Raw genomic sequence first — 57671 nt, forward strand, 5'->3', positions numbered from 1 at the left:
TTCAGACCGCTTAAGGCATCATAGGCCGCCACACAAGATGCGCCGGTACCTGCGGCCAGATGCAGTACCTGCTCCAAGGGGTACCCTTCCAGCATCGCTGTGAGAAATGCCGCGATACTGGTATCTCCCGCTCCCGTTCCGGAAAGAATGCGTTCAGGCACGTAGCTTTTCTCAAAGCCCTCCTTGTCCGCCCATCCGCTTAGATCCAGTTCAACTCTGGCACCAGCCTTTAACAGCTGACGTCTTTCGGCAGTCCGGTAATACATTCCCGGGGCGCCGCATTTGATCAGAAGAACCTTTGCGCCGAAATTCATGCACTGATCAGCCAGGGGCTTCACATCCTTCCCGATATCCAAAATTTCCGTGATATCTCTGCCTGCTGCGCGCTCCTGCCATTCTTCAAAGCGCTTTTTGTCCAGCATATAGCAGAGCTCTTCCACGCTTGGCACAAAGAAATCAACATATGGGATCACACGCTCCAAAATCTTTTCCCAGTCGGCTCTTCCTGCCTCACTGTCCGGATCGACTGCTGCCATATCCAGTGAAGTGGCGGCTCCGGCTTCTTTTGCCCGTTTCATGATCCTCACCAGTTCCTCCCCGTCCGCTTCATACATGGAACGCATCAGCGGCGGATATCCAAAATGGAACAATGCCGCCTCATCCAGGGCTTCCTGCGGGATGTCAGATGCCCGGAAGGTATGGTTTGCTCCCGGATTATGTAAGAAGATGCGATCAATTCCGGGAACTGCTAAAATAACAGAATAAGAAGTCGATTCTGTCTCTGAGACGATCATACCGCCCTGCACATTATACTGTTTCAGAATATTACATACCATATCGCCGAATGCATCTTTGCCGATCTTCCCCATCAAAGTCACATCTGCTCCGAGGATTTTCATCGCCAGACCTGTATTTGCCACAGCCCCGCCCGTGTGGACATCCGCCTCCCCCATCTGGATCAGCTTTCCGGGAGAAAGGATTTCCCCTAACTGACTTACCTTTTTCTCTGGAAATACAGGGGTGATATCCAGACAGATATGTCCTGCTACAATCACTTTTTTCTTCATAGCCTGCTCCTTTTTATCAACATTTTCCTTTGAATCAACATTTCTTTTGCTTTTAGATACGGAAAACGGGAGACCTTGTTTGATCTCCCTGTTTTTTATGTACCGGATTCCTATTCCACTCCCATAAGAAGGTTCATAACATACATTTCCAGTGCTTCAAAGTCTCTGTTTTCCACACATTTTTTCTGGAAATCATAATCGAATTTATCCACTTTTTCTTCCAGTGTCTTAAAGATCTTCAAGCTGTTTTCCAGATGCTTGTAGCTGTCTTCATCCTTTGTCGTTCTCATGGCTTTTACATCAAGTCCCACATATTCACCGTGATCTCCATAGCCGTTTTCTTTTAAAACTTTTACCTGATTGAACGCTGCGCGTAAGTTTTCAACACCAAAGGACTTATCCTGGTCATAACGGATTCCGTTCTGGTCGTTTAAGTGTACGGTCATCAGCTTGCCCATTGCCATAGCAAATCCGATCTCATTGGCCGGATCCAGTCCTGCAAGGATCGCATGCGCACTCTCTAAGTTTCCGCCTACGCGGGAAGGATCGATGGTCGCTGCAGAAACCGCCATAACATGTCCCATGGTACCGCAGATGCTTCGGTCGATCGGCTCGTTTGGCTTCGGCTCGATGCAGACACGGATCTTCGGATCATACTCCAGCATCTTGTTGATTGCCTCAACCAGCATTTTCGTTGCCCATACCGGAGACTTGGATTCTGCACACAGCGTTCCTTCTCTTGCAAGCCAGAGTACGATCATGTCACATCCCAGCTCATTTGCGATATCAATCGAACGGTAAGCTCTCCACATTGCATACTCTCTGTCTTCCTCGGATGTGCTCATGAAACCGCCGTCCTGAGTATGGCTGTCCATCCAGAGACGCGGTGCAACGAATTCTGCTTTCAGATTGTACTTGTCCAGAGTCTTCTTTAACTCACGAGCTTTCTCCTTGATTTCCTCTTCCGTGTAGTCATTGATATTCGGCACAGCATCGTCATCATGGAACTGCACTGCAGAAAAACCAAGCTCTGCAAACTTCCTGTACTTCTCCTCTACAGGAATGTCCTTTCTTGTTTCCGGTCCATAAGAATCGGCTCCTGTATGTACGTTCCATGGTCCTACTGAAAATTTAAATTTTGTCATCTTAATTTCCTCTCTTTCTTTGATTTCGGCTTTATCTGCTATATTTTAGTTATACCAGAGACAGGCATCATAAAATTGACAATGTTGCGGTTTTTTATGTTGTTTCTTGTTCATCCGTAGTGTATCATGTTTGTAGGACATTCAAAGGGGTCAGACCCCTTTGCTCTCCGTTTTCAGAATAGTTTACTAATTTAAGGAGTCCTGGTTATGAGTGATAAGAAGGAATTTGAGATTGTACGGCATACGACCATGAGTTATCTGGAGATTTTTATGGTGGAGATGACTGCCCGCAGTCCGCATGGGCACGATGATCTGGAGATCGGGATCCTGCTTGAAGGTGCTTTGACGCTGTTCACGGAGTTGGAGCAGCATGAACTTCATGCCGGGGATATTTATATTATCAACAGGTATCAAATTCACTCTTTTCTGAACAAAAGCAGTAATAATCTGATATTAGCTTTCCAGGTTCATACGGACTTTTACCGAAGGATCGATCAGCAGCTTGGATTCTTAAGATTTGAGAACGGAATCATCCGAAGTGGTGAACTGCACGACCGCCTGTACCAGACACTTTTTGAGTGTGCGGCTGTGTATTTTTCTGCTTCCGCACATAATGATATCAAGTGTTCGAGTCTGCTTTTGGATGCGCTTTATCAGCTGCTTACGGATTCTCAGTATACGATTACCAGTGAGAAGGAAAATGCGGCTGCGAAGAATAATTCCAGGAGACTGAACCGGATTACGGATTATATTTCCGAACATTATACGGAACACATTTCCCTGCAGGATATTGCAGACCTGGAACATATTACCACTTACCATGCATCTCATTTTATCAAGCATATGCTGGGGATTTCTTTTCAGGAATATCTGAATAATATTCGTTTTGAACATGCCTTCCGTCTGATTGAAAAATCGGATTTTTCGATCCTGGATGTGTGCCTGGAGACAGGCTTTTCTAACAGCAGGTACTTGAATCAAATGTTTGAGAAAAATCTGGGATGCAGTGTAAAAGAATATAGAAAGATGCATAAAAAGCCGCACCTGATCGGCGCGGCCCTTCCTACGGATAATATACAGAACCGGTATTCATTTGAACAGGCTGCTTTTGAGTTTAACAGATTGTAAGATATTTCCTTTTCATATAGAAGAGAACCCTTGAAAATAAGGTTGAGGTTCATTTGAGATTATAAGTGTAAACTTCTCACTATCTAAGGGCAAAACCTGTGATACAATAAAATCCGGAGGTGAAGAAGATGTTTCAGATTTTAGTAGTGGAAGACAACAAAGAACTGCGGGACCTTTTCTGTACGGTCCTGACCGAGAACGGATACACCGCCATCCCCGCGACAGACGGGATGAATGCGTTTGATATTCTGGACAATACATATGTGGATTTAATCATATCCGATGTCATGATGCCCGTCATGGACGGCTTCGAAATGACTCGTGCGATACGGGAGGCAAAATACACGATGCCGATTCTTATGATCACCGCAAAAGAGGATCCGGCCGATAAGCAGGAAGGCTTTCGCTCCGGCACTGACGACTACATGGTCAAGCCCATTGATGTAAATGAAATGGTCTGGAGGGTGGAGGCGCTGCTTCGGCGGTCACAGATTGTCAGCCAGAGAAAGACCCGGCTTGGCACCACCGAATTCGACTGCGATACGCTGACTGTCCGGTGCGGTTCTTCAAAGACAGAGCTGCCGCAAAAGGAATTCCTGCTGCTTTTTAAACTCGTTGCTTCTCCCAACCGGATTTTTACCCGCAGGCAGATTATGGAGGAAATCTGGGGAATCGACTCGGAGACGGATTCTCATACTTTGGATGTCCACATCAGCCGTCTGAGGGAGAAATTCAAAAACAACCCTGATTTTGATATCGTGACGGTCCGCGGACTTGGGTATAAGGCGGTGAAGAAACAGCATGAATAAACATCCGTTCAGGGCAACTGTTGTGTTTTCCTTTTTAGTTTTCATTGTACTGACTATCACAATGGCTTTAATGGGACTCCTGACAATGATTCTGCTGAATATGGGAATCATCCGCGACCCGAAGGGCGGGCTGATTTTTGTCATATCCGGTATCGTCAGCGTCATCGTCGGAACCATTGCCTCACGTCTGGCTGGAAAACGTCCATTAGACTCCATTCTTGCAATCAATGAAGCGACAAAGGAAGTGGTAAAGGGTAATTATACTGTCCGGTTAAACGAAGATATCCCCGTCACAGAATTAAGCTCTATGGCCCATAACTTTAATGTCATGGTAAAGGAGCTGGCAAATACGGAGATTTTTAGAAAAGACTTCATTGAAAATGTCTCCCATGAATTCAAAACGCCGCTGTCTGCGATTGAGGGGTATGTGACACTCTTACAGCAGAAATCCCTGGCCGAAGAAAAGCGGGCCGAATATACACAGAGAATCCTCTTAAACACAAAACGCCTCTCCTCACTGACAGGTAATATTCTATTGCTGGCCCGGCTCGAAAATCAGGAGATTGTAATTAAAAAAGTGCGTTATTCTCTGGATGAACAGCTCCGGGAGGTGATTTTACTCTTCGAGGCACAGTGGACGGCGAAGGATCTGGATCTGGATATCGACCTTTGCTCCGTGGATTACAGCGGCAGCAAGGAACTGCTCATGCAGGTGTGGCAGAATATCCTGGGAAACGCCATTAAATTCGTATCAGAACAGGGACAGATACGAATTCTTCTGCGCAAAGAACAGGACAATATCATTGTTTCCATCGCAGACAATGGCATCGGCATGGATGAGGAGACAAAGAAACGAATATACGAGAGGTTCTATCAGGCAGATACCTCCCGCACCGGAGCCGGCAACGGGCTGGGGCTGACGCTGGCAAAACGGATCGTGGACCTGCATAACGGAACGATCGAGGTTTCCAGCGAAGTCGGGAAAGGAACCGCTTTCACCGTGACACTGCCGGAGGAAGGATAATAGAAATGCCGGCATAAGATGCCGGCATTTCTGATATTAGATTTTTATTCCACCCGAAGCGCCGTCACCGGATCGTTCTTTGCCGCCTTGCTGGATGGAATCAGCCCGCCAAGTATCGTCAGCAGCACGCTGAGCAGTATCAATATGACTGCATACGGTACGGGCAGAACTGCACTGATGGCAGTGGAGTCTGCAAGGTGGTGGATCAGCGCATTTCCCGGAATCAGAATCAGCAGCGTCAGCATAATCCCGATACCCCCGGCGCAGAGCCCGATGATAAAGGTTTCTGCATTAAAGATCTGGGAGACATTTCCCTTCGACGCTCCGATAGCACGCAGGATCCCGATTTCTTTTTTCCTCTCCAGCACGCTGATATAGGTGATAACCCCAATCATGATCGAGGAAACTACAAGGGAAATCGCCACGAATGCAATCAGCACATAGCTGATAATATCGATAATATCCGTTACCGAGGACATCATCGTTCCCACAACATCCGTATACGAGATGACCTGCTCGTCTTTTCCTTCATCCTCCATCCGGGTGTTATAGTCATCCAGAATCGAAACGACATGCTCCTTGCTCTCAAAGTCCAGCGGATAGATGTTGATTCCGGTGGGCTGGCTGAAATCCACGTACCCGAGTTTTTCCAGATTTCCTTTATAGGTAGCTCCTTCTGTGGATACAAGTGACATCAGAAGCTCAGACATTTCGTTCTGGTCCATCTTCATCTGAAAGGCTTTCGCAAACGCCGTCTCGTCAATCTGCATGGCATCGCCCATTGCACTCTGAAGCTGATTTCCGGCCTGAGTCATGATGGATTGAAGTGCCCCCTCCAGATTTTGGCTGATTTGGGTGACAATCTGCTCCATCAGAGAGGACATCTGTGTTTCCAGCGTCTGTGACATCGCCTCGGTGAAGCTTCCCATCGTTTTCTGCATATATTCCTGAATGACAGTGGAAATCTGCGTCTCCAGGCTGTTTACATCTACCATGCTGTAGATGCCATCGGAAAGCTGCTTTCTGCCGGCATCCGTATTTAAGTAATCCATAAAATACTGTCCCATCATGGATGGATCCGGAAGGTTGTTAGCCGCTGCATACTGCTGATATCCGTCCGCAATCTCAGAGGCCAGTTTTTGAATCTGCTCAGCCGTAACTGATATGTCCACATTATTCTGGAAAATCTCAGAGCTCCAGCGGGTAAGGATTTCCTGTGCCCCTGCTGTCTGGAGATATTCTATCAGATATTCGTCAAACCTTTCTGAATCTGTATATCCCTGTTCGGCCGCATATGCCTGATATCCGGTCATAAGCTCCGCCGCCATGGCCTGAAGCTGTTCGGCAGAAACGGTGACACCGCCGCCGTTCTCCTGAATCATCTTTTTAATATTTTCTGTTAAAATGTCCTGCACTTCCCCGGATGCCAGATACGAAAAGACAGCATCGCCCAGCTTCGTATAATCTGCCTGCGGATTTCCTGCGGTATAGTCCTGATACCCCTTTAGAAGTCCGTTCACCAGCTGTTCCATATTTTCACCGGAAACCGTCAGGTTCAGCCCACTCAAAAGGCTTTCCAGACTGATGCCTTCCATTTCAGGAAGCGTAAGATTCATATCTCCCAGGTTTATCATGCCGGAGAGGTCAAGGGAATCTTCGTCCATCTGGAAAGCCCCGGACAGATCCATCGAATCAGTCAGCCCTCCGGACAGGGCATTCTCGTCAAACTTGAAGGCATTCTGTATGGCCTCCGTGTCTACCGTAAACAGAGAATCCATGTCCAGCGGATTCTGACTGCTGCCGGCCTCAGAAAACGGCTCATTTGTAAACACATTCACGTTTGGATCTGCGATCTGCTGCTGAACAATCCTGCTGTTCTTCGCCTGCTTTGCTACATGCTGTGTCAGAGATACCGGATAGCCGATTCCCGGGCTGAGTGCAGATCCGTTTGCTCCCTCAGCGGGCTTAACGACACCGACCACCTTTAGATTTTCCCCGTTTTCCACCAGCCTGTTCATATACTCTTTGTTGTCTGTCTTATCCGTCCAGACTTTATGCTCGCTGTCATACTCATAATAATCCGAACTGTTTACCAGCTTGAAGGTTGTTCCCAGGATATCTTCATAAGTATAAGAACCCATATTGTCAGGAGTTTGGATTGTTTCTTCGTTAATAAACTGCTGAATCATTTCATCCAGTTCCATCGCATCTCTCAGCCCGAGCGTATACAGCATAAAATCGCTGATACTACCGTTACCGTTCAGCACGACCACACATTCGTTGTAGCTGTCAGGCCAGCGTCCGGCTTTTACATCGTACTGATTTTCGTACAGTGAGGCATTCTCCGGCATCTCATAGAATACATCCGTGCTCATCATCGATGACATCATGCTGTTGGAGCCGGAGGAAGAGCCGAAGCCGAGCGAATCAAAGGACTTATCCGGATTCACCTGGCGGATTGTATCATCATCCTGACGGTAAATCTGCGGAACACTGTTGTACGTGTACTCAATCGCTTTCGTATAGGCCTCCATCCCGCTGTCCCCGCTGTCCAGATACTCCTTTAAGGATTCCAGATCATTAGAATTCATGGTGGAGAACATATCCGTCACCATCTGTACGACATGGATGTCCCCGTCTTCCTCCTTTCCCAAACCTCCTGTGTTGCCCACCATCAGCGAGGAAATGTCAAGGCCGGTGCTCTGGATCTGCAGCGGATATTCAGACAGCGTCTCCTCCTCCACGGACTGAATGTAGTCATTTGCCCCTGTGGACAGCGACAGAATCAGTGCGATTCCGATGATTCCGATGGAACCGGCAAAGGCGGTGAGAAGCGTCCTTGCTTTTTTCGTCCGCAGATTGTTAAAGCTCAGAGACAGTGCCGTCAAAAAGGACATGGAGGATTTCCCCATGTTCTTATGCTCCGGCTCTTTGAGATGTTCCTCTTCTATTTCATATGGATTCGAATCCGAACGAATCGTCCCATCCTTTAGCTTTACGATACGGTTCGCGTACTGGTCAGCCAGCTCCGGGTTATGTGTGACCATCACGACAAGACGGTCTTTCGCCACCTCTTTTAAAAGCTCCATCACCTGAAGGCTGGTCTCGCTGTCAAGCGCTCCGGTCGGCTCATCGGCCAGCACGATATCCGGGTTGTTCACCAGCGCCCTGGCAATGGCGACTCTCTGCATCTGCCCGCCGGACATCTGGGTGGGTCTCTTGTGTACCTGCTCTCCTAATCCGACCTGAATCAATGCCTCCCGTGCCCGTTTCCTGCGCTCTGCCTTGCTGATACCGGAAATCGTCAGGGCAAGCTCCACATTTGCCAGTATCGTCTGATGGGGAATCAGGTTGTAGCTCTGGAATACGAAACCTATCGTATGGTTCCGGTAGGAATCCCAGTCACGGTCTTTGTACTTTTTTGTAGAAATGCCGTTGATAATCAGATCCCCGCTGTCATATCTGTCCAGCCCGCCGATGATATTTAAAAGTGTCGTCTTCCCGGAACCACTGGGTCCTAAGATTGCGACAAACTCGTTATCCCTGAGGTTCAAACTGACATCGTTCAGGGCAGTCTGTATCAAGTCGCCTGTTTTATACTTTTTGCTTATATTTTTAATCTGCAGCATATATTCACTCTCCTTGTCTCACCTAAGATACAGGCCGAACCTCAACCGAACCTCAACTAAAAAAGAGAAGAAAAATAAAATTGATTTTTTCATATCTCTATGATAAAATATTTTTCATGGGTGAGCACCTACCGGCAATCAGGCTATTCTGATTGCCTTTTTTTATGACATAGGAAACTTTATTTTCAAACCAAATCATATAGGAGTGTGAGTAAAATGTTGCAAATGTATTGGCCGATTTTTCTGATTGTATTATCAAATATCTTTTACCATATTTGTTCCAAATCAACACCGAACGGGATTCATCCGCTCGCTGCGCTGACAGTCACATACGCCGTAGGTACAGTCATTTCCGGGGTATTGTATTTTATCCTGAATCATGGCGGAAGTCTGATCCAGGAATACCACAAGCTGAATTGGAGCAGTTTTGTTTTAGGCCTCGCAGTTGTGGGGCTGGAGGCAGGTTCCATCTATATGTATAAAGCGGGCTGGAACATCAGTGTCGGACAGCTTGTCCACAGCTCCCTTTTAACCGTGTGTCTGATCGTGATCGGCTATTTGTTTTATCATGAGGCCATCACTCTGCAGAAAATCGCAGGCATCGCGATCTGTATGTTCGGACTGTACTTAATTAATAAATGAGAAAAGATACACATGATTTTTTACAGTCCTTTCCGCTTCCTGATCTCCTCATGGATCAAAGGCAGCTTCTTCTCCAGATTAAACATTGCAAATATAATCGTCATAACTACCATTCCGACAGCCGGCACTCCAAAAGTCCCAAAGGTAAGGAAACGCCGCACCGTCTCAGACTGTGCCACCCAGCTGCCGTCAGCTAACGGCGCCACATAGCCGGTCAGGGAAAGCCCCATGTTCAGAATCCCGATTCCAAGCCCTGCCGTAACCGTGATGATGATACTATAGATGGAAGAAGAAAATCCGTCACATCGGTATCCGCACTTCCACTCCACATAATCCAGCGCATCTGCCAGTACTGATAAGGTAACATAGGTCATCGGAAGCGCCCCGATCGATCGGATGGTCAGTGCCGCTAATGCCATGGGCAGACTATAGGCATTGAGCATTCCAAAGACTCCTCCGGCCACTGCGATTGCACCGCAGACTACATAGATCTTCTGTTTGCCGAATTTCTTTACCAGCGGCCACATCACCACGACTCCGGGTCCTAACAGTGCCTGTCCGATAATGTTCAGCAACGCGAGCGTCTTACCATCGTTGTACGTGCCCACAACCCAGTTGGCATAATATAGCATAGAGTTGACACTGATCGTATTGCACAGATTGTAGATAAACAATACTGCAATAATCATGACCCAGTACTTACTGGAAAGGCATCCTTTGATCTGCTCTTTCAGGGACACGGACTGTTCTTCTGTCTCTTCCCTGTCTGCCCCCTCCTCTGTGACACGTTCTTTCGTAAAAAAATACTGTAAAAGCGTGCCTGCAACAGCCAGCAGGGAGATAAGCGCCATCATCTTAATCCAGCGGCTCTGATCCACTCCCATATAAGGAAGTACAACGGCAGGATAAAGCACTGCCAGAATGAATCCGGGAACCATATTGATCCCCATAGACTGGGCGATTGCCAGGGTATCGCGCTTTTTATTGTCGCGTGTGGACAACGGCAGCGTGATCACGTTACTTAAATTATACATGGTATAAGAAATACAGAAAAACAAATTATAGCTGCATGTTACCCAGATCGCAGTCACCGTCGTATTCGACGCGGGCACCAAAAACAGAAAGATCGTTGAAACTGCCATCAACGGCCCGGATACCAGGATCCAGGGTCTTGCCTTCCCCTGTTTTGACTTTGTATTATCCACAATACGTCCCATGATGATATTCGTAACAGCATCCAAGATCTTAGAAATGACCGGCATAAGCGATAAAAAAACTCCCGCCGCCACACCACCAAGGTGAAGTACATCGGTATAAAAGCTGTTCAGATAGCTCCCGCTGACTGAACAATACAGGGTCGCTACCAGAGCCGGGCCTAAAAAATACCCTATCCAGCGTTCCCTGTTCTTAATCTCATCCGTCTTGATCCTGGAATCAAAGACAGGCTTTGATAATTGTCGAAACTCCCAGTTTCCCATTATATAACCTCCTGAACTCCTCGTTATCCTCTCGTTTCCTTTTACTTATCTGATCGGTTGTATGATCTGTTGTATGATTACTTATCTGGTCTGTTATCTGTACTATTGTCCGGTCAGATTATTTTACTGCGCAGATGACTTTACTCACAGTCTTAAGCCCCTCTCCTGACACCTCAATATATAGCGGTTCCTTTTGTACCTTCACCACCGCCAGGCTTCTGCCGTAATAGGTGGTATATTCCCCTGACAGAAAATCTTCCTCTGTTTTCGGATTGGCACTTCCGAATGCCAGCAATTCTCCGCCCTCAACACGCAGTCTCAGTTTTGTGTCTCTGTTGCATTCGATCTCTCCGTTTTCTCCGGTCAGGGAAATGTCCAGATACAAAATCCCATCCGGCCCTGCCTTCTCTTCCTCCTGAGAGATACGGATCTGTGTGTGTTCATCCGCTGAAACCAGCCTGCTGTCTGAGTGAAAGGAACCATCCTCATTGTATGCGCAGGCCTTTAATTCCCCTGATTCATAGCAGGTATGGAACACAGTCTTACAATCTTCTGTTTTTTCTCTTCCAACAGATGTCCCGTTCAGGAACAGCTCCACTTCATATGCAGTACTATAAACCTCGATCTCGGCTTCATTTCCCTCACATCCCTGGTAAGACCAGTATGGAAGAGCGTTGCTGCCCCGCCAGATTGCTTTATTCGGCATCACACCCGGGTGATTGACAGGGCAGACACCGATATAAGGAGTCTTTCTGCTGCCCCAGACCACCAAAGCCATTCCTGCCTCAGCATTCTCATTTCCCAGGATGTCAAAGGCTCCGGTATCTGCAAGAAGCCACGGGTAATTTTTCGTAAAGCCCATATCCTGTACACCGTAGGACCAGGAACCGATCCCCACTTCTCCGAGATAATCCCATGCGGTCCACATAAAGTCCCCGATCACATAAGGGTACTGTTCCACCAGCTTCCATGTTCTCGCCAGGTCATATGCATACGTCTCCGTCCCGACGATGATACGGTCCGGGTGTACCTCCTGTTCCGTCTCATACCGGCTGATGGCATAGTTGTACCCCGCAATATCAAGCAGGTTAAGTACCGGGGATGAGACCTTGTCCGCCTCTTCTGTGGCGGCAGCCATGGTCATGCTTTTTCCGAATTCGGATATCATCTGGTTGTAAAGAGTGCTGTTCATCTCCCCCATTTCCGGTACCGCACCGGATTCCATAGGGTTATTCTCCATCACAGACAACATCAAAAGGGTCAGATTGATCCCCGCGGTCACCGGCCTTGTGGGATCTTCCTCCTTCATTTTCCTCATGATCTTCTCTGCCAGCTCCTGCCCCTCTGGTTTGGCGGGTTCTGTGACCTCATTGCCGATGGAGTACATGATCACGGACGGATGGTTATAATCTTTTGCCGCAATCGCCTGAATGTCCTTTTCGTAATGCTCCATAAAATTCTTTGCGTAGTCAAAGGGATTCTTCTGGACATTCCACATATCCCAGGTTTCATCCATTACATACATCCCCAGCTCATCACATGCTTTAAGTGCTGCAGGGCTCATCGGATTGTGTGCAGAACGGACCGCATTAAAGCCCGCCTCCTTTAACCGTTTGATCCGGCGACGCTCAGAGGTCTCGAAACACCTGGCTCCTAAAATTCCGTTGTCATGATGGATGCAGCCGCCCTTTAGTAAAACTGTTTTTCCGTTGACTTGGAATCCTTTTGTTGACCACTCTATCTTCCTGATCCCAAAGGATGTATCCTGGCTGTCTAACACGTGTTCCCTGTCTTTTAGTGTAACGACACAGTCATAAAGCTCTGGTGAGTCTGCATCCCAAAGGTGCGCGTCAGAAATGGTAAACTTTGCCTTCGCCCCTGTTCCTTCTGCCACCTTATCTCCCTGGTAAAATAATTCGACCCGGATATCCTCCTCACTAAACTCTGCTTTTGTATGCCTGACCTCAACCAGAACTTCCGCAGGTTCATAAGAAAGTGTGGTCACACGGATTCCATCCGGTTCAATATGCTCCTTTCCTCCCAGCACCAGCCAGACAGGGCGGTAAATCCCTGCTCCGGAATACCATCTGCTGTTGGGAAGCTGACTGTTATCCACTTCCACCCTCAGATCATTGTATGCATCATAGTGAAGCCCTTTTAGCGGTACCCAAAAAAGCGTATAACCGTATTTACAGCCGCCGATCTTTACCTCATTGAGAAAAACCTCAGCTCCCGGGTACACCCCCTCGAATTCCAGGAATACCTCCTGCTCTTCCCATTCCTTCGGCGCCCGGAATTTCCTTTCATATGTATAGGTCCCGCCTTTGAAAAAAGCCCCTCCGCTGCCGGATGGTGCATCTGCCTCACGCCCCTGCTCCTGCATTGCATCATGGGGCAGGGATATCATTCTTTTTGGTTTTCCCTCCTGACCAAACAGCCACTCATCACAAAATAATCTCTTTTCCATAATCTGCTCCTTCCTCTAATCTTGTATCTCTCTGATTCGATAGTATACAAGCTGTCCGCCCTAACCTATATCAAATTTCTCATCACAATATTAGATTTCTCACTTATTTTGTGTTATACTCCTTTTAGACAACGATTCAGCCATGCGGCGTTTATGGAGGTTCCTATGAACAGACCGAATCCCCCGTCCAAAGCCAAAGCTTTCCTACCTGGAAAGGAAAGTTTAAAGCAGGAACACGAGGTTCAACAGAGATATTCGAATATCATTTTCAATAATCAGGAAGAACAACAGATGCACAATTCCTACGAGGAGGAACTGCGCGAAATGAGAAGTATTGAGACCGGAGACTTAGAAATGCTGGAGAGCTGCTGGGAAGAGATCCAGCCTGAATCCTATGGGACACTCTCCGTAGACAGGACCCGCAATATCAAGAACCTGTGCATCATTCTCGTGGCCTTTGCAAGCCGTGCCGCGATCCGGGGAGGGCTGCACCCGGAGATCGCATATTCCTTATGCGACAGTTATATCCAGCAAATCGAGGACTGCAGTGAGCAAGCCGTTTTAGGACAGCTGGCGCACCGGGCAGAACGCCGCTATACCGAACTGGTCATCGAAGCAAACAGCTATAAAAATAGTGAGAAAAGGCTAAAAGCCTCTCCCCACATCGAACACTGCAAAAAGTATATTTTTTCCCATCTTCACGAAAAGCTGACGGTACAGGAGATCGCAGATGCACTGCACTTGAATCCGAACTACTTGTCCGGGCTGTTCAAGAAACAAGAAGGACAGACCATTTTACAGTTTGTATTAAAGGAGAAAATAAAGTTAGCACAGAACATGCTGATCTACTCGAATTATACTTACAGCGAGATCGCCAATTATCTCGGTTTTTCCTCCCAAAGCCACCTGGGCGTACAGTTTAAGAAAAATGTACACATGACTTTGGGAGAATACCGGACGAGATACCAGTCGGAAGTCTTTCAGATCCAGCAGGAATAGGCACTTTATTCAACGATGACCCGCGCCCGGGCCAGGTTTCTCACCTGTGTAAATGGATCCTGCGCATCCCCGCTGCGGTTTGCGCAGACCTCCACCGCTGCAAAATAGGTTCCCGGCACATCATAACGAAAACACACTTCTGCAGTGGCACAGTTCAATCCCTCCTTTTCATATGGACGGACATTTCCCTTTGTTTTGAACGCTTCCTGTCCATCTCCGTTCTGTGAGATTACCATTTTATTTGAAAGCTCAAAATCCAGGGCCGTAATCTTTCCCGCTCCAGGAGGGCACTGGGCATCTGCCGTGAATATCACCATCTCCCCTGCCTTTACCCTTGCACACGCCTCCCCATTTGCAAGAAGATTAACCACTGGCTGAATGCCCTTTCTCTCAAGCGCTGACTCTGCCGGGATGATCTGATTATCTACATTTTGATAAACCGTAGTCTCAAGAGGCTCGATTCCTCTCTCTACCCAGTCGCTGAGATCCAGCATTGCCTGGTTCAGCGCACCGATATAATTGGTAACCATTTGATTACGTAGACTTGATACATTTCCATGCATGCACCGCTCCATATAGTAAAGCCTGTAGTCCTCATCACTGCCCTTCGCTTCCTTGATCTTCTCCCGGTACCAGTCCGCACACCAGGGGAAGGTGGACTCATCCATCAGGCACTGGATCGTGATCGCTTTACACTGAATATCACCGTCCTGAGTGGTTCCTGTCCCGTTAAATCCGATCCCAAACACATTCCTGCGCTGGGGGATAGCAGGCTTTCCTTCCTGATCCCGGAACTGGTCCCATGCATGCGCCAGTTTATCATCCGGAACCTGGTGCCGGTAATAGGACTGCAGGGCGATATAATCCGAATTATCCATTGTCAGTTCATCCCCGGGCTGCACTTGTAAGAGCAGACCTTCCAGATCTTCTATATTAACGCACATTCCAAGCGTCAGACAGCCTCCCTCTTGATTTTGCCTTCTCACCATTTTCCCCATGGCAAGTTCCCGGCCTTTTAGCGCCCCACTCTCAAAGCGGAGATTCACACCTTCCAGATAAAGATCGTCCCCCTCAGGCAGCTTTTCCACCTCGAGCCAGTAACGCTCTCCGTCCACCGCCTGTTTTTTCCAGGCACCGTCCACATCGTTGCCGCTCTCACAGTTCCTGTTTTCCTCCTGTGTATCTAAATGTACTGCTGACACCCTCGTGGAAAATACCAGGCGGTCGCTATATGCACTGCTTTTTTCATCACTGCCCAGATATCCCGGCTTCGTCCAGAAATCTATAAAGTACTGTGGATCTGCCATCTTAACGCTTGGCGCGAGAACCGGCAGAGATCCGGGATCTTTCATCCCCCAGGCCTCCGGATACCATACCATCGGTGGAAATCCCATTGCCGTGATTTCTTTTAACATGGCAGCCTCGTCCTTATTCAGGCCCTCATACATATTGCCGCTGCCCCCTGCATCCAGAGCATCCACGATTTTGCCAAATACTCTGCGCAGTGCACGCTGTCCCTGCACATGCAGAGAAATGGAATTGGGCAGGGAATAGGGCGAGCCGATGACAAACGGAAGCCCTCCGTCCCAGGCATTTGTGTTCTCAATACATGCCATGGTCTTATATCCTCCGCCGCTGCCTCCGTGGACATAACCATAGGGCCGTCCGGTTCCATAGAATTCCATCGCCCATTTTCGGGAATACTCTGCTGCTGCCGCGCTGGATTTCCAGGTCAGCGCAGGATCTGTCCCCCCGCCAAATGCACTCAAAGATCCCATATTGCTCTCCACATAATAGGCTCCATGACTAAGTGCAAATGCGATCCTGTCATCCTCTCCGGAAAGAGACAGGGATGCTATTTCCTCATCCGGTCCCGGAAATGGGGACAAATACTGGAAAAAACGTCCCTTGTAGTTTTCTTTAGGGGGCATGCAGAAGAGGAACTTCACCCCTGTATCTGTAAAGCCGCCATGTACATAATGATAAGTCAGCTTTGTTCCGTCTAAAAGAATCCTTGTCTGTTCCTCTTCCTGATCAATATATGGATTCTGCCACATTGGGTCGTCCATTGCCTTATAAATCGTTTTGTTACTGCTCATATCTGCTCCTTCCTTTATATCAATACTTCCATCTGCTTTGCGGAGATATTACCCGTATATAATAACAAACACGACTCCTTGTCTGTTATCACGGAGTCGTGTTTGTTGTCAACATTTCATTTTCTATTTTGATATTTGATCTGGCGGTATTCCCCGGGAGACATTCCCACTGCCTGACGGAACACCTTGCCGAAATAGCTCAGAGAATTATATCCAAGCTCATCACAGATATCCTGAATTCCCATATTGGTATCTGTCAGATAATCCTTTGCCCGCTCGATCCGCTTTGTGTTCACGTAATCATGGACATTCTCTCCGGTTTCCTTTTTGAATTTAGTGCTGAAATAATAATCCGTATACCCCTGCATCCCTGCCAGCTTGTGGATCTCCACCTTTTCATTCAAATGAAGGCAGATATAGTCACAGGCCGCCTTAATCTGCGGCGACAATTCCCCGGACAAAATCTTTGTTTTATGCACTCTTCTCACAAAATCCCCCAGCATTGCCTGGCAGATCTCGTTTACCTTGCCAAGGGTTTCTGAGCGTTCCACAGTCCGGATATAATGAGCTCTTAAATGGTATGCGATCTCGGAGGAGATACCGCCTTTAATGGCGGCCCTTGCACAGAGGGCGGTAAATATGATCACAAGGTTTTTCCCGTCACGAACCGCATCCCCCTGAGCCATCTTCCCGATATTACCCTGGGTTATATAGCGCTCCATCTCCTTTTCATATTCCATATTGCCCTCTTCCACCAGCTTAAGGATCTCGTTCTCCACCATAAAGATGCCATGCCGTTCCTTAAGCATCTCATCCTCGTCCGCCTGTGATTCCAGCTGTGGATAAATAAAGTCTTTGTGGGAGATCCGCTCCCCGGTGATACAGCAATGAAGCATAATTCCATATTCGAAAAAACGGTGCAGGCTGATGACCGGAAAATCTGATATGAGCTCCATAAAACGGTGCTTTGTGGCAACCGACGGCTTGAGGCGGCTGACTTCCTTCTGAATCTTTTCCAGAGAATAATCATCCAGAAAGATCGGGCCCAAAAGATAATTTCTTTCGATCCTGCCATTTATGATCACCATATCAGACATCCAGGTCATTCCCAGCTCATTCATAAACACCAGCGGGCCTGACCTCTTATTCAGAATCTCCTCGCCGACCATCTCATCCATACACCCCGGATTCACCCGAATATCTTCATCGCTCATCAGAAACAAAGGCAGCATCTCGGGGTTCGGATAATTCCCGCTGATGATCTCGAAATTTTTATCAAATTCCGTCAGATAAATATTATGTACGCTTATAAGCAATTCCCGAAAACAGGCGATCCGCCCAGATATGTTCTCAAGCTCCATTGATATCCTCCTCTATGTCGTCAGAAATTCTACCAGCCGCTCCTGGTCTTCCTTCTTCCTGCATACAATTTCTGCGTTAAACAAAAGCTCCGGCTTCTCTGTTATGGTCACAAAAATATATCTGGACAGCACCGAATTCAGGTTCAGGATATCCCCCTCATCGGTCGTAAAGAGTACCTCATCCTTACAACCCTGCACTTCCTTCAAAAAATCAATGATCTTAATTCCTCTTTTTAAATGCATATTCCAGCTCCTATCTATTGGCATAGCTTGATCGTGGCATTACTCGACCGGCTGCGCAGCATTTATTTTCTCTGCTCTGCGCTCCTCAATTTCCTTTAGCATCTGGGGTTTGATCTTATCCATTTTCCAGAACCCAAATACAATGGCGATGATCGCAGAGAATATAACCGGCATCAAAGCAAACAAAAACCGAATCATACCGATTGCCGTGTCCGGCTGTACAGCCAGTGTGCCATCAAATCCTGATGCAGACAGCATAGCGCCTAACAGGAAGGTAGCAAATGCGGAACCGATCTTGTTGGCAAACCCGACCAGGCAGCCTAAGGTACCCTCCATGCGCTGACGTCCCTGCCATTCATTGTAGTCAGCACAGTCTACGATCAAAATCCCACTCATGTAAGCGTTTGGCAGGTTCGCAATTCCTGCAAAAATAGCCGCTGTGACCAGCAAAGTCAGGTTGCTTCCCGCAATCCAGTTCAGTACACCGGCAATCAAATAGAATACCTGAAAAATCTGGATCATCCTCGGTATGGACATTTTCTTTAACAGCAATGGATACAACAGCATCGTCGGCATTGCCAGCACAGAGATTGCACTAAGTACACCACTAATCTCAAGATTTCCTACAATGTACATAAAGTAATACTGTGATACACCCAGATTTCCCAATACTGCTGCCACAAAGGCCGCAACTGATACAATATAAATATACTTGTTGCTCTTAAGCAGAATCAGGATATCCTTTACCCTGACCGCTTCTGTCTGTCCGCTGTCCACATGCTGATCTTCCTTGATAAAGATAAAGCGCATCATACCGATGACCGCAAGTGGAATTGCAAAGCATGCAATCATTTTACTCCAGCCTGCAGCGTCATTGATGACCTTTGCCTCGAAGATCGGGAAGATCACGTTAAATACTACGACCATCAGTGTTACGATGATCCCGCCGATAGAACTCAGCTTTACATAAACCTGTTCATTATTAAATGCACGTACCATGTATACGGTACCATTAGCATTCAAAAATGTATAGAATACCGACTGAGCCAGTGTGTAACTGATGATGATCCAGATGCATTTCACAGGCAGGGCTGCGCTTGTAGGCACAGTGAACATCAGCCAGGTACAAAGCCAAAGACCTATGATACACCACTCATAAGGTCTTCCTTTCCCCCACTTCGTATTCGTCCTGTCAACGATATAACCCGCAAATAAATCTGTCACACCGTCCGCCAGCTTACAGAACATCAGCAGTGTTCCCACCAGCTTTGCATCCATGCCAAGCGCATTGGTGCAGTAGATCAGCAGATAGCCTGCCATCAGCATCTGGATGCCGGTGGATGCGGCCCTTGCATTCCACGCGAGCATCCTTCCAGCACCGACCTTATTCGGATCCCTTTGTTTCTTCTTACTTTTTCCCATAATGACCTCCCTGGTAATCTTTTTCAAATGTTTTTCTCCGCTAAGCTGAGGTCATTATAGCAAAGAGGTCTTTTTATCTATTATAACTGTTTTCGTAAAATTATGATTCATTGATTATGTTTTCTACTCACAAAAATTTTACTTACAAAATGTAAAGTCCAGCAGCTGAACTCTGCCACTTCCCTCATATTGGAAGAAAAGGGCGTGTGTTCCTTCTGCCTGGATCTTTACGGTAACATTTGTCCAGTCATCACTCTTTTTCACTTCTGTTTTTCCGAGAAGTTCCTCATCGGCATAGATTCCAAATGCGCCTTCCCCGTCTCCTCTGAACCGCAGTGTCAATTTTGTCTGCCCGGAAAATGCAAAATATTTGTAACCGATGAGTGTTCCCTCTGAAATATCTTCAATAAAATGTTCCACTCCATCATTGGTCAGATATGGGTTTTCCTGATCCGTTCCTTCCGGTCCGATCGCAGGCATGCTCCCATTTGTTAGATTGCATGCTATATATGCAGGGTAACATCCTTCTGCCGGAAGGGGACCTTTATTCAGCCCGCAGCTCGTCATCTCCACTTGAGGGATCCTGCCGTCCGGCAGAATCCGGATCCTCTCTGCACTCCCCTGTCTGCTGAATGTATTCTTGTGAGTCTGCCTATGATAGAAAATATACCACTCCCCATTGATACATTCAATACTGCCATGATTATTTCCGGTTGCCGCCAGACGATCTTCTGTTTTTCTTCCCTGATACCCAATGTCACCGTTGGAGATGATCACACCACCGTATTTGAAATCCCCATCCGGCCTTTTGCTTGTTGCATAACACAGCTCATGCTGCCACTGGGAGGAATAGATAAAGTAATAGGTATCTTTGATCCTGCGGATAGAGCTGGCCTCAAAAAACGCATGTCCTTCAAAGCTTGTGCCCTGTGCCTCTGCCTGTCCCGGCACGATTCTGACCGGCTCGGCCTTAACCGTAAGCATATCATCCTCCAATTCCACAACATGTGCCCCCATGACTCCTCCCGGGGTATTGCGGACTTCTTCTTCCGTCTTACTAAACAGCTGCACCTGTGCCTGTACCAGCTGTTCTTCAAAGTCCGGCGTCTTATTTTCCAGCATCCTCGGGTCAAACGCCAGCGCCCAGCCGTAATACAGCCAGATTCTTCCCTGATCGTTGAGAACTGCCGGGTCAAAGGTGATATTCTTTGTAAAGGCTGTGCCATCAGGATTTCTCACGCATCCGTAATATGTAAACGGTCCTGCCGGAAAATCACTGACCGCCACATGGATGGGTGCGGTAAAGGTCACTCCCGCCAGTGCGTAGTACAGATAATACCGCCCGTCATTTCCTTTGACAACATCCGGCGCATACATGGCATTCCCTTCTTCCGGGAAAGAAGGATCCTGCTCTTTGCGGTATGCACATCCCTCGCTTCTCCAATCCGCCAGATTCGTGACAGGTGCTGAAAATACCTCATAATCCAATTCACAGAACTTTGTTCCATTTTCCCTGTCGTGGGATCCGTAGATATAGACCCGGTCACCAAACACATGCGGTTCCCCGTCCGGGATACATTCGTCAAAAGGCAGATATGGGTTAAACGCAAAGCATTTTTCTTCCCCCGGTTTTCTGCTTCCCATCACGATCTCCTGCTCATTTCGTTCCAATTCTTCCAAGCCATACTTCCGGTAAAACTTCTGCCCCATGTCATTATCCGATGCCACGCAGAGACATACCCCTGGTATCTGCTGTTTCTTAAGATGCTCCATCAAGGCATCCATAAGCCTCGTTCCGAGTCCCTGTCTCTGATGCTCTGGCATAATGTCAATATGCAGATGTGCAGGATATTCTGCCGCATATTTTCTCAGGCCTTCTATGGTTCCCTGCCCCATCATTTTTGTGACCGGATTTGCAGAAGTTTCTATATATTTTTCAGTAAACTGCTTCTCCCACTCCTTAAAATCCGCTGCACACAAAATATAGCCGGCAGCCTGGTCGTTCTCATCCGCTGCAACAAAGCAGTTCTGTGGCTCCTGATCAATGTAATAATGGCAGAATACGTCCAGCATCGCACTGCGCATCGGTTCCTTTTTATACTCCTTGGACAATGTCCCGGTACACACTGCTTCCACCTGTGCCCGGTCTCTTTCCTCATATTTTCTGATCCTGTACCTCATGATCTTACATCCTTCTTTCTTTGAAAATATTTTCACCTTTCGCACGGAAGCAGGCGGCTTCCATGATAACGTTATACTTCCTTTTGTGCGTCCGCGTATCCGCCGATCTCTTCCTGTGTATAATTTTTTGCAAATTCCATCATCTCTGCTGCCGCACGCTCACCCTGGGGCACCCAGCCCTCCGGGTCTGTGGCATTCGGGATCAGTTTCTTAAGATACGGGAACAGTCCCAGCATGCGCTGCTCAAATTCCTGATACGTGTAATCTCCTTCCCCGCACCATCCGATCTCTGCTTTCGCCGCAAATCTCGGCCATGCAAGGGCTTCTAATTTCTCAGCAGTCCGGATATGCTCCGTCCAGAGCAGACATTCTACCCCCTTAACGTGCTCTTTCGCTTTTTCCGGGAAGTCCTCGCATTTCTGCGGGATCACAGCCGCATTGTATACTTTTTCCGCTGAAATAAAAGCATGTGGGTAATCGCAATAGCTGCCCAGCATATTAGACATGATCACATCCCCGCCGGCCTGGATAATCCGGGCACCGATCCCCTGATTCGGGCTTGTCACATTGCCGTTCTCGTCAAGCTCCCCCCCAATGCATGAAGGGATGGATCGTCTGGATCGTCATTCCACAGCTGAACCATGACTTCCGGGCTTAGATTCCCTCCGATGGCCGCCTCATTCCATGCAACAGCCGTCCTGCCAAGTTCCTTAAGATGTGCTGCAGCCCGGTTTGCCATATATCCCTGTAACTGCCTGACATCAGATAATCCTTCCTGCTCCATCCGTTTCTTACAGTACGGGCATGCCTTCCATCTCGTCTTCGGAGTCTCGTCTCCCCCGATGTGGAAATATTTCCCCGGAAACAGCTCACACAGGTCATCCAGCAGTTCGAAAATGAAAGAAAATGTTTCTTCCTTTCCCGGACAGAGGATCTCCTCAAAAATCCCCGGGCCTGTACGCACCTCCATTGCTTCTCCTGTGCAGGAAAGTTCCGGATAAGCCGCAAGAATGGCCGTCACATGTCCCGGAATATCCACCTCCGGTATGATCTCGATTCCCCGCACTGCACAAAATTCCACAAGCTCCTTCACTTGTTCTCTTGTGTAATAATAAAACTCCTCCTCATCTGACCGGCACTGGCCAAAGTGGTCTCCCTTTCGCCTTGCCCCTATCTCATGAAGTCTTGAGAAACGTCTGCATTCTATCCTCCAGCCCTGGTCGTCCGAAAAATGCCAATGGAACTTGTTCAGTTTAAATGCGGCGGCAGCCTCGATCATTCTTTTCAGTTCTTCGAATTCCACAAAGTGCCTGGCTGTATCAATGTGAAAACAGCGGTACGGGTACGCCGGCCCATCTTCGATAACTACGCAGGGCAGCTCCCCCTGGGAAAGGAATCTTAACTGCTCCAGAGTCTTTTCCCCGTAGAAAAAACCAGCCCTGCCGCTGGCATGAATAGTGATCCCTTCCGGTGATACTGTGAGCCGGTAATACTCCGGCTCCATAGCCGCATCCCGGATCAGCTCCGGCTCCATGGCTGTAGATGCAGATGTCCCATGTTCTTCTTTAATCTTCTTTGGCATTGGTACTAAACTTATCATACTTACTTCCTCCGGCTTATATTTTCCTATTATGACAATATAAAGGATTCGGTGGGGAAAGTGTTAATACAGAATCGTGTTTTATGGCTTGGATTCGTGTTCTTCTTTCCTTTGATTTTTCGCTTTTTTATGGTATTATAGCTGAAAAGAAGCACCATGCCTCACAGCATTTCTTTTCTATCATTTTCTATGAAAGGATACCCGGATATGCAGACAGACAGAAATTTGGAAGACTTTTTAAGGCAGATCAAACCTGAAGAATCAGAATATCTGAATACCGGCCGTCTATCCGATGCTTATTTAGATATGAAGTATCAGATGAACGGCTCGGATAAGGTATATATTTTTGACGGACACATCCCGGCAGATGAGGACTTTGCAATCACATTGCATGGGCGTTTTATTCCGGTTCTGGAACATATCCATAACTTTGTGGAAATCAGTTATGTCTACAGCGGGAAGTTCCGGCAGGTCATTGACGGCCGGGAGGTTACATTAAAGAAGGGAGAAATCTGCCTGATCGATACAGATGTCCCCCATTCTATCGCGCCTACTGGTGCAGACGATATTATTATTAATATTTTGATGACGAAAAAATATTTCAGAGATAAGCTGCTTCTGAATTCTTTTAGTAAGGGGATCATTACAGATTTCATACTAAACGTCATCTCCGAAACCGCCAGCCACAGACAGTATATTATCTTTAAAAATAAAGAATTTTATGAGATCCACTCTGTGATCTGCGAGATACTGAAGGAAACCTTTTTCCCCGGTATCGGCTCCAGGGAAGCTGTCAGCCATTATCTGAATATCCTCTTTATTAAGCTCGTCCGTGATTTTGATTATGAGACCAACGGGCAGACCAGCAGGCAGGATACACAGATTCTGGAAATCCTGAAATATCTGGAAACCAATATTGAAAATATCAGCCTCTCGGCTTTAGCAGAGAGATTTCATTATTCCCCGAATTATCTGAGCACACTGTTAAAAAAGAAAACCGGGAAATCTTATTCTGAGATCACGCTGGAAAAGAGACTCGAGCATGCCAGAACACTGCTTAACACCACTGACATGAGGATCAATGAGGCGGCTGTAAAATGCGGCTTCAATAACCCGACTTTCTTCTATAAAAAATATAAAGAAAAATTTCATCAGCTTCCCTCTCAGAGAGGAAATTCCTAATCATAGGAAATGGCTCTTTGAGAGGGATGTCTTTTTTACTTATCCCCAGAAGGTATACCGCCCAGGTGTTACATCCTGAACTTTCTCGTTTATCACGATCTGCGCCGGAACTGCTGTGGTGATCTCATATTTGACTGCACCATCTACATAAGTCCAGCGGGAACTGATCTCTCCATGTCTGGTCTGAATGGATGCCTCCAGCCACTTTAGACGACTATCAGGCTTCGGTTCGATACGCACCTTTTCGAATCCCGGTGCATCCTCTACCACCTGAATTCCGGCAGCTTTCTCATAGATCCAGTCCGCTGCGGCCCCATATGCATAGTGGTTAAAGGAGTTCATATCCATGCTCCAGAAGCTGCCATCCTCCATGATTCCGTCCCAGTGCTCCCAGATCGTGGTAGCTCCTTTATTCACGGAATACAGCCAGGAAGGATACTCTTGTCTCATCAAAAGAGAATATGCCAGATCTGAATGTCCGTAGTCACTGAGGACATGGAGAATATAAGGGGTTCCTACAAAACCTGTCCGAATCTGCACCCCGTCCTTTTCCACCATCTTCGCCAGCGCATCCGCTGTTTCTTTCAGATTCTCTGCCAGATGGAACTGCACTGCAAGGACATGCTCTGTCTGGGTTAAGTAGACCGGATATGTTTCCCGGAATGTTTTTACGATATTTTCATACAGGCGTTCATAAGCGGCTACGTCTTCTCCCAGGACATGCCCCGCCTTCACAACCAGCTCTGTGGAATATGCGTAAAATGCCGCCGCGATAAACTCCTCCCGGCTGGAGCCTTTATAGCTGCCTGCCGGTGCATCAAGCCCCAGCCAGTCGCCGAAATGTTCACCGCCTGTCCACAGGTATTCATCCTTTGTAACACTGGTGATATAGTCCACCCATTTCTTCATGCTCTCAAACTGATCTGCCAAAACCTTCGGATTCCCATAAGTCTGATAGATCTGCCATGGACAGATCACTGCAGCGTCTCCCCATGCAGCACTGGGATTTCCCTCCGGAAGATAATCCGGGATCACCTGTCCCACAGCTCCGTCCGCTCTCTGATCCGCAGCCATGTCATGCAGCCATTTTATAAAGAATTTCTCCACATCATAGTTATAGCTTGCCGCCTTTACAAATACCTGTGCATCGCCCGTCCATCCCAGGCGCTCATCTCTCTGCGGGCAGTCTGTCGGCACATCCAGGAAATTCCCCTTCTGTCCCCAGAAAATATTGGAAAACAACTGATTCAGTTTTGGGTCTGAACATCTGAGATGTCCTGTCTTTTTCAGATCAGAATATACTACGATTGCGGTAAACTGTTCCGGCTTTGCTCCGCCCGGAAATTCTGCGAGCTTGAGATAACGGAATCCGAAAAAGGTCAGGCGCGGATGCCATGTCTGTACCCCGTCCCGGCAGATATATGTAAGCTCCGCCTTCGCACTGCGGTAATTCTCCCGATAGAAACTGCCGTCCGCATCCAGCACTTCTCCGTGTAAGATCCGCACTCTGTCCCCCTTCTTAGCATCCACCGTAAACTCTACATATCCGGTCACTTCCTGACCGAAATCCACAACGGTTTCTCCCTTCGGAGTTGTGAACACAGATTTAGCAGCGACCCGCTCCATTTCACGGATTTCTTCCCCCTCCTGTTCGATCAGGATGTCCTTTGACCAGTCCAGTGTGGAAACCTGTTCCCACGCATTCACCTGATAAGCCGCATCAAAGCTTTCTCCGTCATAGATCTCACTGAATCTTACGGCACTCTGGGCACACTCCCAGGATAAATCCGTGGGGATCACTTCGCTGCTCCCATCCGCATAATGCAGATGCACTTCTCCGAAAATGCCACAGGGCTGCTCTTTGCGTCTCGTCTTATCCTCTGATTCCATCCAGCCCGGCATCGGGGATCGAAACCACCCTTTTCCTACCGTGACAGTCAGGATGTTCTGCTCTTTTATTCCATCCGTAATATCATATCTCTGGAACTGCAGTCTTTTATCATAAACAGTCCAGCCCGGAGCCAGAACGTATTCACTGACCCGTTTTCCGTTCAGCTCTGCCTCATACACACCGAGTGCCGTCAGGATCAGCTCTGCTCTTTCTACTTTTTTATCAGACATCCATTCCTTCTTAAAGACCGGACAGACACTTCCCATATCCTTAGACGGCTGAATCCACTCTGCTTGAAATTCCATAAGTATAACCTCCTGTTTTTCGCTTCTTATTACTCAAAGTGTATCTTGATCTCCCGCTTTGTACAATGTCTAAAAGCCGCATCTTTTATATCATATTCTACGATTTTCCTTTTAAATTGGAGAAGCATCGAAGATGCGTTTTACGAATGGCGCGAGTGAACTGTAACAAGTGATGGTCTCGGTGCATCTGCACCTTTTTATAATTCTTGAATATACAGCGCAAATATGATAATCTGAATGAAACAGCAGGCAGGAGCGCATAGATGTATGAGATGATACCGTACATAACGCGCATTTTGCGGCAAATCACCTGAGATATTAAGACATATTTTTTCAAGAATGATGAGAAAAGGATAATGATATATGAAATCAAACGAATCAACTGAGAACTATTTGGAGACGATCCTGATTTTAAGTAAGAAAAAACCCGTTGTGCGGGGCGTTGATATCGCTGAGGAGCTTGGTTTTAAAAAACCAAGTGTCAGTGTTGCCATGAAGCATCTCCGCGAACAGGAGCATATTGTCGTTTCAAAGGAAGGTTTTATCCAGCTTACAGCCTCTGGAAAAGAAATTGCCGAGATGATTTACGAACGGCATCAGATTCTTTCTTACGCCCTGATGCAGCTTGGCGTTAATGAAAAGACCGCGCTGGAAGACGCCTGCCGGATCGAACACGTGATCAGCGCGGACAGCTTTCAGGCGATCAAGAAGCATCTGGGGAAATAACAGATCCGGAGAAAGAATGCTCGTGAAGAAAGAACACACCTGGAGGAAAAAAATCAGGGGCGGCCATGATGACCACCCCATTTTTTTACCTATTAGACACTTTTACTCAAGGCCTGACCTAGATTTCTGCATGCTTCCTTCGCGTCATCATCCGGTGTCTCATTACAGATCACACTGCCGCATACAAGCACGGCACCATATTTTTCACAATCAGCCTCCCAGGTGCGCATCCATTCACCGTCTCCCCAGCCGTATGAACCGAAGAGTGCAATTTTCTTTCCTGAAAGCTTTGCCGAACACTCGGAAAACATTGGTTCAAACTCACTGTCTTCCAACTCTTCTGCCCCCATGGACGGGCAGCCAAATGCAACTGCATCATAATCATCCATCATCCCGGCTGAGAATTCCGCTGCCGTAAATAAGCAAGCCTCGGCTCCTGTTTCTTTCACTCCCTCCTGCACTGTTTCTGCCATTGACTGTGTGTTTCCTGTACCACTCCAATATACAACCGCAATTTTACTCATCGTAAACCTCCTTCGATTTCATCTTCTTAATTTTTATTTATGTCAGGCAGCCACTGTAAGCTGCATAACACTTTTCCCCCTTTCCCATAACTGCAGATATATCTCCCTGCATTTTTGGTACTTCTGAAAAAGTTTTTTGGCGTCATTTTCATTGCAGTACACCTTCCAGATGCCGCACAGTTTATAATTCTGCCCCTTATTTTTGATAAAACCTTTCACATCCTCAAGTGGGTAATCCAGAAAGACCCCAATCTCATGCGGAAACGTACTGCTTTCCAAAAACCTGCTTTTCAGGTGTTCAAGAGCATCCTCCAAATCTTCGTTTATGTATCCATAGCTTTTTAAAAAGGCCCGTACTTCCGGTCGTTTAAGGTCTGCCTTCAGCCGCCGTTTCCGGTATACATAGATCAAAGCCCTGCCGTCCCAAACCCGCAGGACAAATAGACAGATCCCCTTTTCTTTCATACGCGCGTTCCAATAGTCAATCTGTTCCTTAAGCATCTGTTTTGAGGAAACGGCTGCGCTAAACAGACTCGCAGTTTTTATAGAGGCCAGAGTCGCAGCACAATATTCCACCAGTAGTTTTTCTATCGCCATCTTATCTTCCTCCTGCTACGCCATGATACAGTGCTCTTTCAGGATCATATGCAGCGCGTTTGCACTGCTGGAATGGATCCGTGCAATGGGAATCTTATTTTTTCTGGCCTCCTGGGCAGCCGCATTTACCATTTTATGCGAGACGGTGTTCGTGAAAAGGATCAGCAGATCCGGACAACCGATCTTCTTTTTAATCTGCCCGTGCTCCTTAGGAAAAACTTTTGCTTTACACCCATAATTCCTGCATATACTCGTGTATTGACATACCATTCTCTCATTTCCGCCTATGATTACAATACTCATATATTCCATCCTTTCCATCGAACTCCATTGTTAGTTGCAACTAACTCATCGTTATAGAATAAACAATTCATGATGAACTGAATTGCTTAACCTGTGTAGTTAGTATATTCTAATTTTTATTAGTTGTCAATAACTTATTTTTCAAAGGGGTCTGACCCTTTTGCACACCGTTGTCAGAATTGTTTACTTTTTTGTCGTCTCCGCCTCTAAATAAAAGTTCATACCTGTCTGAACTGTTTACTTACCAACAGAATAGACAAGCGCAGTTACGATTCTCTGCCTCCCTCGATCTGTTCTTTATTTGTGTTATTCACCACATATCCTGCAACAATGTCAGTCCCTCCGTTGAATATCTTGCTGGCTATCATCAGGGTTCCGACCTGTACCAGAGACATTTTCCTTTTCTGTATCTTCAAGAGCACTTCTATCCGGCACTGCCCTACACTTAAACAAATCTCTTATGCTATCGTCAAACTAACTTGTTTTTCTCTTTTATTTCAGCATATATAACTATTTTTAATTGAATTTTTAATTTCGAACAAATTCAAAGCAAAAAGAACAATTAACTATATATTTACAAAACAAAAGTTTATAGAATAATTACATAAACATCCAAAAGCAGCCCCCGTCAAGGACAGAGCTTATTTGATGCTATGGTCAATGGTGGGGTGCCCTATTCCACATTGATATCCTTGATAACCCGTAAAATTGCGACAGCTGCAATCCAGACGACAGTATTTACAATGATGGCATCTACATCCGAATACCTCTGGAGACGTGACAATATAAAAGTAAGTGGTATCGTATTTTCCTGCTCATCCATGGGAATCAAACTTTGGCAGGGACTTGGAACAGCATTAAGCGGCGGTGGATTCCGGGTAGTAGACCGTGCTATCTGGCTGCCGGAAATGATGAATTTTGCAAGAAATGGGGATATCGTTTCCAGTGTAGATTATCGGACATGTAATGAGGAATCCTTCCCTGGCGCATTGATTGATGCAAAGGCAGCAATCCGCTATTGCTTTTATCAGGAACAGACATGGGAAATCATGGACGATTTTCTGAAACGTGTACTATAAACAGCTGTTTCTAAGTGAGAAGACAATGAAATAAAATGCTCCCTTCCAGGCAGACAAATGAATAAACAAAATCATTTGATACCTGGAAGGGGGCATTTTTTGAGGGAAGTTTTTCTTATACAACCGCTTCTAAAAGTACTTTATCCTCTATTCTTCTATCCTCCCCAAAAGTTCCAGCGGTTCTTTTTTCAGATTCTCCCGCATATATCCCGCGGAGATCAGAAACGCGATTACGATCAGCCCTCCGCCTGTCCACAGAGCCGTTTCTACGCCGGGCTTTGTCCATTTTACTGACACTTTTCCTTCATCCGCAATCGGAGAATTGCTGAACGCTGTGTCAAAGACGATCTCTGTATCCGCCTTCTTCGCTGCCACGCCGGTTGCTTTCCATCCGGCAAGGCTGCCCACAATGCATCCCGCTGCCGCCAGAACAAGCAGCCCCGTCAGGATCGATCCGGCACACTGCTTCTTCGTCCTTCCCAGGATCCGTTCCACTGCAATGCGCTTCTGCTGCCCTGTGATAAACACATTGGAGAAGAACAGTAAGATCATAACAGCCATCACACATCCGCTGATCAGAAAGATCCCCGACATCATCTTCCGGCTTTCGATCCCATCCTTGATCTGGGTATATCCATGGTCGTAGAATGTGATCCGAATGTCATCGTTCCCCTGTTTTTTCCATAATGTCTCATACTTCTGGATGGAGCCGTTCGGGATCTGGAAGGAGGTATTGGCTCCCATCATCCGTCCAAAGTCAGCAATATTATCTTTCCAGGAATTCTCCGGCACTGCATTCCAGGGGATCACTGCCTCTCTGTCCCCTATTCCATAAGCGCCTTCTCCATGATCCTTAATTGTATAAATTCCAACAATTTTATATTCCTGTTCATTAAAAACAGAATAAGTCCTGCCCTCTGCATTCAGGTAAAGAATTCCTATTCTTGACTGAAGCCCCGGCGTAGATGAATAATCTGCAAAGTAAAGCGGCAGTTTTAGCTTTTCTCCCAGGGATGTCCTGAGCTGAATTGCCAATACATCCGATATCAGGCATACCTTTTCTCCGTTTTTATATTCTTCATCCGTTATATCCCGGCCTTCTGTGATCACAGCCTCGTTCCGGTAGAACGGCATCAGAAGCTTCGTTCCATCTGTTGGCTGTACATAGACCAGATGATCGCTCAGATCCTGCTGCCTGGATGCCTGGATCCAGCGTTTTCCGCGTTCCGTATCGAAAAACCCTTCAGTCACTTCATCCGTATATACAATATCACTTTGCAGTTCCTCATATGCCGCATCGATTTCATCAGTGATCGGATCCTCTATACGCTCCCCGTCTAATGTAAACTGAGAGGAGCAAATCCCGTTTGAGATCATGTAATCTTCCCACACGTTCACCTCTCTGCCATCCACAGTCTCCTTACGCATGCTCATTCCGATTCCATTCAAACGCATAATATAGGTCTTACCCATCTCAAATGGGGTCACCGCTGTTTCCTGCTTGTTCAAATCAAGAACATAAACGATATCCCCCTCCTCAACACGTCCTTCCCATACCTTCGTAATCTGCATTTTCGCGGACTGTTGAGTGGGAGGTTCCATGAGAACTGCCTCCACCTGAATATCATCGGCATGACCGACTCCCTGATACATGCCTGCCACGTATGCTCCAAAAAACGGCCGCTGTCTGGGCTTGTGAATATAATCCGCCCCCTTAAAATCCAGGACCTCTTCCTTCACACGCTCTCCGTATTTTGTTCTCTTTAAAAAGTAATATTCATTTGTAAACGGATTCCAGGTTCTGATCATCCCGGCATCTTTCTTGATCTGTTCCACAGTCCCTATGGTTGTATATATCTTCTCGAACTCCTGCGTCGATGTCCTGGTCATATACCAGAGATTTCCGCCCAGTGCCACAAAAAACGCCGATACCCCGATCAACAGAAAGAACAGGAAACTTTTTAAGGGGCTTCTGAACATCTGCTTCATACTATAATAAAATGTCATGTCATACACCACCTCACTGCTCTTTAACTGCCGTCATTTTTCCGTCCCTCATGGTCATACAGATATCTGCCATTTCTGCAATCAGAGGATTATGAGATACCACGATCACCACATAGTCTTTCTCATGTGCCAGCTTTAACAAAAGCCCCACGATATTCTCCTCATTTTCGGAATCCAGATTGCCGGTTGGTTCATCCGCCAGCAGAATCCTGCCGCCTGCTGCCATCGCGCGCGCGATCGCCACCCTCTGCTGCTCACCGCCGCTCATCATCCTGGGATACTGGTTCAGGATTTTTTCGTTCAGTCCCACCTCCTTAAGACATTCCGCGGCTTTCTCCTTCGCCTGTCTGCGCGGCACGCCCTGAAGCTCCAATGGGTACATGACGTTTTCACATGCTGTCAGCAGCGGGAAAAGATGGAACGCCTGATAGACCACGGATACCTCTTTGCGTCTGTATGCATCCCGGTCCATATCTGCCAGATTCTCCCCATCAACGAGTATCCGCCCCTCTTTTGGGCTGTCAAGCCCTGCCAGAAGAGATAAAAATGTACTCTTTCCACTGCCGGACTCTCCTGTTACCACATACAGCTTTCCTGATTCAAAGGTACAGGACACCTGCTTTACCGCCTCGATCGTCTGATATTTATTCTGATAAGAATAACTTACATTTTCTACTGCAATTCTTTCCATATGCCCTCTCAATCTCTGTGTGATAACACAGCTGCTACACTGAATCTTCCGAACATCCACATGGATACTGCCGCACCAAGTGCATAACACCCCAGGAACAATCCCCAGATCAACAGAGCTGTTCCTGCTTCCGCCAGATGGAATACGATCCCTCCGATCATCCCTGCCGCTGATCCAAAAGCAGCTAACAGGATATGCTCTGCAAAAAATAAGATACTGCCCTCTCTTTTACTCGTTCCAAGAGCACGCATGATCGCATACTCTTCCCGTCTGCCCGAAAGCAGCAGATGAGGGACGATATAGCCTAACATGATAACCACCAGAAGTACAAATGGCAGAAATCCTTCCAGCAATGCTCTGCTTTTCTCCAGACTTGTGATAGATTCTATGAACACCGCATCGTCTATTTTCAGGCCTGCACCTGCATAGGAATGTTGTGATCCCGGCACCACCGATTGAAGTCCCGCGGCTTTCAATTCCTTTTTCAGTGCATTGAGCTTCATTGGATTTTTTACCATAAAGGAAAGAGATGAGGCAAAATAGACCTTATCGTTTTCCTGAAAAATCTGTTTTACATCTTCCAATGGAAGCAGTATATCCGGCTTTGGAATATCCGGTTCAAGCCCGCTGAGATCTCCTAATCCTATGATTTCCATCTGGATCGGCTTTAGTTCCTCTATATATTGTGATGTTCCGGAAATGGACTGGTAGTACCGCTGCAGAGAAAATGAAAGCACGTCTCCTATCTGCATGTTCTGCATCTGTGCAACCTCCTTATTCACGATGCAGACATTTCTGCTCTCCTGAAAATGTTTCCAGTTCCAACCATCTGCCCAGGTGATATCCTTTTCCTCAAATCCCCTGATACAGGCAGGAGTATTCATCCCTTCCAGCCAGTAACTCTTTCCGGGTATGTATGCTGCTTCCCAGTGATTATCCTCTTCTATCCCTGCATCTTCTGCATTTGTAAATCCCATCAGTTCCACGCCCTCATTGATCTCTTTGGTATAGGCAGATTGATAGACCGCATCCAACACCCTCTGGGCAATAAACAGACTTGAATTCTGCTGAGCACAGACATTCCATACCTCCGCCGAGATCGGAAGTGACCCGGACAGATCCCTGATCTGCTGTCTTGCGCCGTTCAGATTTCCCATATAAACGCTCATCACAACTACGATCAGCAGGCTGACCAGAATATTTAGTATACTCTTCATCCGATGACGCCTTATGTTGACTGTCAGCGTATGTACCCTGCTGAAAAACTTCTGCCTGCCTTCCGGGATTTCTCTCTTGGTATTGGACTTTGGCTCTCTTTTGCAGATAATCTTTACTACGGCTTTATCCGCATCTGTTATGCTCTCTGAATCCTTTCCATAGTCCGGAATGTCTGTAGAGTCCGGCGCTTTTATACTCTCCAGCACCCTGACCGCTGTGTAAGAGGTCCCGTCTATTGTGAATTCGGGGTACATCCCCTTTTTCACCATCTCGAATTTCATGCCATGGTCTGCCGCATATTTCCGAAGTTCTTCTTCGAATGCTCCAGCCGTGTTAACCGCATTCTCTGCATAAAAAGAAAACTGCCGCTGCTGCTCCTCCAATGCAACCTGCTTGTAGTCATCCACGATTCTGGCAAACACTCCTCCGTTTAGAGACATGTTCTCCATTTTCTCGAGATACTCATCTACATTGATAGTCTCTGACTTTTCTTTATGAATACTCGTGCAGACATCAATCGCCGCCTGCAACTGCCTCTGCTGTTTCAAAAGATTCTCCTGCTGGCGGGCAGCCGCTTCCTTTAAGGTCAGCTCCTCATTTAATACACTTTCAATCTCCTTGAGCGGCATGTCCAGCAACCGCAGCATCTTGATCAGCTTCAGCCTTCGCACATCCTCCTTAGAATAATCCCGGTAGTAATTCCCGTTCTCCCTGGCCGGCTCCAACAGACCCTGGCGCTCATAGTAACGGATATTCTGCCGGGTGATCCCTGTCAGTTCCTCCACTTGCTTCGTATTCAAGCAGCCACCCCCTCACTTTTATTCTCATCATACTTTCTGGTTCGCGATCCCTCCCGAAAGGATATCTGATCTTTCGTTTATCAGGACTTTCTGTGTTTATCTTAAGGGGTGTAGTGGGTATACAGTCAAGTATTTTCTCAAATAATTGCGGGGTTTTTATAAAAAGAAGTTTCTTACATCTAAAAGAGCGGACGGTCTTCATGCACCATCCGCTCTTATAAGATATCTCAAAATAAGGTCCTATCCCCCCCAGCCTATCCTTCGATCATTCTCACCTTTACTGTATACCTTTTGCGCTCTCCCGGCTCCAGGTATTTCAGCATCCCTGTCTTTCTCATAACATCTCTTCCGTCAGGATAACAGTTCCCGCATTCAAGACCGAGCACGTAATCCCGAACCCCCATCATCTTCCATTCAACAAATCCATCCAATTCCTTTGGATCAAACTGAATCTCCAGCCCCATTTTCAGCTTAGGCTGATAAATAGAAGCCATTCCCGGTCCATCGAATTTATGGTAATAACATCTTTCTATATATCCTGCCTGCGGTTTCTCCATATTCAGACAGTTTTCCATATCCTTTCGGGCATGCTCGTCCCTTGCTGTAATCAACGATGATGGAATCCTGACAACACTATCTTCGTCCAGTAAAGGGAATCCCATGTTCATGTGATATAAAATTTCAAATGGCTGTCTGTCTCCCCCGCAGTTTTCTATGCTATCTGTAATGGTAAATACATTCTCTGACAGACTCAATTTTATTTCTCTGTTTAATCTCAACTTCCGTGCAAAGACAGCTTCATCATATACAGCTGCTTTCACGATAAGTTCATCCTCCTCCTGATACCAATACACTTTTTCCGCAGGCTGATTTGCGATCGATCCATGCAGTGGAAGGGATTCCCCCTCATCAACACATGGACTTCCGACTGCCTCAAGTCCACAGGTCGTCAAAAAACCTGCAGTAAATGACTTCAGCCAGTTTGAATCTGACCTGTCAAAATAAGGCGGTGCCACATAACCACAGGGTGAAAAATAAGACATATTCGTGCCTCTGAAACGCAGCCTTGAAATATCTGCCGCCCGGTCCAGCGATATGGTCATTTCTGTCCCTTTCCCATTATTCAGCTCCAGCAGACGCATTCCGTCTCCCTTTCCGCCTACAAGCCGGTGTTCTTCTATTCCTGATATTTGTGAATCGTGTCCAATATATGGATTCATATAATCCCCTGCCTTTACTTTAGAATGAAACCAACGGTCTGACTGCCTGATACAGATTTTTGTATCTCTCGTAGACTCTCTGATATTTTTCATGCATATCCGGCCTTGGCATATACTTTACCCGCTTTTCTACCATGTGCGAAGCCGCCTCTGAGAGGTCTTTAAAGCATCCAACAGCGATCCCTGTCAGCATAGCACTTCCTACTGTCCCTGCATCTACCGTTGCCAATGCTGTGATCGGTACATTCAGCATATCTGCCTTCATCTGCATCCAGACTTCTGAGTGTGCACCGCCGCCTGTTGCATGAAGCATAGTAAAGCGGATGCCAGAGGCTCTCAGATAATCCATATTCAGCATCATTTCATACACCACGCCTTCCATACATGCCCGATACATCTCACTGACTGTTGTTCCTGATGTGAGTCCCAGGATGGCCCCCTTTGACCCTGTATCCATATAAGGGGTTGCCGCACCGGCAAAATGCGGCAGTACAAGTAATCCAGTGGGGCTCTCAGACTCATTTTCCAACAGCTGATTGACTGAAATACCTTCCCTTTCTGCCAGCTCCTTCTCTTTTTTTGCCAAAGTGTCTATAAACCACTGGATCAGTGCACCTCCTGTATAGGAAAACGCATAGCATACATATTTTCCTGGTATTACATACGGTACTACTGAGTAATTTCCCCGATACATGACCTCCAGATCTGGTAAACCGTCAAAAACCGGCGTTATACATTCTACTGTTCCTGCACCATCCACAGCCTTATCGGAACTAAATACCCCTGCTCCTACCGCTGCCGCTACCTGATCATGACTGACTGCGACAATCTTTGTGGAAACAGGCAGTCCTGTTTTCTTTGCTGCCTGCTCTGTAATATGTCCCACAGCCGTCCCTGTAGGCACCGCCTGAGACATTAACTCCATATCAATGCCTGCCGCTTCAAAAACTTCCCTGCTCCATTTCAAAAACGTAATGTCAAATCCCATCGTCCTTGCTGCCAGGGAATAATCGATCTTTGCAATATGGGTAAGTGCGAAAATAACATAGTCCTCCATTAGAAAAATATGTCTGGCTTTCTCATAAATTTCCGGCCGGTTTCTTTTCATCCACATCATTTTAGGAATGCTATACATCTCATGTGGTTTCAGACCTGTAATAGATGCAATGAACTTACCACCCAGTTTTTCTTCTAATTCCCGGCACTCCTTCGCTCCTCTTGGATCCGTATACAGCATAGCTTTGTGCAGCGGCCTGCCATCCTCATCCGTCATAACAAAGCTTTCGCCGAAGCTGGTCACTCCGATCCCTGCTATATCGTGATATCTGCTGCTCATTTTTCTAATAACATCGTACACACCTTCCATGATTTTTTCTACATCTGCCTCATGTTCGCTGCTTCCTCTGGAAACCGGGTAATCCTGATAAGCTTTGTCTAAATATTTACCTTTTTCATCAAATATTGTTAACTTACAGCCTGTAGTACCTATATCCAATCCTGCTATTTTCATTTTCTTTTTCCTCCACCTGATGAATCTCAAGCCATATAGATTACTTCATTGCAAAAATCTTCATCGCCTCCAAACAGTTTTTCTTCATCGCCCCTGTCCCCCACTGTACAATATCATGGTACAGAATAGGCACATCCTGGCTGCTTTCTACCAGAGAATAGCAGTATTTGTACTGTTTTCCCTGGTGTACCACCGGGATACAGCCCAAACGGAACTGATCGGCCACGGTTTCTCCTCCTGCGATCGCCATATAAGTATAATAGTTTACTTTTCTTACACCTTTTAGGATCGCTTTCTGGAAATCCTCCTTCTTCACTCCAGACCCTCCATGCATGACAACAGGAATGTCTGCCCTTCTGCGTACCTGTTCCACAACATTAAAATCCAGTTTCGGCTCACTGACATAGACTCCGTGTGTTGTACCAAAGGAACATGCAAGAGCATCTATTTTCGTTTCTTCAACAAATCTCTGTGCCTCTGCAGGATCCGTATAAATTTTATCCGGATCTGTCCCGTCTTTTACAGATGCCCCTGTCTCCCTGCGCCCCATACTTCCTATTTCTGCCTCCACAGAGGCCCCTGTCCGCGAAGCCATTGCAACCACCATGCTGGTATTTGCTGCATTGATACCATAAGGCAATACAGAACCATCGTACATAACAGAGGTAAACCCCATATCCAAAGCAGTGTATATATAATTCAAACTCTCCCCATGGTCCAGATGTACCCCCACAGGTACCTTGGCCTTTTTCGCCATCTCTACCATGATCGGACCTATGACCTTGAGAGGCATAATTGACTCATGTCCCTCTGCATGCTGGATAATAACAGGCACATCCATTTCTTCCGCCGCCTGTATCGCTGCCATGATGGCTTCCAGATTTGGAGTGTTAAACGATCCCACCGCACATCGGCCGGCCTCACATAATTTTAAGATTTCTTTTAACGTAACTAGCAACTGCTGTCACTCCTTTTTCTTTCTGATTTTAATCATTTAATTGCAATACGTCGTTAAGTCCGCTATAATAACTTGTAACGTTTTCTTGTGTTTTATTTTCATTTAATTTTATTATATTTTCATAATTATTCGAATTATTTACGAAATTATATATTATAATACATTTTGACAGTCTTTTGCTCAGCCATCCAAAAGACACTGTCAATATAACCCCAGGGGGCATCCTGTATGAAATGGAGGACATACTATGACACTCAATCTTGAATTGGAATCATTGGAAAATATTATAAAAGATTTTTATAATGTAACTCATATCCGCTCTTCTATCTATGATGGAAATTATTCCAAAATCCTGTCTTATCCCAAAGAACATAGTCCCATCTGCTCTATCATGCACAACAATGACAAAACAAAAGCATTCTGTTCCCAGAGTAACCGCAATGCATTTGAACAGTGCAAGAAAGAAAAAAAGGTCATCATCTATACCTGTCATATGGGGCTTTCAGAAGTTGCCGCGCCACTCTGGGACAATGATATTATCATCGGCTACATTGTTTTCGGCCAGATCATCTGTTCCCCTGCCCAAACCCATCTGGCAGAAGCAATTCTTAAGAAATGTAATGCCTACGGAATCGATATCCATAATATCCATGAATTAGTATCTCAAATCGACATCAGGACAGAAAAGGAAATCCTTTCCATCGCTCATCTCATGGAAGCCTGTACCTGCTATATCATGTACCGCGAAATCATGCGCTTAAGCCGTGGAAGCTTTATCATGAAACTGGATGAGTATATCAACAAACATCTTCATGATAAAATAACGGCCTCTGCATTATGTCAGGAATTTTACATGAGCCGCACAAAGCTTTATGATACACTCAATGATACCGTACATATGAGCATCGGACGCTATGTAAAATTAAAACGTATCGACCGTGCTAAACAGCTGCTTTCTGACACAGATCTGACAATATTAGAAATCGTCGATCAGACAGGTTTCAACAACTATAACTATTTCTGCCAGGTTTTTAAAAAGGAGGTCGGTATGACAGCCAACCAGTATCGTTCCCTGACAGCCGGCTGAGTATAAGAACAAGGAGAGCTGCTGCCTGTTTTTGTGCTGCTCTGCACAGGCCCGGGCAGCAGCTCTTTTTATCCTATTACGGAATCAGCATCACCTTAAACGCGTCCGGATCCTTTTCCGCTGTCTCAAACGCTTTTTCCCATTCCTCCAGCTTATATGTATGAGAAATCAGGCCTTCTGTATATATCGATCCATCCAGCATGCTCTTCATAACCGGTTCATAGCAATAAGGTCCCAGATGTGCCCCATAGATCTCGATTTCTTTTCCGTCCCCGATATCGTTCCAATCTATTGTGATCGCTTTCGGGAAAACTCCAAACTGCACATATCTCCCGCAGAAACGGATTGCGTCCATTCCCTGTAATACACTTTTTTCGCTTCCGGATGCCTCAATATATACATCACATCCGTATCCATCTGTCAATTTTCTGATTTCTTCTCCAATGTTTACTTCCATAGGATTAAATACAAGATCTGCGCCGCATTTCAATGCTTTATCCAATCTCTTCTGACGCAGGTCCAGGCCGATGATCAGTTTGGGCTGCTGCTTTCTCGCCACACTGACCATTCCCAGGCCGATTGCCCCAAGCCCGCTGATCACAACCACATCATTGTGCTGGATCTTTGCCCGTTCCACTGCATGCATGGCACATGCAAGAGGCTCGATCAGGACAGCCTGTTCTAAGGTCAGTTCCTCCGGGATTTTGTGGTGGATCCCTTCCTTGCTGAACTTCATATATTCTGCAAATCCACCCTGTGCATCCTTTTTAAATCCGTATATATAATGCCGCTGGCACATAGAATAATAACCTGCCTTGCAGAATCTGCACTCTCCACATGGTACCATCTGTTCTGATACCATACGGTCGCCTTCTTTCACGCCGGTCACATTCTTTCCATATTTTACGACCCGCCCGACAAACTCGTGGCCGCCAATGACCGGTGCTTCGATATAACGGTTTTCCGGTGTGGTTCCCCATACTCTCACTCCGCCATGATAGGTCTTCACGTCACCTGCACATATTCCGCAGCCTTCAATTTTAACTAATATTTCATCATCGTCAATTTCAGGTACAGGTACGTCTTCGTATCTGAAATCATATGGTGCATGCATTCTAAGTGCCTTCATTGTTTCTTTCATGGTATACTTCTCCTTTAATTAGTGTTTTTATTTGTGACACGCTGAAGCAAAACTGCAAATATAATGATAATTCCTTTGATGACATCCTGTGGGTAAGATGGTACTGCAAGAAGATTCATGATATTACCGATCAAAGCCAATACAAGAACACCGACCACAGTCTTCACCGGTGAACCGACACCGCCGCTTAAGCTTGCTCCTCCGATCACGCAGGCTGCGATACAGTCCAGCTCCAGCCCATTTCCCACTGCCGGAGAACCTATCCCTGTCCTGGAGCATGCGATTATACCGCCGATGGCGGAACAGAATCCAGAAATCGCATATGTAGCCATCTTTACAGGCATTGTATTGATACCTGCCAGATGCACTGCTTCCTCATTACTTCCTATCGCAATCGTGATCCTGCCAAATGAGAGATAATTGGTGACAAACCACGCTGCAATTACGATCACGACTGCAATTACAGCAAGCCAGGTAAGCCATGAAAATATCTTTGCCGTCCCCAATACACTGATCGTATTTACCGGAGTCATAATCGGTGCACCATTTGAGATCATGTATGCGATTCCTCTTGCCATTGTCATCATGGCTAACGATGCCACGAAAGGCGCCATATCTGTTTTTGCAACTAAAAAACCTGTAAATGAACCACAGGCAGTCCCTAACAAAAGGCTGATCAGACAGGCCGGAACCACTCCCCATCCCCATGAATTTAAGGAATAAGCAGTCAGGACACTGCCGATCGCTACGATCGAACCGACAGAAAGGTCAATTCCCCCTGTCAGAATCACAAACAGCATGCCAATGGACACAATGACTGTACTGGCATACTGCTGGCAGATATTCACCAGGTTGCTTAATGTCAGGAAATCCTTTGAAACGACCGAACAAATGATAAATAATACCAGTAAGATCAGATATGTATTATTTTTTAGTATGAAATTTTTCACACTGAAATTAGATTTATTTTTTTCTTGTGCCATTTATTTTTCTCCTCCCATCGCCGCAAAAATAATATTATCTTCACTAAACTCATCACGGCTCAAAGTCCCGCGTATTCTTCCCTGGTGCATAACGATGATGTCGTCGCACATCCCTATCAGTTCGGGCATTTCGGAAGAGATCATGATAACAGCAAGCCCTGCCTCTGCCAGTTGGTTAATACAATGGTAAATTTCTGTTTTTGCTCCTACATCCACCCCTCTTGTAGGTTCATCAAAAATAATGCATTTACAATCCGCTGCGAGCCACTTTGCTAAAGCTACCTTTTGCTGGTTACCCCCGCTTAGGCTCGATGCCGGATTTTCAATAGAGGCATATTTTGTGTTAATCCTCCCCAACAGCTCCTTTACGAAATCCGCTTCCTTCTTTGAACGGAAGATTCCCTTTTTCTGTACTTTCTCCATTGCCGTGATTGACGTATTCATTTTTATACTTTGTTCCAGAAGAACGCCCTGACGTTTCCTATCCTCCGGAAGCATACCCAGTTTTGCCCTGACAGCCTGCTTCGGAGACTTAAAGTGGACCTCTTTTCCTAAAAACCTGATCTTCCCTGATTCCCACCTGTCAGCACCGAATATTGCACGCATGGTCTCTGTTCTTCCTGCTCCTACCAGCCCGTAAAATCCAAGCACCTGGCCTGATTTCACAGAAAAACTGATATCCTGTACCAGCTCTGACCCTGTCAAATGCTGTACTTCCAGGATGGTATCTCCTATCTGTGCATTACGCCCCGGGAACATCTGGTTTAATTCACGCCCAACCATTTTTCGGATCAGCCCGTCTTTGTCTATGCTTCCTGCCGGCAGACAGTCCACAAATGCACCATCTTTCATGACTGTTATGGTATCACATAGCTCAAAAATTTCTTCCAAACGGTGCGAAATATAAACAATGCTCACCCCATCCGCCTTCAGTTTTTTTAATAATGTAAATAATTTCTGGATTTCTTTCACTGTCAAAACAGCCGTTGGTTCGTCTAAAATAAGTACCTTTGCATTTCTCGAAATGGATTTACAGATCTCCACGACCTGTTGATATGCAACACTCAGGTTAGAAACCTTTGTTCCAGGACTTATCTCGTCGAATCCCATCTCGGACAGCAGTCTCTTTGCCTCCCTCGTCAGCCGTTTCCACTTAATGATCTTCCCTTCTTGATTTAGTCTGTCAATAAATATATTCTCTGTAACAGTCAGTTCCGGTGCCAGCATGAATTCCTGATAAATCGTTGCTATTCCTGCCAGCTTACCTTCTTTGGGCGTTGAAAAATGAACTTCCTGCCCCTCTATTTTCACAATACCGTCGTCTCTCTGGAGGGCACCTGCAAGAACCTTCATCAAAGTAGATTTCCCCGCACCGTTCTCTCCGATCAAGGCATGTATTTCTCCTGGTCTTACTTTAAGCTGTGCACCTTTCAGTGCATAAACGCCGGAGAACGCTTTCTTTATATCCAGCATCTCGATCCGATATTCTTGATTCTCCATTTTATTCCTCCCGGCTGTTCTCTAATATCAGGGGATGCCGTTTTGAAACAGCACCCCCTGCCCACTTCTATTTTTTTAGAATAATGCATCCGGACTGTAGAAATCATCTACATTGTCTGGGTTAATGCAATTTGCCGGTGTTTTTGTATATTTTTCATATCCTTCCGGATCTGCGCCGTTCACAAGGATATCCTCTGCGATCCCTACTGCTGTCTCTGCTACAACCTTCGGATTATTTTCACCGGTTGCCTTATAAGATGTTCCTTTTTTAATCAATTCATATGCTTCCTTCTGCCCATCAGCAGCTGCTGCCAGAACTACCTTGTCCGTCAGCCCTGCATTCTCAACTGCAGTCATCGCTCCCATTACCATGGCATCATTTTCACCAAACAGGAAGTTGATGTTCGGATTTGCTACGATCAGGTCTTCTGCTGCTGCCAGGCCGCCGTTTGCATTCCAGTCGCCCCAGCCAACTCCCCGGATCTCGAAATTAGCTTCGTCATTCTTAGCGGAACCGCTGCTGATCAGCTCTGCCTCCATCTTTTCAGCTGCATCCCATGCCTCATCCTCTGTACATCCTGAACGTGTTTCGATCACACCGCAGATCACACCTGTACGTCTTTCCTGCCCCGCATATACGCCTTTCTGCCCTGCGATCAACACTGCTGATATAAGCTCGTCCTTATCAAAACAATTCGCGCCTACCCAGAGGCCGACTTCGCGCCCATTCTGAAGGTTATCAGAAAATACGGTCGTTACATTATGTGCGGATTCTCCACAGCTGTTATCACAGCAGATGACCGGGATTCCCGCATCGTGCGCTTTGTCGATGGCTGCCACCGCACCTTCCGGATCATATGGATCCATGAAGATCAGGTCATATCCCTGAGTAATAAATGTGTCCATATTCTCTGCCTCTTTCAGCGTATCAGAATCTGCATTCAGTGTCGTAACACTCCATCCCTTTTCTTCGCAAAAGTCCGTAATGTGAGTAGATAATGCAGTAAAATATGCTCCGTCCAACGTCTTCATGGAGATACCGACCTTAAAATCTCCGTCCTTTTTTTCTGTCTTTTCCGTCGTCTCCTCTTTCTGTGTCTTATCGTCAGTTGATGCTTTTTCTCCTCCCGAACATGCAGCTAATGAAAATACCATCAAACCTGCTATTAAGATACTAAGTAATTTCTTTTTCATATCATTCTTCTCCTCTCATACCTTATTGAATGATCACATCCAATAAGCGCAGAATCTAGAACAGTCCGGCCGGAACGTTCATTATGCTTCATCTATTAGGAAGCTTTAATCATGATGTAATTGTATAATATATACATTTGGGTGGACTTTTCAATAGACTTATAGTTATTATGTACAATTTTATAGAAATATGGACGTTTTTATAGTGTTATTTTACCAAAACTCTATTATATCCAAACAGATATCGAGAACTGATTTCGCATAACCTTACATTTACCTTACATTTCTGCCACAAACCAAAATACCGCAAATTCACGTGGTATAATGTAGGAAACTGCAAAGGGGTCAGACCCCTTTGCTCTCCGTTTTCAGAATATTCTTAAATTAAGAGAGGATGATTTATGATGACATATGATTATCTGAAGGACAAGAAGCTTCTATTAGTGGACGATGAGAAGGATTTATTGACGATGCTTGTCTCGATTTTGAATGAGGCGGGATACCATAATATTCAGACAGCTTCTACAGTGAAGGAGGCTTTAGCGCTATGCGGGAACTGGCAACCTGAACTTGCGGTGCTGGATGTGATGCTGCCGGATGGGGATGGTTTTTCTCTTCTCAAAGAAATCCGTAAGACCCAGGATTTTCCTGTGCTTTTCCTGACAGCACGGGGAGAGGATGAGGATAAATTTGAGGGACTCGGAATCGGCGCGGACGATTATATTATCAAGCCATTCCTTCCAAAAGAGCTGATCCTGCGCATCAACATGATTCTGCGCAGATGTTATAAGGATGAATCCCCGCTGGTGCATCTTGCGTATTGCGCCATTGATTTTGAGCGGGCACAGATCGTCCGCGAGGACGGAAAGATCCCGCTGACCGCAAAGGAATATGATCTGCTGTCTGCGCTCTCCCGCAATGCCGGACGGATCGTCACAATCGACATGCTCTGCGAGGCGCTTTGGGGTGACAATCCCTATGGGTATGAGAATTCCCTGATGGCCCATATCCGCAGAATCCGTGAAAAGATCGAACGTGTCCCCTCACAGCCGGAATCCCTGATCACAGTAAAGGGGCTGGGTTATAAACTACTCACAAAGGAGGGACGCCTATGAAAAGCATTCCCAAGCTGATCCGCCGCTTTTTAGGTGTACTGCTGATCTCCTTATTCCTGATCCTGTTTCTGAACCTTGCCCTCCTTGCCCTGATCTCTTCCCATGCACAGTCAAGAGGCGACGGCTGGGATCTGGCCGCCGGCATTTCTGCTTCCCTGAATAAAAATAAGGATGGGCAGTATACACTCTCCGCCACCAGGGGACAGGATATGGCTCAGATTTTAGAAAGCGGAAATATATGGGCCCTCCTCATTGATAAAAACACCCTTGAGGTAACATGGCACAGTAAAAATCTCCCCGCTGACATCCCTTTAAAATATGACCTGGGCGAGATCTCCGTTCTATCCCGGTCCTATTTAAAAGATTTCCCAACCGCCACCTGCAGCCACCCGGACGGCCTGGTTGTCCTCGGTTTTCCCAAAAACCAGTATTGGAAGGATCTGTACAATACCTATGATTACCAGATCATCGCAAATACCCCCAGACTGCTTCTGCTGATACTGGTCATGAATCTGTGTCTGATCCTGTTTATTTATCTTTCAGTCACAACAAGACTCCTGAAAACGTTGGAGCCGATCATAGACGGGATCCAAAAACTGCCGGATAAAAGCGAGGTCTATATTAAGGAGAGGGGTCTGTTCTCGGAAATTGCCCAGGCGATCAACCGCACCTCGGAAAAGCTAAGATCCCAGGAACGAGCACTTAAGAAACAAGAGCAGGCAAGGGCCAACTGGATCGCTGGTGTTTCCCACGATATCCGCACCCCGCTGTCCATGATCATGGGATATGCTGCACAGCTTATGGAGTCCCCTGTCCTCACAGAAGAGCAGCATGAAAAAGCTGCCGTGATCCAGCAGCAGAGTGTCCGCATGAAGAATCTGATCAACGACCTGAATCTGGCCTCCAAGCTGGAATACAACATGCAGCCGCTTCACACAGAATTATGTGATATCATTCCTGTGATCCGCCATATCATCGTTGACTTTATCAACCTGGATGTGGAAAATAAATATCCCATTGACTGGGAAATAGATGAGACCTTAAGCATGTGCATGTCACTGGCTGATAAAGAGCTGATAAAACGCGCGGTTTCTAATCTGGTTATCAATGCACAGGTACACAACCCCCAAGGCTGCACGATTCACATTTCCGTAGATTACCATGAAGAAATATGCAGCATCTCTGTGGACGACGAAGGGATCGGAATTACGGATGAGCAGCTTGAAGCATTGAAAACCACTCCCCATTACATGCTCTGTGACAGCAAAACCACCGGGCAGCGCCATGGACTGGGACTTATGATCGTCCGGCAGATAGCCCAGGCACATGGGGGAACGCTTGAATTTGACCATGGGAAAAACGGAGGCTTTCTTGCCGTCATAAAGCTCCCCGCATTCCTGTCATAAGGATAAAGGGAAAACATGGTGTAAACCTCAGTTACCCCACGTTTTCCCCTTTACAGAAAACCTTTTTCCACATAAATCTGACCGCCAGGAATAAAACAGCCGCGATCAGTATCCCCTTGATCAGCGCCGAATATCTGCCGATATAGACAAGCACCACTTCCCATGAGGCACCAAGGATCGCCCCAAGAGATACAAGAATGATATTCCAAATCGTGCTCCCAATCATCGTATAAGTCAGAAAAACAGGCATGTTGATCCCTGCCATCCCGGCCGGAACAGAGACCAGACTGCGGATGATCGGAACACAGCGCCCCAAAAGGATCGCCTTTTTCCCATGCTTATCAAACCAGCGGATGGTCTTATCCACATCCTCTTTTTCAAACCCAAGTATCTTAAAAAGCTTTCCCTTTGTTAAAGCCTCCAGCCGCTCCGGATTCAGAACCGTGCCCGCCCAGTACAGGACAAGTGCCCCGATCATAGACCCCAGTGTTGAAAAAATCACAACCCCCGGCACTGTCAGCCGGGTATAGGTCGTCATAAATCCCCCGAAAGTCAGAATCACCTCTGACGGAATCGGCGGAAATATATTTTCCACGGCAATCAGAAAACAAACTCCCAGATAACCAAACTGGTTCATAACCTGAATCATCAAATCCTGCATACATCCATCCCCGACCTATATCCTTCTGTAACATAAGTATATGAGGAAAGAAGAAAATCATTCCATTTTCACTAACTCAGATTACGATCCTCCGCGATCAGGACAATCACCCGAAACGACTCCTCATCATAACTGATATCCATTGTCCCTCTGTACCGTTTTACCACATCCCGTACGTTTTCAATCCCGATCCCATGAGATTTTGCATTCGCTTTCCAGGTCCTGAACCTTCCCTCTTCCACCTGGATCTCCTGATCCCGACTCTTGGAATTCGTGATCTCATAGCTGAAATATCCGTTCTCAGTACATCTCGCCTTAAGTGAGATCTTACGTTTCTCCTCATCCACCTTCATACACGCCTCGATCGCATTGTCCAGCGTATTGGAAAAGATCGTGCAGATATCCAGGTTGTCCAGAAACAAAAGGGAATCGATCTCAATATTGAAAAAGCAGTCGATCCCCTGTTCCACCGCCCGGTTATACTTGGAATTGATCACCGCATTGACGATACTGTCCCTGCAGAATGTCCGGCTCTTCGATCGCAGCTGCCCCAAGAGACTGCGGAAATACTCCTTCGCCGCTGCCTCTTTTCCCTCTTCCAGCAGCTCCGATACCACACTGAACTGATTATTCATATCATGCCGGAACCTTCTGATCTCCAGCTGGTTTGCTTCCAGCTCCCGGTAATAATCCTGCTGCAGCTTTAAATTCTTCTGGTTCAGTTTGCCGCGGACATGCTCCGACAGATAGTATACCAGCCGGACTGCCGAAATATTTGTGATCATGCACGCCAGCATACACAGCCAGATCTTATAGCTCTGCGGCGGTGTATAATACACACAGCTGATCACTGCTGCCAGGGATGCCAGGCAGATAGAATCCAGAAGCAGCCAGGATTTGGTATCCATAGATACCGTCATTTCCCGGAACTTTTTTTGAGAAATCTTTGAAAATACAAACCAGAACAGCAGCTGAAATAATACCGAAATATCCGAAAGCACTGTATTTGCCAGGGGATCTCTGTAGAAATAATTCATCCAGACCCACCCACTCAATTCAGATGTAAGAAAATTGAGGGAGATAATGATCGGGAAAAATAAAAGGGAGATCGATCCCTTTACCAACGCCTTCTGCTTAAATCCGACCATCAGCATTACAAAGAAGAGCGGCAGACACGCGGTTATATTAAAGACATCATTGGGGAAGATCACCATAACACACACCGGAGCGGCAATCAGAAATCCTGCCGCCCGGAAGAAAATGTGTTTCCTCGGCTCTAAAAACCTGCTGATGGTACGGTAGAAAAACCAGGTCTGGCCCCAGCCGATTCCAAAGCCTAACAAATCTAACAACTGCATCAGCATTACATCATAGTCCACTTACAACCTCCTAACTCAGCAGCATCTTTGCAAATGCAACCGCTGTCTCCTGTTTATACGCACGGCTTACGGGCAGGGAAAGATTCCCACACTCCACACTGTTTCCCTCTAATTTATCCACAAATTTCAGATTCACCAGATACCGATTGTGAATACGGATAAAATAACCAGGCATTTCCGCCTCTATTTCACTGAGTTTTCCATAAAATCTGACAGTTTCCGAAGAGTTATCCACATTTTCAGTCCCTTGCGAAAAAGATTTCAACACTGCTTCCACATTTCTTCCTTCACTCTTAAAACAGATGATCCTTGAAAATGGAAGACGCAAGGTTTTGCCCTTCTGCTCTACCAGATAATACTTTTCCTGTAAAATACCAGCCTCTTCCAGTGCCTTTTCCAGTACTTCCTTTATCTTCTCTTCCTTATATGGCTTCAATATGTAATGAAACGCGTGGACCTCATATCCCTGAAATACAAAGTCAGGATATGCTGTCACAAATACGATGATGGTATCCTGATACTTTTTTCGCAGCTCTCTCGCCGTCTCCATCCCATTGATCCCGCTCATCTCGATATCCAGAAATAAAAGATCCGGCAGGATCTTCTCCATCCCGGTCAGCAGATCCTCCCCGCACTCATATTCCTGAATCCCATATTCCACACCCTCAAGCTGCAGCTTCGTCTCGATCACTCTGCGAAGCCCGATCCTTAACTTTTTCTCATCATCACAGATCGCAATTTCCATCTCATTGTCCCCTAAGCTATCCTTCTCTGATTCCTATCAATAAATGCTTCCATTATTCCCAGCCATGCTGAGGCCTTACCCGCAGGTCAAGATTTTCGAAGCACCCTGACGGGCATCACACAAATATCATAATAACCCTACATAAGATACCACATTTTATATGTGATTTGCAATCTTTATCTCTGCTAAATCTATTCAGCCTAATATTTTCGGTTACAGCTCACGCATCTGTTTATGCGCAAAGCATGTGCAAAGACCAGCCAGCTAAACTTTACAAAATCTATGTCAAACTTGACGTTCTCCCGGATACATTATTTTCCTGTGATCCGATAGAATAAAGTCATCAACAAACAAGGAGGAATCACAAATGCTAAAGATCAACCATTTATCAAAAAGTTATCAGACAGGTGCCAATGTGTATCCTGTATTAAAGGATATCTCATTTTCCATCAACAAAGGGGAATTCGTCGCCGTCATGGGGCCGTCCGGCAGCGGAAAGACCACACTGCTCAACTGTATTTCCTGTTTCATCCCACATGACAGCGGGGAGATCCTGCTCAATGACAAGAATCTGACCGGATTGGATGAAAACAGGCTGGCCGCCATCCGCAACAAGTATTTAGGCTTTGTTTTCCAGGATTTTATGCTCCTCGATGGGCTGACTGTCTTCGAAAACATCTGTCTGCCGCAGATCATTTCTAAAAAGCCGGTTCCGCAGATGGAGGCAAAGGCACAGAAATTATGCAGCATTTTCGGAATTGAGAAGATCCAGGATAAATATCCGGCAGAAATCTCCGGCGGTGAAAAACAGCGGACAGCCGTTGCCCGGGCTCTGATGAACCAGCCTTACGTTCTGCTTGCAGACGAACCTACCGGCAACCTGGACAGCAAGTCCTGCAAAGCGGTGATAGATGCCTTTTTACAGGCCAAAAATGAGATGCATGCGACCATTTTTATGGTAACCCATGACAGTTATGCCGCTTCCTTCTGTGACCGGGTAATCGTCCTGAAAGACGGGCAGGTCAACCAGGAACTGGTACACACCGGATCACGCCGGGAATTTATGGACCAGCTTTTGAATGTTTTAAGAGAACTTGGAGGTGATGAATCCCATGACGCTTAATAAAATCTTCTCAAAACTAAGGAAACAAAACAAAGGCCAATATATCATGCTGGGATTCTGCATCACTTTATCTGTATTACTGGTGACTGCATTTGCCCTCATATATCTCGGGCCGACAGTCCAGACCATTTTGCCCCAGGGCGGAGATACACGGAAAATGGCGACTCTGCTTCTCTTCGTTACCATCGCCGGCTGTATTATATTTACCGTGTATGCATCCGGACTGTTCTTCCGTTTTAAAAGCCGGGAGTATGGTGTTCTGCTCGCCCTGGGTACACCGAAAAAGGCACTAAAGCCCTTATTATTCCGTGAGCTTGCTTTCCTGACCGGAACCTGTTTCATAGTTGGACTGATCCTCGCCTTTCCGATGTCCTTTGTTATCTGGAAGATATTCGATTCCTTCCTTCTGCCCACAGATGCGATGAAATACCGCTTTGGCGGAACCGGATACATCGTCGGCCTTCTGTTCTGTGCGTTGCTGGCGGCCCTGCTCTTCTTCTATGGCATGCGCTTCGTTGGCAGAACCGACATCATGGATATTCTGCGTGAAGGACAAAAGACAGAGATGGTAAAACCGATCCCTTCCTGGACCGGAAAAGTGGGACTGATCCTCATATTTTCAGGGCTCGTTATCGCACTGGGAGTACCTGGGTTAACTGCAACGCTCTTCCATTACAGCCTGCCTGCTGCCTTTAACCTGACCTATCTGATGGTTCTCGCCGGTATCTATCTGTATATGCTCAGTCTGGTGGCCCAGTCTTCTGCCGGCCGCCATAAAGAGAAGTATTACAAAAACCTGGTTTCCATCAGCATGATGCGTTTTTCGGCGAAAGCGACAACAAAAAATATGTGTGTATCTACTCTCCTTCTTTTCTGCTGTCTGTTTGCGGCTTTCTTTGGGATGCTCTATGCAACCCAGACGGAATCCCTGGATCAGAAGGATCAAAAAGCATTCCTGCTTCATTTTCCGATGGAAGAAAAGCAGGTGACAGAAAACGAAATCTACGATCTGGCAGATGAACATGATATGACGATTACCGAATACCAGGAGAATACGGCCGCCAACCTGGTGATTTCCTACTATTATACAGATTTTAACGCTGCTGAAAGTAAATACTTCAAGGCAGATGGAAAACAGGCAAAACTCGCCCTCTTCTTCTCCGAGAGCGCTTTTACGCAGATGAGCGGACAGGACATTTCCGTAGAGAAGAATACTTACAAAACAATTACGACGGTTGACTTCAAGGAAACGATCTGGGAATTCATAGACGGACTGTATGCCGTGACAAACCCGGACACTGACCAGACTTATGAACTGGACTACGCAGGTTCTGTCGAATTTAACGCCTTAGCCTCAATCAGCGATCCCTTTGCATTTGTCCTGTCTGATGAGGATTATCAGACCATCACAGAATCTCTTGGAACTCAATATATTGAGAAAGTCATCGGTTTTGATGTAAAGAATCTCCCTGGTTCTTATGAATTTGCCAAAACCTTACAAAAGGAGTATGTAAGCCGTGCAGGAGCCCTGTCAGATCATAAGGGAGGCTATGACTCCTGGGCAGAAAAGCGTTCCCTGGAAAATGGGGAAGAGTATGGATATGCCGGAAGCTCCAGTCTTTCATATGATCCGGAGAGAGTCCTGGAAGACTGGAAATATGCCCCCAGGTTCATCGTGATCCAATACCAGGAGTATATGCAGAATGTAGCCATATACGTGATGCTCTGCCTCTATATTTTCATTATTATGTTAACTTCCGTGGTGATCATGAGTTACGTCAGAGGTATCAGTGTTACTGCCGAAAATCAGGCTCTGTTTTTGAGCCTGGAGAAATTAGGCGCCAATCCAGCCTACCGCAGCAGGCTGTTAAAACAGCAGCTGAAAAAAATCTTCCAGTATCCGGCCGCTGTCGGATGCAGCATTGCCTGGGTTTTCTCACTGCTCATGTCCATTATCAATGACTGGAGAATCATGAGCTATGAAGTACTGAATCTTGAAAGGTTATTACTTCTTACGGTGCTGATCTTCGGAATACTGTATGCAGTATATATCAAGACATACAAGAAGACTAAAAAAATGATCGGAATATAAAAAAGACGGTTGGGAGGGCCGGTTCCAAAAAGGACTGGCCCTCCCATCTATCTTATCTCAATTTTATCTGTTTCTCCCTGCATAGCTTCAAAAATCCCTCTGCAGGATTTCACTGTGCTCCACAAAATCCTCCACAGTCTCAAATCCCAGTTTCTCCAGGATCTTCATAACATAGGGGTTTTCCAAAGGAGTGGCAAACCTGGCTTTCCTTCCATAGTCTTCTACGTGTTTTCTGCCCTCCTCTTTATCAATGATCGCCTTCGGACCTCCCACACAGCCACCGTTACACCCCATTCCCTCGAAGAAATTCGCATCGGTCTCCTGGTTTTGGATTCTTCTGATCAGCTCTTTACATGCGGGAACCCCGTCTGCCTGCTCTGCTTTTACTTTGATCTTTCGATCAGGGTTTAGCTGCCTTTCCGTCTCTTTTACCGCCTCACTTACTCCTCCGGTTCTGGCATAGATCCGTCCGGCTCTGGAGGAATGCTCTTTTTGATCATCCTCCAATTCTTCCGGATGGATGTCCGCGGCTTCAAAGATATCCTGAACCTCCTGAAAGGTAAGCACATAATCAATGGCATCTGCAATGTCCGGCTCACGGGCTTCACTTTTTTTTGCAAGGCAGGGCCCTGCAAATACGGTCACTGCATCAGGATGAAGCACCTTGATCATCCGCCCGCAGGCGATCATGGGGGATACGGCTCCAGGCACATGAGGCATCAGCTCATGGTACAGCTTTCGGATCATGGCGATCCAGACCGGACAGCAGCAGCTGGTAAGCTGATAGTCGCCCTCTTCCACCACATGCTTGTCAAACTCCAGTGCTTCCTTTAAGGTCAGGATATCCGCAAAGAGCGCCACCTCCACCATCCCGGTAAAGCCAAGTGCACTAAAGGCAGTCCTTAGTTTCCCCGGAGTCACATTTTCTGAAAACTGTCCTAAAAATGCGGGAGCCACCAGCATATAGGCCGGACCTTCCGACTCTCTTACTGCTTTCATCGCAGGAAGAACGTCTTTTGCCGGGGAGATATTTTTACGCTCACAGGCATCCATACAGGTACTGCAGCCTGTACATAAGTTCGGATCGATAAATAATTTTCCGTCTGCGTCTTCCACGATGGCATCAAATATACAGCTGTTCTGACAGGCCCTCTCATAGGCGCAGTCCCCACACTGTTCGTTAAATACGACCGGGGCATACTTTTCCGGATGCAGCAGACAGTCCAGATGATACGGCTGATACTCCGGCGGCAGCGGAGCTTTCAGTGCTATCTTTTGTGCAAGGATTTCCCGGTAAAGGTCCTCAAATGTCTTCATTGGCTCATCTCCCATTTCATAATATGGAATATTATGGACAAAACCAATGTTCATTATACGTTTTGGCTGGCCTTTCCTGTAAATCCGATACAAACATCCACACGATCAGGGCAAAAATGACATAAAAGAAAGCCCCCATGAGCGTCGGGGGCCTCCTTCTTAATCGCATACCAATTTCACAAAAAATTTACTTTTGTAATAACTCTTCCAATTTCCTTTTAAGTTCCGCAATTTCTTCATCCTTCTTTGTGAGCTGTTCGTCCTTTTGTGTGAGCTGTTCGTCCTTTTGTGTGAGCTCTTCATCCTTCTGTGTGAGCTCTTCATCCTTCTGTGTGAGCTCTTCATCCTTCTGTGTGAGCTCTTCATCCTTCTGTGTCAACTGTTCGTCCTTTTGTGTCAACTGTTCATCCTTCTGTGTCAGCTTCTCGTCCATTTGAGCTAACTCTTCCTGCTTCTTTTTCAACAGCTTTTCCTGTTCTTCTATCATATACTGTACAGTATTTCTATCCAATTCTGCCAGTTCTTTTGAATACATCTGCATCACCCTTTCGATATTGCAACATATACCATAAACTTCTGCATACATGGCCCCAAACTCCGGGTATGCTTCCATCAGCTGTATGATCCGTTCCGGTTCATCAAATGACAAAAAAGACAGCCATGCATCAAGTTCATTTTCTACAATTTTATTGTGCATGTTTTCCCGGAAGATGTCAAGTGGAATCAGTATATACTCCTGCAGCGTATCAAGTTTCAGCCCTGTATCAAATATCTGTTTCGACCTGTGGATATATCGATCTTTCAACTGTTGAAACTCCTGTGTACTTTTTTCGAAAAATACAATCGTATATACATTCTTAACATCTCTATATGTAAAACGCTTTTTTCGTTCACTCTTCACTCTTTTATACTGTCTAAGCAGCGTATCCGCGGAATAGCATGCGACCCTTTGCCCCGGAAATGCATATCCCAGCTTCTGAATTTCGATATTTGCCAGACTTCCATCCTCAAGCTCCACGAGCATATCTGTAATCAGAAGGCTTTGTTCCTCTGCGATCCTAACAGAATCATTTTGCAGAATCTGGCGGATCTTTACTTTTCTTTTTAAAAGCAGAGAAAGGATTCTCTCTACTCTTTCGGGGTGGTATTCCGGACTAAAGATTTCTTTAAAAAAAGAATCATACAACATTTTTACTCCTCTTGCCCCTGTACAAAAGTCCAGGAATTCCTCTTGTTGTTCTTCCTTCCATAACTCAAAAATGTTCCACAGTTTCTCTTTATTCCCGATTTCCTTGAGTACCTCCTTTCTCGTTTGGATCATCGGGAAGTAGTCCTTGAGTGTTTTTGCCATAGGCTTTTTCCTCCTTTGTAATATAAAATTGTTCTTGTAAAGCGGTTGTTCTAAATCACGGATTAAACTTCGAAAATGAAGTACCGAAAAAAATAGAAATCTTGTGGATTGAAACCAGCATGAATGCTATCCACATAAGATAAATTCAGATTAACACAACACGAATGCGCAGTCAATTAACATTCTATAAAGTTTATACAAATTAAGAGGCACATAAAATGTGGGGAAAAAGTTTCCACTTTCTCCCCACACGCTTCATTAAACAAAAATCATAGCAGGCATTCGGTATCCACACCCCATCTTCCTCATAACCTCATAGAGGCTGTCACCTCTTGCCCCTATTCTTTATCAAAATGGGTGACTTCTCTGCCCCGGGTAACCTGTGAATGTAATACCTTCCACAGATATTCCATGTCCACCGGCTTCGGGATGAATGCATTCATCCCGGCGTCCCTTGCTGCCTCCACATCCTCTTTAAATGTATTCGCAGTCATAGCTGCAATCGGGATATCCTTTCCATCCGGGTGGTCTCCTTCCCGAATCTCCCTTGCTGTCTCAAGCCCGTCTTTTTTCGGCATCCTGATATCCATCAGGATCGCCTGATACCATCCTGCCTCGCTTTGTTCAAACATTTCCAGCGCCTGCTGCCCGTCTGCTGCACGGTCTACTTTAGCCCCGCGCATCTCCAAGAGCTCCTTTGCGATCTCTGCATTCAAATCGTTATCCTCCGCAAGCAGAATCCTCATGCCGGAAAAATCCCCTTCTCTGGCCTCCTCCTTCGAAGGGCCTTCTACAGACTTAATTTCCTCCAGGCTGCTTACCGGAAACGCAAGACTAAAGAAAAATCTGCTTCCTTCACCAACCTGACTCTCAACCTGAAGACTGCCGCCCATCAGACCAACGATATGGCTGCTGATAGAAAGTCCAAGTCCGGTTCCCTCACTCTTAGCCATATTGTTGCCGACCTGTTCAAAGGTCTTAAATATCTTTTCCTGATTCTTCTGTGCAATGCCGACCCCTGTATCCTGAACCTCAAAAGCAAAGACCGCCTTTTTTCCGTCGAATGTCTTCTCTTTGACCGTCAAGATAATCTCTCCTCCACTGGATGTAAACTTAATGGCATTGGATAACAGATTCAACAGTATCTGTCTGATACGGACCGCATCACCCAGCAGCATTTCATGCCTGATCTCTGTCCGGGCTTTAAAAGAGATCTCCTTCATTTCGGCCTGTGTCTCGATCATCAGGATCAATTCATCTGCGATCTTTCTGATCGAAAATGCTTCCTCATTGATCTCCATTTTTCCATTCTCGATCTTCGACATATCCAGGATATCATTGATCAGGGAAAGCAGATAACGGGAAGATGCTCTGATCTTTCCAAGAATCTCCTTGACCGGATCTGGAACCTCCTCTTTCATCCCCGCTATGTCAGAAAGGCCAATGATCGCATTCATCGGTGTTCTGATCTCGTGGCTCATCTTGGATAAAAATTCACTCTTCGCACGGCTCTTTGCTTCGGCCCGCTCCAATTCCCCCGCCATCAGTGTATTCTTCACCTTTGCTCTCGCCGCAAGGATCACTCCCGCCATGATCAAAAGTAAAACCCCACATAAGATTGAAACAAATGCAACCGGATTCGCATATATCAGTTCCGAAAAAGTGGCTCTTGTATATCCCATAGAGACAATGCTCTTATCAAGCATCGTATTCATCTCTTTTGTGGAAATACTGCCGATGGCCTTGTTCATGATCCCAAACAAAGTCTTATCGATCGGCCGGGACATAGCAAGTGATACACTCGTTTTATTATTAACACGGGTAACAGGAACAATGTTCGGGAAATGATGATTCTGCATTTCCTTGTCCAGATTTGCAGAAATCCCATAGAAAAAATCGATGTCCCCATCGTTCACTGCCTTCATGCCCTCTTCGGTATCACCATAATACCTGATCTCCTCTGTCTTAATGTCTCCGGGCATCTCCCTGCCTTCTATGATCCCGCCTATCATCCCTGTCTCGGGATAGTTTACTGATTTGTTCTTAATGATGATGCTGTTCAGGTTAATATAAGGCTTCGTCAGTGCCAGTCCCGCGTCAAATGCATGTTCATTTGAATCGAGATATGCCCCCAGCACATCCGCTCTTCCCTGATTGACCTGATCGATGGCTTCTTCGTAAGTGTCCGTAAATACATAGTGAAAAGAAATCCCCAAATATTCAGACATACGGTCAAACATCTCCGGCAATAATCCGTCATGCTCGTCCTTTG

Annotated in this window: 46 protein-coding genes (2 of these 46 only partly in view); 13 read left to right on the forward strand and 33 right to left on the reverse strand. The window is 46.3% G+C overall.

Going from position 1 to position 57671, the window contains the following annotated elements:
- Both AC4OGX_RS00920 and AC4OGX_RS00925 read right to left on the reverse strand, forming a co-directional pair.
- A protein-coding gene (locus AC4OGX_RS00920) for a carbohydrate kinase family protein (protein WP_493327912.1) crosses the window boundary here: on the reverse strand, nucleotides 1-1067 show its 5' portion. It extends 58 nt beyond the left edge of the window; the window shows 1067 of its 1125 coding nt (coding positions 1-1067); it begins with the start codon at nucleotides 1065-1067; the stop codon falls past the left edge of the window.
- Nucleotides 1068-1177: 110 nt separating this feature from the next.
- Complete coding sequence (locus tag AC4OGX_RS00925) at nucleotides 1178-2212, reverse strand: TIM barrel protein (protein WP_493327913.1); 1035 nt, start codon at nucleotides 2210-2212, stop codon at nucleotides 1178-1180.
- Between the two features lie 207 nt (nucleotides 2213-2419).
- Here AC4OGX_RS00925 and AC4OGX_RS00930 point away from each other — a divergent pair, with 207 nt between their 5' ends.
- The 3 genes from AC4OGX_RS00930 (at nucleotide 2420) to AC4OGX_RS00940 (ending at nucleotide 5173) form a co-directional block, all read left to right on the forward strand.
- On the forward strand, nucleotides 2420-3340 hold the full coding sequence (locus AC4OGX_RS00930) for an AraC family transcriptional regulator (RefSeq protein WP_493327914.1): 921 nt from the start codon (nucleotides 2420-2422) through the stop codon (nucleotides 3338-3340).
- Between the two features lie 128 nt (nucleotides 3341-3468).
- A complete protein-coding gene (locus tag AC4OGX_RS00935; RefSeq protein WP_493327915.1) occupies nucleotides 3469-4149 on the forward strand; it encodes a response regulator transcription factor in 681 nt (226 codons plus the stop codon).
- Nucleotides 4142-5173, forward strand: a complete 1032-nt coding sequence (locus AC4OGX_RS00940) for a HAMP domain-containing sensor histidine kinase (RefSeq protein ID WP_493327916.1) — start codon at nucleotides 4142-4144, stop codon at nucleotides 5171-5173. The genes AC4OGX_RS00935 and AC4OGX_RS00940 overlap by 8 nt, the downstream gene beginning before the upstream one ends.
- Nucleotides 5174-5217: 44 nt before the next feature.
- On the opposite strand, the gene AC4OGX_RS00945 is transcribed toward AC4OGX_RS00940, so the two are convergent.
- Complete coding sequence (locus tag AC4OGX_RS00945; protein ID WP_493327917.1) at nucleotides 5218-8802, reverse strand: ABC transporter ATP-binding protein/permease; 3585 nt, start codon at nucleotides 8800-8802, stop codon at nucleotides 5218-5220.
- A gap of 216 nt (nucleotides 8803-9018) precedes the next feature.
- Between AC4OGX_RS00945 and AC4OGX_RS00950 the strand changes: the two genes are divergently transcribed.
- Nucleotides 9019-9444 (forward strand): EamA family transporter, encoded by a 426-nt coding sequence (locus tag AC4OGX_RS00950; protein ID WP_493327918.1) that lies wholly within the window; start codon nucleotides 9019-9021, stop codon nucleotides 9442-9444.
- A gap of 20 nt (nucleotides 9445-9464) precedes the next feature.
- Here the strand turns inward: AC4OGX_RS00950 and AC4OGX_RS00955 are convergent, their stop codons facing one another.
- Both AC4OGX_RS00955 and AC4OGX_RS00960 read right to left on the reverse strand, forming a co-directional pair.
- Nucleotides 9465-10922, reverse strand: coding sequence for an MFS transporter (locus AC4OGX_RS00955; RefSeq protein WP_493327919.1), 1458 nt, complete (start codon nucleotides 10920-10922; stop codon nucleotides 9465-9467).
- A 118-nt stretch (nucleotides 10923-11040) separates the two neighbouring features.
- Nucleotides 11041-13389 carry a glycoside hydrolase family 2 TIM barrel-domain containing protein gene (locus AC4OGX_RS00960; RefSeq protein WP_493327920.1) on the reverse strand — a complete coding sequence of 783 codons (2349 nt, stop codon included), beginning with the start codon at nucleotides 13387-13389 and terminating at the stop codon, nucleotides 11041-11043.
- Nucleotides 13390-13554: 165 nt separating this feature from the next.
- Between AC4OGX_RS00960 and AC4OGX_RS00965 the strand changes: the two genes are divergently transcribed.
- Nucleotides 13555-14388: a helix-turn-helix domain-containing protein gene (locus AC4OGX_RS00965; protein ID WP_493327921.1), complete on the forward strand. Its 834-nt coding sequence runs from the start codon at nucleotides 13555-13557 to the stop codon at nucleotides 14386-14388.
- 5 nt (nucleotides 14389-14393) lie between these two features.
- Here the strand turns inward: AC4OGX_RS00965 and AC4OGX_RS00970 are convergent, their stop codons facing one another.
- From AC4OGX_RS00970 to AC4OGX_RS01000, 7 genes are all read right to left on the reverse strand, one after another.
- A complete protein-coding gene (locus AC4OGX_RS00970) occupies nucleotides 14394-16487 on the reverse strand; it encodes a hypothetical protein (protein WP_493327922.1) in 2094 nt (697 codons plus the stop codon).
- A gap of 116 nt (nucleotides 16488-16603) precedes the next feature.
- Nucleotides 16604-17848: a helix-turn-helix domain-containing protein gene (locus AC4OGX_RS00975; protein WP_493327923.1), complete on the reverse strand. Its 1245-nt coding sequence runs from the start codon at nucleotides 17846-17848 to the stop codon at nucleotides 16604-16606.
- 12 nt (nucleotides 17849-17860) lie between these two features.
- Entirely contained in the window at nucleotides 17861-18091 is a 231-nt protein-coding gene (locus AC4OGX_RS00980; protein WP_493327924.1) for a hypothetical protein, read from the reverse strand.
- Between the two features lie 39 nt (nucleotides 18092-18130).
- Nucleotides 18131-19513, reverse strand: a complete 1383-nt coding sequence (locus AC4OGX_RS00985; RefSeq protein WP_493327925.1) for an MFS transporter — start codon at nucleotides 19511-19513, stop codon at nucleotides 18131-18133.
- Between the two features lie 138 nt (nucleotides 19514-19651).
- Complete coding sequence (locus AC4OGX_RS00990; RefSeq protein WP_493327926.1) at nucleotides 19652-21694, reverse strand: GNAT family N-acetyltransferase; 2043 nt, start codon at nucleotides 21692-21694, stop codon at nucleotides 19652-19654.
- A gap of 71 nt (nucleotides 21695-21765) precedes the next feature.
- Nucleotides 21766-22260, reverse strand: a complete 495-nt coding sequence (locus AC4OGX_RS00995) for a family 20 glycosylhydrolase (protein ID WP_493327927.1) — start codon at nucleotides 22258-22260, stop codon at nucleotides 21766-21768.
- Complete coding sequence (locus tag AC4OGX_RS01000; protein WP_493327928.1) at nucleotides 22257-23294, reverse strand: beta-N-acetylhexosaminidase; 1038 nt, start codon at nucleotides 23292-23294, stop codon at nucleotides 22257-22259. Before AC4OGX_RS01000 ends, AC4OGX_RS00995 begins: the two co-directional genes overlap by 4 nt.
- A gap of 207 nt (nucleotides 23295-23501) precedes the next feature.
- Here AC4OGX_RS01000 and AC4OGX_RS01005 point away from each other — a divergent pair, with 207 nt between their 5' ends.
- On the forward strand, nucleotides 23502-24476 hold the full coding sequence (locus AC4OGX_RS01005; RefSeq protein WP_493327929.1) for an AraC family transcriptional regulator: 975 nt from the start codon (nucleotides 23502-23504) through the stop codon (nucleotides 24474-24476).
- A gap of 39 nt (nucleotides 24477-24515) precedes the next feature.
- On the opposite strand, the gene AC4OGX_RS01010 is transcribed toward AC4OGX_RS01005, so the two are convergent.
- Nucleotides 24516-26672, reverse strand: a complete 2157-nt coding sequence (locus AC4OGX_RS01010) for an alpha-L-rhamnosidase (RefSeq protein ID WP_493327930.1) — start codon at nucleotides 26670-26672, stop codon at nucleotides 24516-24518.
- Between the two features lie 363 nt (nucleotides 26673-27035).
- On the opposite strand from AC4OGX_RS01010, the gene AC4OGX_RS01015 reads away from it, so the two are divergent.
- Entirely contained in the window at nucleotides 27036-27398 is a 363-nt protein-coding gene (locus tag AC4OGX_RS01015; RefSeq protein ID WP_493327931.1) for a metal-dependent transcriptional regulator, read from the forward strand.
- Nucleotides 27399-27490: 92 nt separating this feature from the next.
- On the opposite strand, the gene AC4OGX_RS01020 is transcribed toward AC4OGX_RS01015, so the two are convergent.
- The 4 genes from AC4OGX_RS01020 to AC4OGX_RS01035 all read right to left on the reverse strand — a co-directional run bounded on the left by AC4OGX_RS01020 (nucleotide 27491) and on the right by AC4OGX_RS01035 (nucleotide 29238).
- Nucleotides 27491-27922 (reverse strand): flavodoxin, encoded by a 432-nt coding sequence (locus AC4OGX_RS01020; protein ID WP_493327932.1) that lies wholly within the window; start codon nucleotides 27920-27922, stop codon nucleotides 27491-27493.
- 42 nt (nucleotides 27923-27964) lie between these two features.
- Nucleotides 27965-28519: a DUF3793 family protein gene (locus AC4OGX_RS01025; protein WP_493327933.1), complete on the reverse strand. Its 555-nt coding sequence runs from the start codon at nucleotides 28517-28519 to the stop codon at nucleotides 27965-27967.
- A 15-nt stretch (nucleotides 28520-28534) separates the two neighbouring features.
- Nucleotides 28535-28822 carry a DUF2325 domain-containing protein gene (locus AC4OGX_RS01030; RefSeq protein WP_493327934.1) on the reverse strand — a complete coding sequence of 96 codons (288 nt, stop codon included), beginning with the start codon at nucleotides 28820-28822 and terminating at the stop codon, nucleotides 28535-28537.
- Between the two features lie 266 nt (nucleotides 28823-29088).
- Nucleotides 29089-29238: a hypothetical protein gene (locus AC4OGX_RS01035; protein ID WP_493327935.1), complete on the reverse strand. Its 150-nt coding sequence runs from the start codon at nucleotides 29236-29238 to the stop codon at nucleotides 29089-29091.
- A 276-nt stretch (nucleotides 29239-29514) separates the two neighbouring features.
- Here AC4OGX_RS01035 and AC4OGX_RS01040 point away from each other — a divergent pair, with 276 nt between their 5' ends.
- Complete coding sequence (locus AC4OGX_RS01040) at nucleotides 29515-29901, forward strand: alpha/beta hydrolase family protein (protein ID WP_493327936.1); 387 nt, start codon at nucleotides 29515-29517, stop codon at nucleotides 29899-29901.
- A 147-nt stretch (nucleotides 29902-30048) separates the two neighbouring features.
- Here the strand turns inward: AC4OGX_RS01040 and AC4OGX_RS01045 are convergent, their stop codons facing one another.
- From AC4OGX_RS01045 to AC4OGX_RS01070, 6 genes are all read right to left on the reverse strand, one after another.
- A complete protein-coding gene (locus AC4OGX_RS01045) occupies nucleotides 30049-31908 on the reverse strand; it encodes an FtsX-like permease family protein (RefSeq protein WP_493327937.1) in 1860 nt (619 codons plus the stop codon).
- 13 nt (nucleotides 31909-31921) lie between these two features.
- A complete protein-coding gene (locus AC4OGX_RS01050; RefSeq protein ID WP_493327938.1) occupies nucleotides 31922-32599 on the reverse strand; it encodes an ABC transporter ATP-binding protein in 678 nt (225 codons plus the stop codon).
- An 8-nt stretch (nucleotides 32600-32607) separates the two neighbouring features.
- On the reverse strand, nucleotides 32608-34617 hold the full coding sequence (locus AC4OGX_RS01055; RefSeq protein WP_493327939.1) for a MerR family transcriptional regulator: 2010 nt from the start codon (nucleotides 34615-34617) through the stop codon (nucleotides 32608-32610).
- A 254-nt stretch (nucleotides 34618-34871) separates the two neighbouring features.
- Complete coding sequence (locus AC4OGX_RS01060) at nucleotides 34872-35930, reverse strand: aldose 1-epimerase family protein (RefSeq protein ID WP_493327940.1); 1059 nt, start codon at nucleotides 35928-35930, stop codon at nucleotides 34872-34874.
- Nucleotides 35857-37347: an FGGY-family carbohydrate kinase gene (locus tag AC4OGX_RS01065; protein WP_493327941.1), complete on the reverse strand. Its 1491-nt coding sequence runs from the start codon at nucleotides 37345-37347 to the stop codon at nucleotides 35857-35859. Before AC4OGX_RS01065 ends, AC4OGX_RS01060 begins: the two co-directional genes overlap by 74 nt.
- Nucleotides 37348-37387: 40 nt before the next feature.
- Nucleotides 37388-38305, reverse strand: coding sequence for a class II fructose-bisphosphate aldolase (locus AC4OGX_RS01070; RefSeq protein WP_493327942.1), 918 nt, complete (start codon nucleotides 38303-38305; stop codon nucleotides 37388-37390).
- A gap of 247 nt (nucleotides 38306-38552) precedes the next feature.
- Between AC4OGX_RS01070 and AC4OGX_RS01075 the strand changes: the two genes are divergently transcribed.
- On the forward strand, nucleotides 38553-39392 hold the full coding sequence (locus AC4OGX_RS01075) for a PocR ligand-binding domain-containing protein (RefSeq protein WP_493327943.1): 840 nt from the start codon (nucleotides 38553-38555) through the stop codon (nucleotides 39390-39392).
- Between the two features lie 76 nt (nucleotides 39393-39468).
- Here the strand turns inward: AC4OGX_RS01075 and AC4OGX_RS01080 are convergent, their stop codons facing one another.
- The 4 genes from AC4OGX_RS01080 to AC4OGX_RS01095 all read right to left on the reverse strand — a co-directional run bounded on the left by AC4OGX_RS01080 (nucleotide 39469) and on the right by AC4OGX_RS01095 (nucleotide 44210).
- The gene (locus AC4OGX_RS01080; protein WP_493327944.1) at nucleotides 39469-40533 is read right to left on the reverse strand and encodes an alcohol dehydrogenase catalytic domain-containing protein; all 1065 of its coding nucleotides are present in this window, start codon (nucleotides 40531-40533) and stop codon (nucleotides 39469-39471) included.
- Between the two features lie 14 nt (nucleotides 40534-40547).
- Entirely contained in the window at nucleotides 40548-41516 is a 969-nt protein-coding gene (locus AC4OGX_RS01085) for an ABC transporter permease (protein ID WP_493327945.1), read from the reverse strand.
- Complete coding sequence (locus AC4OGX_RS01090; RefSeq protein WP_493327946.1) at nucleotides 41517-43016, reverse strand: sugar ABC transporter ATP-binding protein; 1500 nt, start codon at nucleotides 43014-43016, stop codon at nucleotides 41517-41519.
- Between the two features lie 75 nt (nucleotides 43017-43091).
- Entirely contained in the window at nucleotides 43092-44210 is a 1119-nt protein-coding gene (locus AC4OGX_RS01095; RefSeq protein WP_493327947.1) for a substrate-binding domain-containing protein, read from the reverse strand.
- A gap of 404 nt (nucleotides 44211-44614) precedes the next feature.
- On the opposite strand from AC4OGX_RS01095, the gene AC4OGX_RS01100 reads away from it, so the two are divergent.
- A complete protein-coding gene (locus AC4OGX_RS01100) occupies nucleotides 44615-45325 on the forward strand; it encodes a response regulator transcription factor (RefSeq protein WP_493328097.1) in 711 nt (236 codons plus the stop codon).
- Nucleotides 45322-46731: a sensor histidine kinase gene (locus AC4OGX_RS01105; RefSeq protein ID WP_493327948.1), complete on the forward strand. Its 1410-nt coding sequence runs from the start codon at nucleotides 45322-45324 to the stop codon at nucleotides 46729-46731. The genes AC4OGX_RS01100 and AC4OGX_RS01105 overlap by 4 nt, the downstream gene beginning before the upstream one ends.
- A gap of 31 nt (nucleotides 46732-46762) precedes the next feature.
- Here the strand turns inward: AC4OGX_RS01105 and AC4OGX_RS01110 are convergent, their stop codons facing one another.
- From AC4OGX_RS01110 to AC4OGX_RS01120, 3 genes are all read right to left on the reverse strand, one after another.
- Nucleotides 46763-47392 (reverse strand): DedA family protein, encoded by a 630-nt coding sequence (locus tag AC4OGX_RS01110; protein WP_493327949.1) that lies wholly within the window; start codon nucleotides 47390-47392, stop codon nucleotides 46763-46765.
- Nucleotides 47393-47463: 71 nt separating this feature from the next.
- Complete coding sequence (locus AC4OGX_RS01115; protein ID WP_493327950.1) at nucleotides 47464-48771, reverse strand: sensor histidine kinase; 1308 nt, start codon at nucleotides 48769-48771, stop codon at nucleotides 47464-47466.
- A gap of 10 nt (nucleotides 48772-48781) precedes the next feature.
- Nucleotides 48782-49516, reverse strand: coding sequence for a LytR/AlgR family response regulator transcription factor (locus tag AC4OGX_RS01120; protein WP_493327951.1), 735 nt, complete (start codon nucleotides 49514-49516; stop codon nucleotides 48782-48784).
- Nucleotides 49517-49883: 367 nt separating this feature from the next.
- Between AC4OGX_RS01120 and AC4OGX_RS01125 the strand changes: the two genes are divergently transcribed.
- Together AC4OGX_RS01125 and AC4OGX_RS01130 are read left to right on the forward strand one after the other, a co-directional pair.
- Complete coding sequence (locus AC4OGX_RS01125) at nucleotides 49884-50639, forward strand: ABC transporter ATP-binding protein (RefSeq protein WP_493327952.1); 756 nt, start codon at nucleotides 49884-49886, stop codon at nucleotides 50637-50639.
- Complete coding sequence (locus tag AC4OGX_RS01130) at nucleotides 50629-52731, forward strand: FtsX-like permease family protein (RefSeq protein ID WP_493327953.1); 2103 nt, start codon at nucleotides 50629-50631, stop codon at nucleotides 52729-52731. Before AC4OGX_RS01125 ends, AC4OGX_RS01130 begins: the two co-directional genes overlap by 11 nt.
- 87 nt (nucleotides 52732-52818) lie before the next feature.
- Here the strand turns inward: AC4OGX_RS01130 and AC4OGX_RS01135 are convergent, their stop codons facing one another.
- The 3 genes from AC4OGX_RS01135 to AC4OGX_RS01145 all read right to left on the reverse strand — a co-directional run.
- Nucleotides 52819-54048, reverse strand: a complete 1230-nt coding sequence (locus tag AC4OGX_RS01135; RefSeq protein WP_493327954.1) for a [Fe-Fe] hydrogenase large subunit C-terminal domain-containing protein — start codon at nucleotides 54046-54048, stop codon at nucleotides 52819-52821.
- Between the two features lie 187 nt (nucleotides 54049-54235).
- Entirely contained in the window at nucleotides 54236-55399 is a 1164-nt protein-coding gene (locus AC4OGX_RS01140) for a PD-(D/E)XK nuclease family transposase (protein WP_493327955.1), read from the reverse strand.
- A gap of 338 nt (nucleotides 55400-55737) precedes the next feature.
- Nucleotides 55738-57671, reverse strand: partial view of an ATP-binding protein gene (locus tag AC4OGX_RS01145; RefSeq protein ID WP_493327956.1) — the 3' portion only. The gene runs 937 nt beyond the window's last position; only the last 1934 of its 2871 coding nucleotides appear in the window; its start codon lies beyond the right edge, outside the window; it ends in the stop codon at nucleotides 55738-55740.

Source organism: Faecalicatena sp. (assembly GCF_058819085.1).

Bases quoted from the DNA above. Each gene is read 5' to 3' on its own strand.
- AC4OGX_RS00925 (WP_493327913.1), bottom strand. From the start codon at position 2,212: ATGACAAAATTTAAATTTTCAGTAGGACCATGGAACGTACATACAGGA.
- AC4OGX_RS00930 (WP_493327914.1), top strand. From the start codon at position 2,420: ATGAGTGATAAGAAGGAATTTGAGATTGTACGGCATACGACCATGAGT.
- AC4OGX_RS00935 (WP_493327915.1), top strand. From the start codon at position 3,469: ATGTTTCAGATTTTAGTAGTGGAAGACAACAAAGAACTGCGGGACCTT.
- AC4OGX_RS00940 (WP_493327916.1), top strand. From the start codon at position 4,142: ATGAATAAACATCCGTTCAGGGCAACTGTTGTGTTTTCCTTTTTAGTT.
- AC4OGX_RS00945 (WP_493327917.1), bottom strand. From the start codon at position 8,802: ATGCTGCAGATTAAAAATATAAGCAAAAAGTATAAAACAGGCGACTTG.
- AC4OGX_RS00950 (WP_493327918.1), top strand. From the start codon at position 9,019: ATGTTGCAAATGTATTGGCCGATTTTTCTGATTGTATTATCAAATATC.
- AC4OGX_RS00955 (WP_493327919.1), bottom strand. From the start codon at position 10,922: ATGGGAAACTGGGAGTTTCGACAATTATCAAAGCCTGTCTTTGATTCC.
- AC4OGX_RS00960 (WP_493327920.1), bottom strand. From the start codon at position 13,389: ATGGAAAAGAGATTATTTTGTGATGAGTGGCTGTTTGGTCAGGAGGGA.
- AC4OGX_RS00965 (WP_493327921.1), top strand. From the start codon at position 13,555: ATGAACAGACCGAATCCCCCGTCCAAAGCCAAAGCTTTCCTACCTGGA.
- AC4OGX_RS00970 (WP_493327922.1), bottom strand. From the start codon at position 16,487: ATGAGCAGTAACAAAACGATTTATAAGGCAATGGACGACCCAATGTGG.
- AC4OGX_RS00975 (WP_493327923.1), bottom strand. From the start codon at position 17,848: ATGGAGCTTGAGAACATATCTGGGCGGATCGCCTGTTTTCGGGAATTG.
- AC4OGX_RS00980 (WP_493327924.1), bottom strand. From the start codon at position 18,091: ATGCATTTAAAAAGAGGAATTAAGATCATTGATTTTTTGAAGGAAGTG.
- AC4OGX_RS00985 (WP_493327925.1), bottom strand. From the start codon at position 19,513: ATGGGAAAAAGTAAGAAGAAACAAAGGGATCCGAATAAGGTCGGTGCT.
- AC4OGX_RS00990 (WP_493327926.1), bottom strand. From the start codon at position 21,694: ATGAGGTACAGGATCAGAAAATATGAGGAAAGAGACCGGGCACAGGTG.
- AC4OGX_RS01000 (WP_493327928.1), bottom strand. From the start codon at position 23,294: ATGATAAGTTTAGTACCAATGCCAAAGAAGATTAAAGAAGAACATGGG.
- AC4OGX_RS01005 (WP_493327929.1), top strand. From the start codon at position 23,502: ATGCAGACAGACAGAAATTTGGAAGACTTTTTAAGGCAGATCAAACCT.
- AC4OGX_RS01010 (WP_493327930.1), bottom strand. From the start codon at position 26,672: ATGGAATTTCAAGCAGAGTGGATTCAGCCGTCTAAGGATATGGGAAGT.
- AC4OGX_RS01015 (WP_493327931.1), top strand. From the start codon at position 27,036: ATGAAATCAAACGAATCAACTGAGAACTATTTGGAGACGATCCTGATT.
- AC4OGX_RS01020 (WP_493327932.1), bottom strand. From the start codon at position 27,922: ATGAGTAAAATTGCGGTTGTATATTGGAGTGGTACAGGAAACACACAG.
- AC4OGX_RS01025 (WP_493327933.1), bottom strand. From the start codon at position 28,519: ATGGCGATAGAAAAACTACTGGTGGAATATTGTGCTGCGACTCTGGCC.
- AC4OGX_RS01030 (WP_493327934.1), bottom strand. From the start codon at position 28,822: ATGAGTATTGTAATCATAGGCGGAAATGAGAGAATGGTATGTCAATAC.
- AC4OGX_RS01045 (WP_493327937.1), bottom strand. From the start codon at position 31,908: ATGACATTTTATTATAGTATGAAGCAGATGTTCAGAAGCCCCTTAAAA.
- AC4OGX_RS01050 (WP_493327938.1), bottom strand. From the start codon at position 32,599: ATGGAAAGAATTGCAGTAGAAAATGTAAGTTATTCTTATCAGAATAAA.
- AC4OGX_RS01060 (WP_493327940.1), bottom strand. From the start codon at position 35,930: ATGAAAAATATCAGAGAGTCTACGAGAGATACAAAAATCTGTATCAGG.
- AC4OGX_RS01065 (WP_493327941.1), bottom strand. From the start codon at position 37,347: ATGAAAATAGCAGGATTGGATATAGGTACTACAGGCTGTAAGTTAACA.
- AC4OGX_RS01075 (WP_493327943.1), top strand. From the start codon at position 38,553: ATGACACTCAATCTTGAATTGGAATCATTGGAAAATATTATAAAAGAT.
- AC4OGX_RS01080 (WP_493327944.1), bottom strand. From the start codon at position 40,533: ATGAAAGAAACAATGAAGGCACTTAGAATGCATGCACCATATGATTTC.
- AC4OGX_RS01085 (WP_493327945.1), bottom strand. From the start codon at position 41,516: ATGGCACAAGAAAAAAATAAATCTAATTTCAGTGTGAAAAATTTCATA.
- AC4OGX_RS01090 (WP_493327946.1), bottom strand. From the start codon at position 43,016: ATGGAGAATCAAGAATATCGGATCGAGATGCTGGATATAAAGAAAGCG.
- AC4OGX_RS01095 (WP_493327947.1), bottom strand. From the start codon at position 44,210: ATGAAAAAGAAATTACTTAGTATCTTAATAGCAGGTTTGATGGTATTT.
- AC4OGX_RS01100 (WP_493328097.1), top strand. From the start codon at position 44,615: ATGACATATGATTATCTGAAGGACAAGAAGCTTCTATTAGTGGACGAT.
- AC4OGX_RS01105 (WP_493327948.1), top strand. From the start codon at position 45,322: ATGAAAAGCATTCCCAAGCTGATCCGCCGCTTTTTAGGTGTACTGCTG.
- AC4OGX_RS01110 (WP_493327949.1), bottom strand. From the start codon at position 47,392: ATGCAGGATTTGATGATTCAGGTTATGAACCAGTTTGGTTATCTGGGA.
- AC4OGX_RS01120 (WP_493327951.1), bottom strand. From the start codon at position 49,516: ATGGAAATTGCGATCTGTGATGATGAGAAAAAGTTAAGGATCGGGCTT.
- AC4OGX_RS01125 (WP_493327952.1), top strand. From the start codon at position 49,884: ATGCTAAAGATCAACCATTTATCAAAAAGTTATCAGACAGGTGCCAAT.
- AC4OGX_RS01130 (WP_493327953.1), top strand. From the start codon at position 50,629: ATGACGCTTAATAAAATCTTCTCAAAACTAAGGAAACAAAACAAAGGC.
- AC4OGX_RS01135 (WP_493327954.1), bottom strand. From the start codon at position 54,048: ATGAAGACATTTGAGGACCTTTACCGGGAAATCCTTGCACAAAAGATA.
- AC4OGX_RS01140 (WP_493327955.1), bottom strand. From the start codon at position 55,399: ATGGCAAAAACACTCAAGGACTACTTCCCGATGATCCAAACGAGAAAG.